This window comes from Kribbella sp. NPDC002412, from assembly GCF_053592935.1.
In genome coordinates this window covers 1-55,942 of the sequence record NZ_JBSFBL010000040.1, presented here as the reverse complement: position 1 = coordinate 55,942, position 55,942 = coordinate 1, and the positions used below count along the sequence as shown (strand labels likewise).

At 70.2% G+C, this 55,942-nt stretch carries 58 protein-coding genes (1 of these 58 cut by a window edge); 38 read left to right on the top strand and 20 right to left on the bottom strand.

The annotated features are described in order from the left end of the window. Positions 1 to 109, bottom strand: partial view of a hypothetical protein gene (locus ACWCOV_RS28360; protein WP_449832363.1) — the 5' portion only. Its footprint begins 809 nt before the window's first position; the window shows 109 of its 918 coding nt (coding positions 1–109); it begins with the start codon at positions 107 to 109; the stop codon falls past the left edge of the window. Further along, positions 106 to 741, bottom strand: a complete 636-nt coding sequence (locus ACWCOV_RS28355) for an RNA polymerase sigma factor (protein ID WP_449832362.1) — start codon at positions 739 to 741, stop codon at positions 106 to 108. Before ACWCOV_RS28355 ends, ACWCOV_RS28360 begins: the two co-directional genes overlap by 4 nt. An 85-nt stretch (positions 742 to 826) precedes the next feature. On the opposite strand from ACWCOV_RS28355, the gene aroQ reads away from it, so the two are divergent. Together aroQ and ACWCOV_RS28345 are read left to right on the top strand one after the other, a co-directional pair. After that, on the top strand, positions 827 to 1,267 hold the full coding sequence (gene aroQ / locus ACWCOV_RS28350; protein ID WP_449832361.1) for a type II 3-dehydroquinate dehydratase: 441 nt from the start codon (positions 827 to 829) through the stop codon (positions 1,265 to 1,267). 317 nt (positions 1,268 to 1,584) lie between these two features. Beyond that, the gene (locus ACWCOV_RS28345; protein ID WP_449832360.1) at positions 1,585 to 2,223 is read left to right on the top strand and encodes a LuxR C-terminal-related transcriptional regulator; all 639 of its coding nucleotides are present in this window, start codon (positions 1,585 to 1,587) and stop codon (positions 2,221 to 2,223) included. 72 nt (positions 2,224 to 2,295) lie between these two features. Here the strand turns inward: ACWCOV_RS28345 and ACWCOV_RS28340 are convergent, their stop codons facing one another. Both ACWCOV_RS28340 and ACWCOV_RS28335 read right to left on the bottom strand, forming a co-directional pair. Further along, positions 2,296 to 2,910 carry an NAD(P)-dependent oxidoreductase gene (locus ACWCOV_RS28340; protein WP_449832359.1) on the bottom strand — a complete coding sequence of 205 codons (615 nt, stop codon included), beginning with the start codon at positions 2,908 to 2,910 and terminating at the stop codon, positions 2,296 to 2,298. Then, the gene (locus tag ACWCOV_RS28335; RefSeq protein WP_449832358.1) at positions 2,829 to 3,767 is read right to left on the bottom strand and encodes an EamA family transporter; all 939 of its coding nucleotides are present in this window, start codon (positions 3,765 to 3,767) and stop codon (positions 2,829 to 2,831) included. The genes ACWCOV_RS28340 and ACWCOV_RS28335 overlap by 82 nt, the downstream gene beginning before the upstream one ends. A gap of 73 nt (positions 3,768 to 3,840) precedes the next feature. On the opposite strand from ACWCOV_RS28335, the gene ACWCOV_RS28330 reads away from it, so the two are divergent. Beyond that, positions 3,841 to 4,338, top strand: coding sequence for a MarR family winged helix-turn-helix transcriptional regulator (locus ACWCOV_RS28330; protein ID WP_449832357.1), 498 nt, complete (start codon positions 3,841 to 3,843; stop codon positions 4,336 to 4,338). Positions 4,339 to 4,342: 4 nt separating this feature from the next. Beyond that, positions 4,343 to 5,587 carry a methyltransferase, FxLD system gene (fxlM, locus tag ACWCOV_RS28325; RefSeq protein WP_449832356.1) on the top strand — a complete coding sequence of 415 codons (1,245 nt, stop codon included), beginning with the start codon at positions 4,343 to 4,345 and terminating at the stop codon, positions 5,585 to 5,587. Here fxlM and ACWCOV_RS28320 read toward each other — a convergent pair. Further along, complete coding sequence (locus tag ACWCOV_RS28320) at positions 5,553 to 6,623, bottom strand: alpha/beta hydrolase (protein WP_449832355.1); 1,071 nt, start codon at positions 6,621 to 6,623, stop codon at positions 5,553 to 5,555. The genes fxlM and ACWCOV_RS28320 overlap by 35 nt on opposite strands. A gap of 88 nt (positions 6,624 to 6,711) precedes the next feature. Between ACWCOV_RS28320 and ACWCOV_RS28315 the strand changes: the two genes are divergently transcribed. After that, a complete protein-coding gene (locus ACWCOV_RS28315) occupies positions 6,712 to 7,599 on the top strand; it encodes a LysR family transcriptional regulator (RefSeq protein ID WP_449832354.1) in 888 nt (295 codons plus the stop codon). Here the strand turns inward: ACWCOV_RS28315 and ACWCOV_RS28310 are convergent. Next, on the bottom strand, positions 7,583 to 8,260 hold the full coding sequence (locus ACWCOV_RS28310; RefSeq protein ID WP_449832353.1) for a hypothetical protein: 678 nt from the start codon (positions 8,258 to 8,260) through the stop codon (positions 7,583 to 7,585). The two genes, ACWCOV_RS28315 and ACWCOV_RS28310, sit on opposite strands and share 17 nt — an antisense overlap. Positions 8,261 to 8,406: 146 nt before the next feature. Between ACWCOV_RS28310 and efp the strand changes: the two genes are divergently transcribed. After that, complete coding sequence (efp, locus tag ACWCOV_RS28305; RefSeq protein WP_449832352.1) at positions 8,407 to 8,970, top strand: elongation factor P; 564 nt, start codon at positions 8,407 to 8,409, stop codon at positions 8,968 to 8,970. Between the two features lie 27 nt (positions 8,971 to 8,997). Further along, positions 8,998 to 9,408, top strand: coding sequence for a transcription antitermination factor NusB (gene nusB, locus ACWCOV_RS28300; protein WP_449832351.1), 411 nt, complete (start codon positions 8,998 to 9,000; stop codon positions 9,406 to 9,408). Positions 9,409 to 9,701: 293 nt separating this feature from the next. On the opposite strand, the gene bldD is transcribed toward nusB, so the two are convergent. Continuing rightward, a complete protein-coding gene (gene bldD / locus ACWCOV_RS28295) occupies positions 9,702 to 10,214 on the bottom strand; it encodes a transcriptional regulator BldD (protein ID WP_026163359.1) in 513 nt (170 codons plus the stop codon). A 205-nt stretch (positions 10,215 to 10,419) separates the two neighbouring features. Here bldD and pyrR point away from each other — a divergent pair, with 205 nt between their 5' ends. The 9 genes from pyrR to ACWCOV_RS28250 are packed head-to-tail and all read left to right on the top strand — an operon-like array spanning position 10,420 to position 21,044. Next, positions 10,420 to 11,010 (top strand): bifunctional pyr operon transcriptional regulator/uracil phosphoribosyltransferase PyrR, encoded by a 591-nt coding sequence (pyrR, locus tag ACWCOV_RS28290; RefSeq protein ID WP_449832350.1) that lies wholly within the window; start codon positions 10,420 to 10,422, stop codon positions 11,008 to 11,010. Next, positions 11,010 to 11,945 carry an aspartate carbamoyltransferase catalytic subunit gene (locus ACWCOV_RS28285; RefSeq protein WP_449832349.1) on the top strand — a complete coding sequence of 312 codons (936 nt, stop codon included), beginning with the start codon at positions 11,010 to 11,012 and terminating at the stop codon, positions 11,943 to 11,945. The genes pyrR and ACWCOV_RS28285 overlap by 1 nt, the downstream gene beginning before the upstream one ends. Beyond that, positions 11,942 to 13,234 (top strand): dihydroorotase, encoded by a 1,293-nt coding sequence (locus ACWCOV_RS28280; protein WP_449832348.1) that lies wholly within the window; start codon positions 11,942 to 11,944, stop codon positions 13,232 to 13,234. The genes ACWCOV_RS28285 and ACWCOV_RS28280 overlap by 4 nt, the downstream gene beginning before the upstream one ends. Then, a complete protein-coding gene (locus tag ACWCOV_RS28275) occupies positions 13,231 to 13,725 on the top strand; it encodes a PH-like domain-containing protein (protein ID WP_449832347.1) in 495 nt (164 codons plus the stop codon). The genes ACWCOV_RS28280 and ACWCOV_RS28275 overlap by 4 nt, the downstream gene beginning before the upstream one ends. Next, positions 13,722 to 14,855 carry a glutamine-hydrolyzing carbamoyl-phosphate synthase small subunit gene (gene carA, locus ACWCOV_RS28270; RefSeq protein WP_449832346.1) on the top strand — a complete coding sequence of 378 codons (1,134 nt, stop codon included), beginning with the start codon at positions 13,722 to 13,724 and terminating at the stop codon, positions 14,853 to 14,855. Before ACWCOV_RS28275 ends, carA begins: the two co-directional genes overlap by 4 nt. Continuing rightward, positions 14,855 to 18,160, top strand: a complete 3,306-nt coding sequence (carB, locus tag ACWCOV_RS28265) for a carbamoyl-phosphate synthase large subunit (protein ID WP_449832345.1) — start codon at positions 14,855 to 14,857, stop codon at positions 18,158 to 18,160. The genes carA and carB overlap by 1 nt, the downstream gene beginning before the upstream one ends. Further along, positions 18,153 to 19,181 carry a quinone-dependent dihydroorotate dehydrogenase gene (locus ACWCOV_RS28260; RefSeq protein ID WP_449832344.1) on the top strand — a complete coding sequence of 343 codons (1,029 nt, stop codon included), beginning with the start codon at positions 18,153 to 18,155 and terminating at the stop codon, positions 19,179 to 19,181. The genes carB and ACWCOV_RS28260 overlap by 8 nt, the downstream gene beginning before the upstream one ends. Beyond that, a complete protein-coding gene (gene pyrF / locus ACWCOV_RS28255) occupies positions 19,178 to 20,014 on the top strand; it encodes an orotidine-5'-phosphate decarboxylase (RefSeq protein ID WP_449832343.1) in 837 nt (278 codons plus the stop codon). The genes ACWCOV_RS28260 and pyrF overlap by 4 nt, the downstream gene beginning before the upstream one ends. A gap of 19 nt (positions 20,015 to 20,033) precedes the next feature. After that, on the top strand, positions 20,034 to 21,044 hold the full coding sequence (locus tag ACWCOV_RS28250) for a DUF4037 domain-containing protein (RefSeq protein WP_449832342.1): 1,011 nt from the start codon (positions 20,034 to 20,036) through the stop codon (positions 21,042 to 21,044). Here ACWCOV_RS28250 and ACWCOV_RS28245 read toward each other — a convergent pair. Continuing rightward, positions 21,041 to 21,895, bottom strand: coding sequence for a LysR family transcriptional regulator (locus ACWCOV_RS28245; RefSeq protein WP_449832341.1), 855 nt, complete (start codon positions 21,893 to 21,895; stop codon positions 21,041 to 21,043). The genes ACWCOV_RS28250 and ACWCOV_RS28245 overlap by 4 nt on opposite strands. Before the next feature lie 68 nt (positions 21,896 to 21,963). Between ACWCOV_RS28245 and ACWCOV_RS28240 the strand changes: the two genes are divergently transcribed. The 10 genes from ACWCOV_RS28240 (at position 21,964) to ACWCOV_RS28195 (ending at position 31,455) form a co-directional block, all read left to right on the top strand. Next, the gene (locus ACWCOV_RS28240; protein WP_449832340.1) at positions 21,964 to 22,965 is read left to right on the top strand and encodes an EamA family transporter; all 1,002 of its coding nucleotides are present in this window, start codon (positions 21,964 to 21,966) and stop codon (positions 22,963 to 22,965) included. Next, positions 22,935 to 23,306 (top strand): hypothetical protein, encoded by a 372-nt coding sequence (locus ACWCOV_RS28235; protein ID WP_449832339.1) that lies wholly within the window; start codon positions 22,935 to 22,937, stop codon positions 23,304 to 23,306. Before ACWCOV_RS28240 ends, ACWCOV_RS28235 begins: the two co-directional genes overlap by 31 nt. Positions 23,307 to 23,475: 169 nt before the next feature. Next, a complete protein-coding gene (locus ACWCOV_RS28230) occupies positions 23,476 to 23,850 on the top strand; it encodes a hypothetical protein (RefSeq protein ID WP_449832338.1) in 375 nt (124 codons plus the stop codon). A 127-nt stretch (positions 23,851 to 23,977) separates the two neighbouring features. Continuing rightward, entirely contained in the window at positions 23,978 to 24,292 is a 315-nt protein-coding gene (gene mihF, locus ACWCOV_RS28225) for an integration host factor, actinobacterial type (protein ID WP_132320042.1), read from the top strand. A 74-nt stretch (positions 24,293 to 24,366) separates the two neighbouring features. Further along, a complete protein-coding gene (gene gmk, locus ACWCOV_RS28220; RefSeq protein WP_396384483.1) occupies positions 24,367 to 24,939 on the top strand; it encodes a guanylate kinase in 573 nt (190 codons plus the stop codon). Positions 24,940 to 24,967: 28 nt separating this feature from the next. After that, entirely contained in the window at positions 24,968 to 25,270 is a 303-nt protein-coding gene (gene rpoZ, locus ACWCOV_RS28215) for a DNA-directed RNA polymerase subunit omega (RefSeq protein ID WP_132320044.1), read from the top strand. A gap of 36 nt (positions 25,271 to 25,306) precedes the next feature. Then, positions 25,307 to 26,608, top strand: coding sequence for a bifunctional phosphopantothenoylcysteine decarboxylase/phosphopantothenate--cysteine ligase CoaBC (gene coaBC / locus ACWCOV_RS28210; protein WP_449832337.1), 1,302 nt, complete (start codon positions 25,307 to 25,309; stop codon positions 26,606 to 26,608). A gap of 223 nt (positions 26,609 to 26,831) precedes the next feature. Continuing rightward, positions 26,832 to 27,947, top strand: a complete 1,116-nt coding sequence (locus tag ACWCOV_RS28205; protein ID WP_449832336.1) for a winged helix DNA-binding domain-containing protein — start codon at positions 26,832 to 26,834, stop codon at positions 27,945 to 27,947. Between the two features lie 197 nt (positions 27,948 to 28,144). After that, the gene (gene metK / locus ACWCOV_RS28200; protein WP_449832335.1) at positions 28,145 to 29,338 is read left to right on the top strand and encodes a methionine adenosyltransferase; all 1,194 of its coding nucleotides are present in this window, start codon (positions 28,145 to 28,147) and stop codon (positions 29,336 to 29,338) included. A 92-nt stretch (positions 29,339 to 29,430) separates the two neighbouring features. After that, complete coding sequence (locus tag ACWCOV_RS28195; protein WP_449832334.1) at positions 29,431 to 31,455, top strand: primosomal protein N'; 2,025 nt, start codon at positions 29,431 to 29,433, stop codon at positions 31,453 to 31,455. Here ACWCOV_RS28195 and ACWCOV_RS28190 read toward each other — a convergent pair. After that, positions 31,452 to 32,441, bottom strand: coding sequence for a helix-turn-helix domain-containing protein (locus ACWCOV_RS28190; protein ID WP_449832333.1), 990 nt, complete (start codon positions 32,439 to 32,441; stop codon positions 31,452 to 31,454). The two genes, ACWCOV_RS28195 and ACWCOV_RS28190, sit on opposite strands and share 4 nt — an antisense overlap. 73 nt (positions 32,442 to 32,514) lie before the next feature. On the opposite strand from ACWCOV_RS28190, the gene ACWCOV_RS28185 reads away from it, so the two are divergent. Both ACWCOV_RS28185 and ACWCOV_RS28180 read left to right on the top strand, forming a co-directional pair. Then, positions 32,515 to 33,726, top strand: a complete 1,212-nt coding sequence (locus ACWCOV_RS28185; protein ID WP_449832332.1) for an MDR family MFS transporter — start codon at positions 32,515 to 32,517, stop codon at positions 33,724 to 33,726. Positions 33,727 to 33,763: 37 nt separating this feature from the next. After that, a complete protein-coding gene (locus ACWCOV_RS28180; RefSeq protein WP_449832331.1) occupies positions 33,764 to 34,384 on the top strand; it encodes an HAD family hydrolase in 621 nt (206 codons plus the stop codon). Here the strand turns inward: ACWCOV_RS28180 and ACWCOV_RS28175 are convergent. Beyond that, a complete protein-coding gene (locus tag ACWCOV_RS28175; protein ID WP_449832330.1) occupies positions 34,377 to 35,522 on the bottom strand; it encodes a hypothetical protein in 1,146 nt (381 codons plus the stop codon). The genes ACWCOV_RS28180 and ACWCOV_RS28175 overlap by 8 nt on opposite strands. Positions 35,523 to 35,526: 4 nt before the next feature. Further along, positions 35,527 to 36,582: a C39 family peptidase gene (locus ACWCOV_RS28170; protein ID WP_449832329.1), complete on the bottom strand. Its 1,056-nt coding sequence runs from the start codon at positions 36,580 to 36,582 to the stop codon at positions 35,527 to 35,529. A gap of 363 nt (positions 36,583 to 36,945) precedes the next feature. On the opposite strand from ACWCOV_RS28170, the gene def reads away from it, so the two are divergent. From def to ACWCOV_RS28150, 4 genes are read left to right on the top strand one after another with little or no spacing between them, the layout of a single operon-like run. Further along, the gene (gene def / locus ACWCOV_RS28165; protein ID WP_449832328.1) at positions 36,946 to 37,509 is read left to right on the top strand and encodes a peptide deformylase; all 564 of its coding nucleotides are present in this window, start codon (positions 36,946 to 36,948) and stop codon (positions 37,507 to 37,509) included. After that, the gene (gene fmt, locus ACWCOV_RS28160) at positions 37,506 to 38,435 is read left to right on the top strand and encodes a methionyl-tRNA formyltransferase (RefSeq protein WP_449832327.1); all 930 of its coding nucleotides are present in this window, start codon (positions 37,506 to 37,508) and stop codon (positions 38,433 to 38,435) included. Before def ends, fmt begins: the two co-directional genes overlap by 4 nt. Then, a complete protein-coding gene (locus tag ACWCOV_RS28155) occupies positions 38,432 to 39,811 on the top strand; it encodes an RsmB/NOP family class I SAM-dependent RNA methyltransferase (RefSeq protein ID WP_449832326.1) in 1,380 nt (459 codons plus the stop codon). Before fmt ends, ACWCOV_RS28155 begins: the two co-directional genes overlap by 4 nt. Positions 39,812 to 39,857: 46 nt before the next feature. Beyond that, entirely contained in the window at positions 39,858 to 40,847 is a 990-nt protein-coding gene (locus ACWCOV_RS28150) for a DMT family transporter (protein ID WP_449832325.1), read from the top strand. On the opposite strand, the gene ACWCOV_RS28145 is transcribed toward ACWCOV_RS28150, so the two are convergent. Next, positions 40,836 to 41,807 carry a DMT family transporter gene (locus tag ACWCOV_RS28145; protein WP_449832324.1) on the bottom strand — a complete coding sequence of 324 codons (972 nt, stop codon included), beginning with the start codon at positions 41,805 to 41,807 and terminating at the stop codon, positions 40,836 to 40,838. The two genes, ACWCOV_RS28150 and ACWCOV_RS28145, sit on opposite strands and share 12 nt — an antisense overlap. A gap of 120 nt (positions 41,808 to 41,927) precedes the next feature. Here ACWCOV_RS28145 and ACWCOV_RS28140 point away from each other — a divergent pair, with 120 nt between their 5' ends. From ACWCOV_RS28140 to ACWCOV_RS28125, 4 genes are read left to right on the top strand one after another with little or no spacing between them, the layout of a single operon-like run. Next, the gene (locus ACWCOV_RS28140; RefSeq protein WP_449832323.1) at positions 41,928 to 43,130 is read left to right on the top strand and encodes a cysteine desulfurase-like protein; all 1,203 of its coding nucleotides are present in this window, start codon (positions 41,928 to 41,930) and stop codon (positions 43,128 to 43,130) included. A gap of 39 nt (positions 43,131 to 43,169) precedes the next feature. Beyond that, entirely contained in the window at positions 43,170 to 44,702 is a 1,533-nt protein-coding gene (locus ACWCOV_RS28135) for a hypothetical protein (RefSeq protein ID WP_449832322.1), read from the top strand. Next, the gene (locus ACWCOV_RS28130) at positions 44,699 to 45,955 is read left to right on the top strand and encodes an ROK family transcriptional regulator (protein WP_449832321.1); all 1,257 of its coding nucleotides are present in this window, start codon (positions 44,699 to 44,701) and stop codon (positions 45,953 to 45,955) included. Before ACWCOV_RS28135 ends, ACWCOV_RS28130 begins: the two co-directional genes overlap by 4 nt. Before the next feature lie 8 nt (positions 45,956 to 45,963). Then, positions 45,964 to 47,232 (top strand): glycoside hydrolase family 125 protein, encoded by a 1,269-nt coding sequence (locus ACWCOV_RS28125; protein WP_449832320.1) that lies wholly within the window; start codon positions 45,964 to 45,966, stop codon positions 47,230 to 47,232. Here the strand turns inward: ACWCOV_RS28125 and ACWCOV_RS28120 are convergent. From ACWCOV_RS28120 to ACWCOV_RS28100, 5 genes are all read right to left on the bottom strand, one after another. Continuing rightward, entirely contained in the window at positions 47,225 to 48,070 is an 846-nt protein-coding gene (locus ACWCOV_RS28120) for an ABC transporter permease subunit (protein ID WP_449832319.1), read from the bottom strand. The genes ACWCOV_RS28125 and ACWCOV_RS28120 overlap by 8 nt on opposite strands. After that, entirely contained in the window at positions 48,060 to 48,956 is an 897-nt protein-coding gene (locus ACWCOV_RS28115) for an ABC transporter ATP-binding protein (protein ID WP_449832318.1), read from the bottom strand. Before ACWCOV_RS28115 ends, ACWCOV_RS28120 begins: the two co-directional genes overlap by 11 nt. 136 nt (positions 48,957 to 49,092) lie before the next feature. Then, positions 49,093 to 49,758, bottom strand: a complete 666-nt coding sequence (locus ACWCOV_RS28110; protein WP_449832317.1) for a response regulator — start codon at positions 49,756 to 49,758, stop codon at positions 49,093 to 49,095. Positions 49,759 to 49,779: 21 nt separating this feature from the next. After that, a complete protein-coding gene (locus ACWCOV_RS28105) occupies positions 49,780 to 50,433 on the bottom strand; it encodes a response regulator (protein WP_449832316.1) in 654 nt (217 codons plus the stop codon). Beyond that, positions 50,430 to 51,584: a sensor histidine kinase gene (locus tag ACWCOV_RS28100; RefSeq protein WP_449832315.1), complete on the bottom strand. Its 1,155-nt coding sequence runs from the start codon at positions 51,582 to 51,584 to the stop codon at positions 50,430 to 50,432. Before ACWCOV_RS28100 ends, ACWCOV_RS28105 begins: the two co-directional genes overlap by 4 nt. 159 nt (positions 51,585 to 51,743) lie before the next feature. Between ACWCOV_RS28100 and ACWCOV_RS28095 the strand changes: the two genes are divergently transcribed. Then, complete coding sequence (locus ACWCOV_RS28095; protein WP_449832314.1) at positions 51,744 to 52,178, top strand: DUF6069 family protein; 435 nt, start codon at positions 51,744 to 51,746, stop codon at positions 52,176 to 52,178. Here the strand turns inward: ACWCOV_RS28095 and ACWCOV_RS28090 are convergent. Further along, complete coding sequence (locus ACWCOV_RS28090; protein ID WP_449832313.1) at positions 52,101 to 52,862, bottom strand: FadR/GntR family transcriptional regulator; 762 nt, start codon at positions 52,860 to 52,862, stop codon at positions 52,101 to 52,103. The genes ACWCOV_RS28095 and ACWCOV_RS28090 overlap by 78 nt on opposite strands. Positions 52,863 to 52,954: 92 nt before the next feature. Between ACWCOV_RS28090 and ACWCOV_RS28085 the strand changes: the two genes are divergently transcribed. After that, positions 52,955 to 54,178, top strand: a complete 1,224-nt coding sequence (locus ACWCOV_RS28085; RefSeq protein WP_449832312.1) for an alpha-hydroxy acid oxidase — start codon at positions 52,955 to 52,957, stop codon at positions 54,176 to 54,178. On the opposite strand, the gene ACWCOV_RS28080 is transcribed toward ACWCOV_RS28085, so the two are convergent. Both ACWCOV_RS28080 and ACWCOV_RS28075 read right to left on the bottom strand, forming a co-directional pair. After that, entirely contained in the window at positions 54,138 to 55,589 is a 1,452-nt protein-coding gene (locus ACWCOV_RS28080) for a sensor histidine kinase (protein ID WP_449832311.1), read from the bottom strand. The two genes, ACWCOV_RS28085 and ACWCOV_RS28080, sit on opposite strands and share 41 nt — an antisense overlap. Further along, positions 55,586 to 55,909 carry a winged helix-turn-helix domain-containing protein gene (locus ACWCOV_RS28075; RefSeq protein ID WP_449832310.1) on the bottom strand — a complete coding sequence of 108 codons (324 nt, stop codon included), beginning with the start codon at positions 55,907 to 55,909 and terminating at the stop codon, positions 55,586 to 55,588. The genes ACWCOV_RS28080 and ACWCOV_RS28075 overlap by 4 nt, the downstream gene beginning before the upstream one ends. Positions 55,910 to 55,942: the final 33 nt, after the last annotated feature.

Below are 55,942 nucleotides of genomic sequence, written 5' to 3'. Positions count from 1 at the left end.
TCAGCCAGGTGCGGCTGCGCCGGGGCGGTGCAGCCTCGTCGGCCAGGATCCGTTCGAGGATCTCTTGGCGATGCGGGAGCGGCCGGTCGGCTGGGAGTTGCTTGGTCATGACAGGCCTTCCTTCGCGGCGCCGAGGTCGAGGAGGCCGGCGAGGCTGGTCCGCGCCCGCGCCAGCCGGGACTTGACAGTTCCTTCGGGTATGCCGAGGACGCGCGCGGCCTCGGCCATCGAGCACTCCGACCACACGACCAGTTCCACCACCTCGCGCTGCTTGGCGGGCAGCTTGTCGAGGATCCGGCGGATGTCGCTCATCGCCCGCTCGTCGTCCACCTTCGCGGCGGCGACCGACGAGTGGTCGGGTTCCGCCGTACCCGCGCTGTCGATCAGCTGGATCCGGTCCCGCAGCGCGGCCTGCCGCCGGGACGACCGCAGCACGTTGCCGCACTCGTGACCCGCCATCACCAGCAGCAGCGGCCGGGCCGAGTCCAGGTCGAGAGCGTCGACCCGGCCGGTCCGGGCTCGCCGCCAGAGGGTGGCGAAGGTGGCCTGGACGACGTCCTCGGCCGCCGACCAGGACGACGTACGGCGGAACGCGAAGTTGTGCACGGCGTCGCAGTGCCGGTGGAACAGCTCGGCGAAGGCGTGCCCGTCGGCCGACCGCAGCCGGTCCCACAGGCCGCGGTCCGTCGCCACCGCCTGCCCGGGGCCGTTCTCCATCCGCACTCCCATGTCTGTGGTCACACCAGGATGAGTCCGGCAGGGGGCACGGCGGTTCGGTTAGTCAGGCAGCGAGTTCCGGCGGGAGATGCTCCACTAGGGTGGGCGTGTGAGTGGACGACGTGTGCTGGTGCTGAACGGGCCGAATCTTGGGCGGCTGGGGTCGCGGGAGCCGGAGAAGTACGGGACGACGACGTTCGCCGACCTGGTCGCGGAGTGCGAGAAGGCCGGCGCCGAGCTCGGGCTGGAGGTCGAGGTCCGGCAGACCGACGACGAGGCCGAGCTGGTCGGCTGGCTGCACGAGGCGGCCGACGGGAAGCTGCCGGTGGTGCTCAACCCGGCCGCGTTCACGCACTACTCGTACTCGCTGCGCGACGCCTGTGCCCAGCGCACCGCGCCGCTGATCGAGATCCACCTGACGAACCCCGCCACCCGTGAGGAGTTCCGGCACAACAGCGTCGTCTCCGGCGTCGCCACCGGCACCATCGCCGGCTTCGGCGTCGACTCCTACCGCCTCGCCCTCCGCGCCCTCACCGCACTCGCGGACTGACCGACCACCTAGCCGTCGGACCGAAGACGCGCCCAGCCTGGGGGCGACGGGCTGATAACCAATGTGCCCTTTTGGGCATCTAGCAGGTGAAGGCAGGCCTGGACGAGCTGGATCCGTGCTGCGGCAACGCCGTTGCTCACGCTTGGCGTTGGGTCGTGGTCCGGCCGGCACTGGTCTTAAGGCTGGCTGAAGGTTCGGGTGCACGATCGGAATCGACGATTTTGGGGGTTCGTGTGACTGCGGATTCGGTCCGTTCCGTTCATCAACGCTCTGGGGGAGTGACGAGTATGTCCACGCAGCAACGTCTTCCTGTCTGGGTGAAAGCCCTTGACCCGCTGTCGCAGTTCGGGTTGGTGCACGCGCTCAGGCAGCGGCCGGAGATCGCCCTGCTCACCGACGCCGACCTGGCGTCGATCCAGGCCAAGTCGGCTGATCAGCGCACTGCCCCGCCAGTGGTCGCGTTGATCGCCGTCGACTCGCTGGACGCGGCAGCGGTGCAGGTGCTCCGGGTGGCAACGCAACGGGGGTGCCGCCGGACCGTGCTGATCGGCAGCGCGATCGACGACGACGCGTTGATGACCGCGGTCGAGCTGGGGGTGTCCGGTGTGCTTCGGCGGACCGAGGCGACGGCCGATCGCATCGTGCACCTCGTGCAGGCCGCCGCTGCAGGTGACGGCAGTCTGCCGCCGGATCTGCTCGGCCGGTTGCTCGGTCAGGTGTCGCGGATGCAGCGGCACGTGATGGCGCCGCGCGGGCTGTCCCACACCGGGCTGACCGACCGCGAGACGCAGGTCCTGCGGCTGGTGGCCGACGGCAAGGACACGCAGGAGATCGCCCGCGAGCTGTCCTATTCGGAGCGGACGGTCAAGAACGTCCTGCACGACGTCACCAGCCGCCTGCAACTGAAGAACCGCTCTCACGCCGTCGCCTACGCACTGCGCGAAGGCCTCATCTAGCACAACATCCAGTACGACGCCCGACAGCCGGCCCTCGCACTCCGCGAGGGCCGGCTGCTGCGTGCGCACCGCCTAGTGGCCGACCGTGAACCGAGCGCCCACATGTCGCGCCTGCTCGGCCTCGTCGACCAACGCGATCGCGAAGTCCTCCATCGAGATGGACGACCCACCGGCGGCGTCAGTGACGAGGTGGTCCGTGCCAAGCCGGTAGCTCCCGGTCCGAGTGCCCGGCTCGAGCAGAGCGGGCGGACTGACGTACGTCCAGTGGACGTCGGTCGCAGCGCGCACCAGCTCGAGCTGCTCGTTGCAGGCCTGGGCGATCGGGCGCCAGTCGGGCGGAAAGTCCGGCGACTCCATGACGGTCAGCCCGGTGCGACCATCGATCAGGCCGGCCGCACCGCCGACCAGGATCAGCCGCACGCCGCTGTGCCGCAAGCCGATCAGCAGACCTTTGGCAGCCTGGACGAGCTCGTCCTCCTGCCCCGGCCGCGGCCGTGTCGCGCTGATGACCACGTCATGGTCCCGGCTCAGTACGGCGACATCGTCCGGGTCGGTGGCGTCACCACGCCGGAGGTGTGCGGCCGTCGGCGTACGGCTGGCGCCGGTCACCTGGTGGCCGCGGGCAACGGCCTCTTGGACGACCCGGCTGCCGACCGCGCCGGAGGCTCCGAAGACGAGGATGCGCACGTGCGGACCTTTCGTTTGATCTGGGCAGTGACGAGGGACGCGACGACGATCAGGCCGCCGATGAGTTGAGCGGTGGTCAGGCGCTGATCGAGGGCGAGCCAGCCGAGCAGTGTCGCCATCACCGGGCTGAGCAGGCCGAGGAACGTGACATCCGTGGGGGAGAGGCTGCGCAGCCCCCGGAACCACAGCGCGTAGGCCAGCGCGGACCCGATGATCGTCAGGTAGCCGTAGCCGAGCAGGTTGTGGGCAGTCATGGCCGGCGGCGCACCCTCGACCAAATAGGCGACCGGAAGCAGGACCAGACCGCCTGCAACGAGTTGCCAGCCGGTGGTGGCCAGCAGGGGAGCCGGTGACGTCCACCGCTTGCTCAGTACGACGCCAAACGCCATCACGACCGCGCCGCCGAGTGCTGCGACCACACCCAGGGTGTCGAGGCGCGCATCGGCTCGCAACACCAGCAACCCGACACCGAACACTCCAGCGATCGCCGTGAAGACAGTCCGCGTCGACAGCCGCTCCCGCAGCAGACCAGTCGACAGTACGGCGACCAGCAGCGGCTGAATCGCTCCGACAGTCGCGGCGACCCCACCGGGCAGCCGGTAGGCGCCGACGAACAGCAGCGCGAAGAACGCGCCGATGTTGAGGGTGCCGAGCACCAGCGAGCGCCACCACCAGCTTCCGCGGGGAAGCGTCCGGGTGATCGCCACGAGCAGCAGCCCGGCAGGCAGTGCGCGGATCACCGCCGCCAGCAGCGGGCGGCCCGGCGGCAGCAGCTCGGTGGTGACCAGGTAGGTGGTGCCCCAGAGCAGCGGCGTGATCGCCGTGACCAGGAGAAGGGAGACTCGATTGCTTAGCACTAAGATAAAGTATCTCAGCGCTAAGCTATTTTCAATCCCTCACCGCTAAGCAATCCAGGACTAGGCTGGGACCATGGCTGATCACGTCGACCTGGTGCTCGAGCAGTGGGCCGAGCAGCGGCCGGACCTGGACGCCTCGCCGATGGGGGTCGTCGGGCGGGTGAGCCGGCTCGGCCAGCTCTTCGACACCGAGCTGCGGCGCAACTTCGCGCGCTACGACCTCGACCGCGCGTCGTTCGACGTCCTGGCGACCCTGCGGCGGAGCAACGCCGAGCACAGCCTGACCCCGGCCGGCCTGATGCGCTCGTCGATGGTGACGTCCGGCGCGATCAGCCAGCGCCTGGACCGGCTGGAGGCCCGCGGCCTGGTCACGCGGAAGCCCAGTGAGACCGACGGCCGTGGTGTCCGGGTGACGCTGACCGAGGAGGGCCTGCAGCTGATCGACCGCGTGCTGCCGGCCCACATCGACACCGAGAACCAGCTGCTGGCCGGGCTGTCCGGCGCCGAGCGGGAGCGGTTCGCGGAGCTGCTGCGGACACTGCTCGAGTCCCTCGGGGACAAGAGGGATTGACGCCATGAGTGCCCGCGACGCGCTTCGAGCGGAGTCGCTGCGCGCGGCCCTCACCCGGTATCTGGTGGCCGAAGGCTCCATCCGGGACGAGCGGGTGGCGGCCGCGTTCCGGACCGTGCCGCGGCACCTATTCGTCCCACAGGCGCCGCTGCATCGCGCGTACGCCGACGACGTCGTGCTGATGAAGCGGAACGACGCCGGCGTGGCGATCAGCTCGGTGTCGCAGCCGAGCATCGTCGCGCTGATGCTCGGCCAGGCCGCGATCGAGCTCGGCGACCACGTCCTGGAGATCGGCTCCGGTGGCTACAACGCGGCGCTGATGCGCGAGCTGACCGGACCCGCGGGCTCGGTCACCACGGTCGACATCGATCCCGAGGTCACCGACCGCGCCCGCACGGTGCTGGCGGCCGCCGGGTACGACGACGTCCGGGTGGTCCGCGCGGACGGCGAGTTCGGGATTCCGGCGGATGCGCCGTACGACCGGATCGTGGTGACCGTGACGGCGTGGGACGTCGCGCCGGCCTGGCTGGACCAGCTCCGGATCGGCGGCCGGCTCGTCGTACCGCTGCGGCTTCGGGGGCAGACGCGGTCGATCGCGTTCGACCGGGTGGAGGACCACCTGGAGAGCCGGTCGACGACGCTGTGCGGATTCGTCAGCATGCAGGGCGCCGGAGCGAACTACGAGCGGGTCGTGCCGATCGCGGGGGACGAGGTGTACGTCGGCTTCGACGAGGACCAGGAGAGCGAGGCGCACCCGTACGACGGCGTGCTCGACGAGCCGCGGTGGCAGGTCTGGTCGGGTGTCGTGATGAACCGGGAGGAGCCGCTGTCCGACCTCAACCTGTGGCTCGCGGCGACCCTACCCGGGTACTGCGTTCTGTTCGCGGACCGATCCGTGCAGACGGTCGCACCGTCGCCGCGCTGGGGTGCAGCCGCGGTGGCGACTCGCGACAGCGTGGCCTACCTGACGTCATGCCCGGCTTGGCGCCGACCCGCGTCCTTCGTGGAGCTCGGAGTCAACGGCCACGGGCCGGACGCGCGGGAATTGATGGATCGGATGGTCGGCCAGATGCGCACCTGGGACGCGCATCACCGGCACGGTCCGGGCCCGTCGTTCCACGTGTACTCCGCGGGAGCCGCCGCCGTACCAGACGGCTTCCGGATCGAGCGGCGGCACGGGCTTTTGGTGATCAGCTGGCCGGGTTGGTCCCGGGTTACGGCGTGGCGAGGAAGCCGCGCACCTCACTGAGGAACTGAGCTCTGCCGCGCTCGGCGCGATCGAGATGGGCGTAGTGGGTCGCCTTGGTCAAGCGCACCGAGCGTACAGCCTTCGCATGGACGAGGTGGTCCGTGAGAAGCGCAACGTCGCCCGGCCGGCTCCAGAAGTCGTACTCACTGCGGAGGATCAGCGTGCGTGCGGTGACAAGGCTCGCGTCCCACAGTTGGCGACCGGTGGCGAGGTAGAAGCTGTCCTCCATCGCACCCGACGGCGCACGGAAGCTGGCGGGGTCGCGCGTACCGCTTGTCGGGTCCGACGCCAGCGCAGTCTTCACGTACGACGCGACGACGTCCGGATCACGCCACTCGGTCTTGTCCTCGGCCGGAATGCTGTTGTCCCAGGACGGGAGCAAGCTGGCCGCAGTACTCAACCGGTAGGCGCCGTACCGGGCAGAGTTGAATCGGCCGGGGTGGCGTGGGTCCTCGTTGTCGCTGCCCCTGCCCAGCGTCGGATGCTCGTCGAGCGGGCCGTACAGCGAGTTGTAGAGCACGAGATGACTGACCCGGCTGGGGTTTGCCGCGGCGTACTGGCCGAGCCAATGGCCGCCGGTAGCCCAGCCGAGCAGCGCGACCTGGCGGTGTCGCGCCCGCTTGACGATGCTCTCGACGACGGCCGCGATGTCACGGACGACATCCGACGAACGGACCGCCGGCGCGTTCCGTTCCGGCGGCTCGGACAGCGCCGGCGGACGCGTGGAGGCGCCGTATCCCCGGGCGTCCATGATGTAGACCCGGTGGCCGGCGGCGGCCAGGTCGGCGGCCAGTGATCCGCCCGCGACCGGCAGGTCGAAGCTCGCGATACCTGGAACCCGTGCGCCATGGAGGAGCAGCACCGGAGGTCGGTCCGCAGGCCTCCCCGGACGCACCTCACGGACGGCGATCCGGATGCCGGGATCGCTGGTGACGTGGAAATCCGTCCGGACGACGTCACGCACCCGATCGGGCACGGTCACGGAGCCGGCGACAGCGGTGAGGACGGTGAACAAGGCGGTGATCAGGCGACGCATGCCACGATTCTGTTGCCGCGATCACGAGATCGATATGCGCGATAGCTCGAACCGGCCCAATCAATATGCAGGCCCTATCGTTGGGGTGGTGGAGCTGAGACACCTGCGCTACTTCGTCGCGGTCGCCGAGGAGTTGCACTTCGGGCGGGCCGCCGTACGGCTCGGGATCCGGCAGCCGCCGCTGAGCCAGCAGATCAAGGCGCTGGAAGACGACCTCGGCGTCGTACTCTTCGATCGCGACAGCCGGAAGGTGCGGCTCACCGCGGCCGGCGAGGCCTTGTACCCGGCGGCACGGGACCTGCTCGGCGCGGCCCGGGCGGCCGAGCAGGCGACCCGGCAGGCGGGGCGCGGCGAGTCGGGCCGGCTGGCGCTCGGGTTCGTCGGCTCGGCCACGAACCAGTTGCTGCCACGAGCGCTGCGCGACTTCCGGCAGCGGTACCCCGAAGTCAGCCTGCGGTTGCGTGAGCTGACGACGATGCAGCAGGTGCACGCGTTGCGCGACGGGAGCCTCGACATCGGACTTCTGCGCCCGCCGCTGCCGGAGGCGGAGGCGGCAGGACTCGTGGTGGAACCGATCGGCGCCGAGCGACTGGTTGCCGTCGTACCCGATGATCATCCGAGGGCGCGGCAAAGAGTTGTCGCGGTGCGGGATCTCGCGGAGGAGCCGTTCGTGTTGTTCCCGCGCGCACTGGGGCCCGGGCTGCACGACCAGATTCTGGCTTACTGCGCCGAGGCGGGCTTCACGCCGGTGGTCGCGCAGGAGGCGGTGCAGATGCAGACGATCGTTGCGCTCGTCGCCGCCGGGCTCGGGGTGTCACTCGTGCCGGCCTCGATGAAGCACAGCCCGCGACACGGTGCGGTGTTCCGCTCGCTGAGCCCCGCGACACGAGTGGTCCATCTCGCGGTCGCGCGCCGGGCCGGCGCGACCAGCCCGGTGGTGCGCAACTTCGTTGCCGCGGTCAGCCGTTCGGCGTAGTCCCGGGCCGGGGTGGGTTGGCCACTGTTTGCCAGAGCTCGTCGATGTCGGTGCGGTCTTCGGGCTCGGGGGTGTCGACCCAGCCGCTGGCCCAGGTGTCCTTCTCGCGGTCCAGGTCGAAGATCGACTCGGCGAACGCGGCGGAGCCGACGTACCGGGTCTCCTCTTCCACTGGTGCCGCCGCGGTGGTCGGTGCGGTCGCAGGTTTGGCTTGGGTCGGTGCGGCGCCGGGTGGGGCGACCAGGGCGCGGGCGTGCTTCTGGGCCTCGAGGATGCCCATGTCCTGCTCGTCGCAGAGCAGCCGGATGGCGGCCACCTCGTTGCCGGCCTTCATCAGCTCCCGCACCCGGCCGTCGGTGTCCTGCCGGGGCGTCGGCAGGTTGTGCTGCGGCGGCCGGTGCCCCTGCGGCGGCCCGTACGACGGCAGCCACTGCGCCGACAACTGATGCTGCGGCTGGTACGGCGGGGCAGCGGCGGACTGGTTCGCCCCGTACTGACCCTGGACCGGCGTCGGCTGGCCGACGTACTGGCCTTGAACCTGCTCGATCAGCTTCTGCACGCGGGCGTTCGGGTGCTTGCCGGCGCCGGACGCCTCCTTCTTCACCTTCCCGACCACGCTGACCACGATCATGACGATGATGAAGATCGCGAACTCCAGCATCGGCTGCCTCCGTCGGTCCCGGCCGTCCTCCGAATGGCCAGCCTAAGGCCCGCAGGGGGCCGCCCGCAGTCGCGGAATCGGAGGAAACGCCTGGTGACCGCTACAATCCGGTGTTACCGCTGATCGAATTCGAAGGGCATATCCGCGTGGCAACGACGAACGACCTCAAGAACGGCATGGTGCTCGACCTGGACGGGCAGCTGTGGTCCGTCGTCTGGTTCCAGCACCACAAGCCCGGCAAGGGCGGCGCCGTCGTCCGGACCAAGCTGAAGAACGTGCTGTCCGGCAAGGTGGTCGACAAGACCTTCAACGCGGACGTCAAGGTCGAGGTCGCGACCGTCGACAAGCGCGACATGACCTACCTGTACAACGACGGCTCGGCCTACGTGTTCATGGACAAGTCCACCTACGACCAGCTGCAGATCCAGCCCGACGTGGTCGGCGACGCCTCGCACTTCCTGCTGGAGAACCAGGACGCCATCGTCGCGGTGCACGACGACCTGCCGCTGTACGTCGAGCTCCCGGCCTCGGTCGAGCTCCTGGTGGAGTACACCGAGCCCGGCCTGCAGGGCGACCGGTCCACCGGCGGCACCAAGCCGGCCAAGCTGGAGACCGGCTACACCATCCAGGTCCCGCTGTTCCTGACCACGGGCGAGAAGGTCAAGGTCGACACCCGCACCGGGGACTACCTCGGCCGCGTCACCTCCTGAGGCCTCGAGAGAAGCTGACAACAGAACATGTCTGCCCGTAGCAAGGCCCGCAAGCGCGCACTCGACGTGCTGTTCGAGTCGGAGGTCAGGGGTCTGCCGGTCGGCGGCACCCTGGCCGACCGGGTGGCCGACAACGACCCGCCGGTGAACGAGTTCACCGTGGCGCTGGTCGAGGGTGTCGCGAAACACATCGACGTGATCGACGACCTGCTGCAGACCCACTCGGTCGGCTGGTCGCTGGACCGGATGCCGGCCGTCGACCGCAACATCCTGCGGATCGGAACCTACGAGCTGCTGTTCGACGACCAGGTCCCGGACGTGGTCGCGGTGAGCGAGGCGGTCGCGCTGGCGCGGGACCTGTCCACCGACGAGTCGCCGGCGTTCGTGAACGGGCTGCTGGCGAGACTGCTGCAGCTCAAGCCCACGCTGGGCGTCTGAAGAACGTCCTGAGGGAAGGAGAGCCGGCGCCTGGCGGGCCGCGCCCTCTCGTGGTGCTGCTCCGAAGATCGGTGAGTCATCGTAGGCCCGGTACCGTCTCGGTACGGTCCGGGCCGACTCGGCGTCCCCGTGGTGGTCGGCGCGGGGGAACGGCCCCGGCCTGGTGCAGCGGGTGAGGTGGTTCCCGCCGCGGTGCTGCGTCGTACTGCTTGGTCCTGCTCTGTTCGGTGATGGAGGAGGCGGGCGGCCGTGGGCCAGCTGCTACGAGCCCCGACCGTCTCTGCTGCCTCCGGTCAGGCGCCGGCTGCCTCGGACTCCTCGACGTCACCCTTCGCCTCTGGGTTCAGCACACCCCAGGAGATGAAGCGCTCGGTCAGAGTCGTCGGCGACTCGTCGTAGATCACGGCGAGCGTGCGCATGTCGTCCTGACGGATCGACAGCACCTTGCCGTTGTAGTCCCCACGCTGAGCCTGGATCGTGGCCGCGTACCGCGTCAGCGGACCGGCCTCACTCGCGTCGAGGTGTTGCAGGGCCTCCAGGTCGAGGATCAACCGGGGAGGAGCGGCAGCCGCAGCGGCCGCGCTGGCGGAACCGGGCAGGAGCTCACGGATGGGCACGCCGTAGAAATCGGCGAGCTCGGCGAGCTTCTGGACGGTGACGGCTCGATCGCCACGCTCGTAGGAGCCGACGACGACCGCCTTCCAGCGACCCTTGGACTTCTCTTCCACGCCGTGCAGCGACAGCCCTTGCTGCTGGCGGATGGCGCGCAACTTGCCACCCAGTGTCTTCGCGTATTCGCTAGGCACGCTGGTTCTTCCCTCCGACTAGTTTCGTCATGTCCGGCCCGCCGGAACGGGCCGGACGGTGAAACCCCCCTCGGTTACACAGAGTAACAATATTCCGGGGGCGAGGCCAGCGTCAAGACGGCGTGTCACTTCCGATACCATGTCAAGCGGTCCGAACGTCCTTTAAAGACCCGTCCAGAGAGGCGGGAAAGGAGGAACGGTAGCGATGAGCCATGCCCACGACGGCGCGCCCAAACGCGGCAGCCGCACGGTCCTGGACGCTTCCGACATATCCCGGGCACTGACCCGGATCGCGCACGAGATCCTCGAGCGCAACCGCGGCGCCGACCCGGTCGTCCTGCTCGGCATCCCCACTCGCGGCGTCGGCCTGGCCGCCCGCATCTCGGCCCGGATCGCGGCCGTCGAGGGGCAGAGCGTGCCGACAGGATCACTCGACGTGACGATGTACCGCGACGACATCGGCCTCAAACCACCCCGTGGCCTCGAGCACACCGACATCCCGGCGGACGGGATCGACGGCAAGGTCGTCGTCCTGGTCGACGACGTGCTGTTCTCCGGCCGCACCATCCGGGCCGCGCTGGACGCGATCGGCGACATCGGCCGGCCGCGCGCGGTCCAGCTCGCGGTCCTGGTCGACCGCGGCCACCGCGAGCTGCCGATCCGCGCCGACTACGTGGGCAAGAACCTGCCCACCTCGCTGGTCGAGCGGGTCACCGTGCACCTGACCGAGTACGACGACCAGGACGCGGTGCTGATCGCGGACAAGACGGCGGACAAGACGAAGGTGGGGGCGTGATGAGGCATCTACTCAGCGCGGGTGACCTGAGCCGGGACGAGGCCAACCTCATCCTGGACACGGCCGAGGAGATGCGGTCGCTGGCCGACCGGCCGATCAAGAAGCTGCCGGCGCTGCGCGGCCGGACCGTGGTGAACCTGTTCTTCGAGGACTCCACCCGGACCCGGATCTCGTTCGAGGCGGCCGCCAAGCGGCTGTCGGCCGACGTGATCAACTTCTCCGCCAAGGGCTCGAGCGTCAGCAAGGGCGAGAGCCTGAAGGACACCGCGCTCACCCTGCAGGCGATGGGCGCCGACGGCGTCGTCTGCCGGCACGGCTCGTCCGGCGCGCCGCACCTGCTGGCCACGTCGGGCTGGATGACCGGCTCGGTGGTCAACGCCGGCGACGGCACCCACGAGCACCCGACCCAGGCGCTGCTGGACGCGTTCACGATGCGCCGCCACCTCGGCTCGCTGGACGGCCGCCGGATCACGATCGTCGGCGACGTCCTGCACTCCCGGGTGGCCCGGTCGAACGTGCTGCTGCTGTCGACGCTGGGCGCCGAGGTGACCGTGGTGGCGCCGCCGACGCTGCTCCCGGTCGACATGCGCAACTGGCCGTGCGCCACGTCGTACGACCTGGACGCGAGCCTGGCCAAGAGCGACGCGGTGATGATGCTGCGGGTCCAGCGGGAGCGGATGAACGACGCGTACTTCCCGAGCGCCCGCGAGTACACCCGCCGCTACGGCCTGGACGTGCACCGGATGGCGCAGCTGCCGGACGAGGCGATCGTGCTGCACCCCGGCCCGATGAACCGCGGCATGGAGATCAGCGCCGAGGTCGCCGACTCCACCCGCTCGGTCATCGTCGAACAAGTCACCAACGGGGTCGCCATCCGGATGGCGGTCCTCTACCTGTTGCTGTCCGGAACCAACGACGAGGAGTCGAACGCATGACCGCCTACCTGATCACCGGAGCCAAGGTCCTGGCCGGTGAGGCGGCGGATCTGCTGATCGACAACGGCGAGATCGAAGCTGTCGGCGCCAGCCTCGAAGCGCCGGCCGGTGCCGAGACGATCGACGCCAAGGGCCTGGTCGCGCTGCCCGGTCTGGTCGACCTGCACACGCACCTGCGCGAGCCCGGCCGGGAGGACGCCGAGACCGTGCTCACCGGCACCCGGGCCGCGGCGCTGGGCGGGTTCACCGCCGTCTTCGCGATGGCCAACACCGACCCGGTCGCCGACACCGCCGGTGTGGTCGAGCAGGTCTGGCGCCTCGGCCGCGACGCCGGATACGCCGACGTCTTCCCGATCGGCGCGGTCACGGTCGGCCGGAAGGGCACCCAGCTCGCCGAACTCGGCGCGATGGCGGACTCGGCGGCCCGGGTCCGGGTGTTCTCCGACGACGGCGACTGCGTCTGGGACGCCGCGCTGATGCGCCGCGCGCTGGAGTACGTGAAGGCGTTCGGCGGCGTGATCGCCCAGCACGCGCAGGAGCCGCGGCTGACCCAGGGCGCGCAGATGAACGAGGGCGCGCTGTCCGGCGTCCTCGGCCTGACCGGCTGGCCGAGTGTCGCCGAGGAGGCGATCATCGCCCGCGACATCCTGCTGAACGCGCACGTCGGCTCGAAGCTGCACATCTGCCACCTGTCCACCAAGGGCTCGGTGGAGATCGTCCGGGCGGCGAAGAAGCGCGGGTTCGAGGTGACCGCCGAGGTCACCCCGCACCACCTGCTGCTGACCGAGGACCTGGCCGCCTCCTACAACCCGGTCTACAAGGTGAACCCGCCGCTGCGGACCAAGGAGGACGTCGAGGCGGTCCGCGAGGGCCTGGCCGACGGCACCATCGACATCGTCGCCACCGACCACGCGCCGCACCCGGTCGAGGACAAGGACTGCGAGTGGAGCGCCGCGGCGTTCGGCATGCTCGGCCTGGAGACGGCGCTCGGCGTGGTCCAGCACGCGATGATCGACACCAAGCTGATGACCTGGGCCGACGTGGCCGACCGGATGAGCTACCGGCCGGCCGAGATCGGCCAGATCGCCGACCACGGCCGGCCGCTCGAGGCCGGGGCCGCCGCCAACCTGGTCCTGGTCGACCCGTCGGCCGAGCGGACCGTCGTACCGGGGGAGTCCGCGTCGCTGTCGCGGAACACGCCGTTCGACGGGATGACGCTGCCGGGCAAGGTGGTGGCGACCTTCCTGCGCGGCACGCCGACGGTGCGGGACGGGAAGCTCGCCCGGTGAAGGCCTTCCTGGGCGTTCTCGGCACGCTGCTGGTGATCGCGGCGGGCTACTGGGCCATGTACCGGGGCTGGCGGAACCGCCAGGCCCGGCAGGTCGACCTGGCGCCGCTGCCCGAGGCGCCGGCCGACGACCGGACCAAAGGGGTGGAAGGCGTGTACGTCGCCACCACCTCGGCCGGCGACTGGATGGACCGGATCGCCGTGCACGAACTGGGCGTCCGCAGCACCGCGGACCTGGCCGTCAGTGAGGCCGGCCTGATCTTCCATCGGCAGGGCGCGGCGGATGTCTTCATCCCCGTGGACCACCTGACCGGCGTCCGGACCGACCGCGGGATCGCCGGCAAGGTGACCGCGGAGAAGTCCGGCCTGGTGGTGGTCACCTGGAACCACGACGGCCGCGCGCTCGACACCGGGTTCCGGCCCCGCCGCAAGGCCGACACCGCCCCCCTGACCGAATCCATCTCGACCCTGATCGGAGCCGAGCAGACATGAGCCAGCCTGCCCATCATCCAGCACTGCTGGTCCTGGAGGACGGCCGCAGCTTCGCGGGGACGTCGTACGGGGCGACCGGCGAGACCTTCGGCGAGGCGGTGTTCTCGACCGGGATGACCGGCTACCAGGAGACGCTGACCGACCCGTCGTACCACCGGCAGATCGTCACCCAGACCGCGCCGCACATCGGCAACACCGGAATCAACGACGAGGACGACGAGTCGCAGAAGATCTGGGTCGCCGGGTACGTCGTCCGCGACCCGGCCCGGGTGCCGTCGAACTGGCGGGCCACCCGCTCGCTGGACGACCAGCTGAAGTCCCAGGGCATCGTCGGGATCTCCGGCATCGACACCCGGGCGCTGACCCGGCACCTGCGCGAGCGCGGCGCGATGCGGGCCGGGATCTCGACCGAGATCCTCGACCCGGAGACGCTGCTGGACAAGGTGCTGCGGCAGCCCCCGATGGTCGGCGCCGACCTCGCCACCGAGGTGACCACCGACGAGTCGTACGTCGTCCCCGCGGAAGGCGAGAAGCGGTTCACCGTCGTCGCGCTCGACCTCGGGATCAAGTCGATGACACCGAAGCGGATGGCCGAGCGCGGCATCGAGGTGCACGTGCTGCCGGCCACCGCGACGCTGGACGAGATCCTCGCCCGCAACCCGGACGGCGTCTTCATGAGCAACGGACCCGGCGACCCGGAGACCACCGACCACCCGACCGAGCTGCTGAAGGCGCTGCTCGAGCAGAACACGCCGTACTTCGGGATCTGCTTCGGCAACCAGGTGTTCGGCCGGGCCCTCGGACTCGGCACGTTCAAGCTGAAGTACGGGCACCGCGGCATCAACCAGCCGGTGCTCGACCGGGCCACCGGCAAGGTCGAGATCACCGCGCAGAACCACGGCTTCGCTGTCGACGCGCCGATCGAGGAGACCGTCGAGACGCCGTACGGCACCGCCGAGGTCAGTCATGTGTCCCTGAACGACAACGTGGTCGAAGGACTCCGCCTGACCGGGAAGGACGGCCGCGTGCTGGCCTTCTCGGTCCAGTACCACCCGGAGGCAGCCGCGGGTCCGCACGACTCCGCGTACCTGTTCGACCGGTTCGTCGAGCTGATGGAGGGACGGGCCTGATGCCACGTCGCACAGACATCGAGTCGATCCTGGTGATCGGGTCCGGCCCGATCGTGATCGGCCAGGCCTGCGAGTTCGACTACTCGGGCACCCAGGCCTGCCGGGTGCTCAAGGAGGAGGGTTTCCGGGTCGTCCTGGTGAACTCGAACCCGGCCACGATCATGACCGACCCGGAGTTCGCCGACGCCACCTACGTCGAGCCGATCACCCCGGAGTACGTCGAGAAGGTGATCGAGAAGGAGCGGCCGAACGCGCTGCTGGCCACCCTCGGCGGCCAGACCGCGCTGAACGCGGCGATCGCCCTGCACGACAACGGCGTCCTCGAGAAGTACGGCGTCGAGCTGATCGGCGCGTCGGTCGACGCGATCCAGCGCGGTGAGAACCGGGAGTCGTTCAAGCAGATCGTCGAGAAGCTCGGGGCCGAGGTGGCCCGGTCGCGGATCTGCCACACCATCGACGACGTGCTCGGCGCGGCCGGCGAGCTCGGCTACCCGCTGGTGGTGCGGCCGTCGTTCACGATGGGCGGCGTCGGCTCCGGAATGGCCTACGACGAGGCGGACCTGCGCCGGATCGCCGGCGCCGGCCTGCACGCCAGCCCGACCACCGAGGTGCTGATCGAGGAGTCGATCCTCGGCTGGAAGGAGTACGAGCTGGAGGTGATGCGCGACAAGGCCGACAACGTCGTGATCATCTGCTCGATCGAGAACGTCGACCCGATGGGCGTGCACACCGGCGACTCGGTCACCGTCGCCCCGGCGATGACGCTGACCGACCGCGAGTACCAGGTGATGCGGGACCTGGCCATCGGCATCATCCGCGAGGTCGGCGTCGACACCGGCGGCTGCAACATCCAGTTCGCGGTGAACCCGGCCGACGGCCGGCTGATCGTGATCGAGATGAACCCCCGGGTGTCCCGCTCGTCCGCGCTGGCGTCGAAGGCGACCGGCTTCCCGATCGCCAAGATCGCCGCCAAGGTCGCGATCGGCTACACCCTGGACGAGATCCCGAACGACATCACCCGGCAGACCCCGGCCAGCTTCGAGCCGACGCTGGACTACGTGGTGGTGAAGGTGCCGCGGTTCGCGTTCGAGAAGTTCCCTGCCGCCGACGCCACGCTGACCACGCACATGAAGAGCGTCGGCGAGGCGATGGCGATCGGCCGGAACTACACCGAGGCGCTGCAGAAGGCGCTGCGCTCGCTGGAGAAGCCGGAGGCCCGGTTCTCCTGGGCCGGCTCGCCGGCCACCGAGCTGGAGCCGTTGCTCGAGGAGATCAGGACGCCGCACGACGGCCGGCTGCGGACGATCATGGACGCGATCCGGGCCGGCGCGACGCCGGAGCAGATCTTCGACAACACCAAGATCGACCCGTGGTTCGTCGACCAGCTCTACCTGATCCACGAGACCGCGCTGCAGGTCGCGGCCGCGCCTCGCCTCACCCCCGAGGTGCTGCGACTGGCCAAGCGGCACGGGTTCTCGGACCTGCAGCTGGCCGAGATCCGCGGGCTGACCGAGGACGTCGTCCGGGGAGTCCGGCAGGCGCTCGGGATCCGGCCGGTCTACAAGACGGTCGACACCTGCGCGGCCGAGTTCAAGGCCGAGACGCCGTACCACTACTCGTCGTACGACGAGGAGACCGAGGTCGCGCCGCGGGAGACCCCGGCCGTGCTGATCCTCGGCTCCGGGCCGAACCGGATCGGGCAGGGGATCGAGTTCGACTACTCCTGCGTGCACGCGTCGATGGCGCTGCGCGAGGCCGGCTACTGCACGGTGATGGTGAACTGCAACCCGGAGACGGTCTCGACCGACTACGACACCTCCGACCGGCTGTACTTCGAGCCGCTCACCTGTGAGGACGTGCTCGAGATCGTGCACGCCGAGCTGCAGGCCGGCCCGGTCGCCGGAGTGATCGTGCAGCTCGGCGGCCAGACGCCGTTGGGCCTGGCGCAGCGGCTCGCCGACGCCGGCGTGCCGATCGTCGGGACGTCGCCCGAGGCCATCCACCTGGCCGAGGAGCGGGGCGCGTTCGGCAAGGTGCTCGCGGACGCGTCGCTGCCGGCGCCGAAGCACGGTACGGCGATGTCGGCCGACGAGGCGCACGGGGTGGCCCTGGAGATCGGCTTCCCGGTGCTGGTCCGGCCGTCCTACGTGCTCGGCGGGCGCGGCATGGAGATCGTCTACAGCACGGCCGAGCTCACCGCCGCGCTGGAGCGGCTGAGCGGCGGGTTCGGGTCCTGGGAGCACCCGGTGCTGATCGACCGGTTCCTGGACGACGCGGTCGAGATCGACGTCGACGGGCTGTTCGACGGCGACGAGCTCTTCCTCGGCGGCGTGATGGAGCACATCGAGGAAGCCGGTGTGCACTCCGGCGACTCGTCCTGCGCGCTGCCGCCGATCACGCTCGGCAACGCGGACATCGAGAAGATCCGCCGGTCGACCGAGGCGATCGCTCGCGGCGTCGGCGTACGCGGCCTGCTGAACGTGCAGTACGCGCTCGCCGGTGACGTGCTCTACGTGCTGGAGGCGAACCCGCGCGCGTCCCGGACGGTGCCGTTCGTGTCGAAGGCGACCGCGACGCCGCTGGCGAAGGCGGCGGCCCGGGTGATGCTGGGTTCGACGATCGCCGAGCTGCGGGCCGAGGGCATGCTTCCGGCCGAGGGCGACGGCGGCACGCTGCCGACCTCGACACCGATCGCGGTGAAGGAGGCCGTGATGCCGTTCAACCGGTTCCGGACCGTCGACGGCCGGTCGGTGGACACCGTGCTCGGGCCGGAGATGCGCTCGACCGGCGAGGTGATGGGCGTCGACGACACCTTCGGCACGGCGTTCGCCAAGTCGCAGGCGGCGGCGTCGCAGCCGCTGCCCGGCTCCGGCAAGGTGTTCGTGTCGGTGGCGAACCGGGACAAGCGGCACATGATCTTCCCGGTGAAGCGGCTGGCCGACCTGGGCTTCCAGATCTACGCGACCGAAGGTACGGCGGACGTGCTGCGGCGCAACGGGGTCGAGGCGGTCACGGTCCGCAAGAGCAGCCAGGGACCGGGCCCGAACGGCGAGCCGACGATCGTGCAGATGGTCCAGGACGGTGAGCTCCAGCTGATCGTCAACACCCCGATCGGCATCACCCAGGGCGGTTCGCCGCGACTGGACGGGTACGAGATCCGGACCGCGGCGGTGGCGCGCAACATCCCGTGCATCACCACGGTGCAGGGCCTGGCGGCCGCCGTACAGGGCATCGAGGCGCAGCAGGCCGGGGACATCGGCGTCCGGTCGCTGCAGGACTGGGTGTCGAGGATCCGGGGTGTATAGGCGGGTCGTCCGGCCGGTCCTGTACCGGCTGGGCAAGGGCGACGCGGAGGTCGCGCACGAGCAGACGCTCAGCGCCCTCCGCCTGCTCGGCCGGGTCCCAGGGCTGGCCGGTGGACTCGCCCGGCTGCGGACCGGCTCGGAGCGCACTGTCTTCGGCGTGCGCTTCCCCTCGCCGGTCGGACTTGCCGCGGGCATGGACAAGAACGGGATCGCGCTGCGGTCCTGGCGAGCACTCGGCTTCGGGTTCGTGGAAGTGGGCACGGTCACCGCCCACCCGCAACCCGGGAACGAGAAGCCCCGGCTCTTCCGGTTGGTCGAGCACGAGGCGGTCATCAACCGGATGGGGTTCAACAACCTGGGCTCAGCCGCGCTGGCCGCGCGGCTGGAGGCCTACGGCCCGCTCGGTTATCCACTGGGAATCTCGATCGGCAAGTCGAAGGTCACGCCGATCGAGAAGGCGGTCGAGGACTACGTGACCTCGCTGCGCCGCCTGTACCGGTACGGCGACTACTTCGCGGTCAACGTGTCGTCGCCGAACACGCCCGGGCTGCGCTCGCTCCAGGACGCCGGCCACCTCCGGGAGCTGCTGACCGCGCTTCACGACGAAGCTGCTTCGCTGAGTGTCGGCGGCCTGGCCGGCAAGCCGATCCTGGTGAAGATCGCGCCGGACCTGACCTCGTCGGCGATCGACGAACTGCTCGGCGTCTGCACCGACGTCGGGATCGCCGGGATCATCGCCACCAACACGACCATCGGCCGGCCGGGCGTCGAGTCGCATCCGCTGTCCGCCGAGACCGGCGGGCTGTCCGGGCGGCCGCTGACCGAGATGGCGGCCAAGACAGTCGCCCACATCCACGCGGAGACCGGGGGAGCGCTGCCGATCATCGGGGTCGGCGGCATCCTCGAGCCGGCCGACGCGGTGCGGCTCGTCGACGCCGGCGCCAGCCTGGTCCAGCTCTACACCGGCCTCATCTACCGCGGGCCCGGCCTGGTCCGCCGCATCAACAGGAGCTTGCCATGAGCAATGAACCTTTCGGCGCCCGGCTGCGGTCCGCGATGGACACGCGCGGGCCGTTGTGCGTCGGGATCGACCCGCACGCGCACCTGCTGGACGCCTGGGGCCTGCCGGACACCCCGGAGGGCCTGGCGTCGTTCACGTACGGCGTGGTGGACGCGCTGGCCGACCGGGTCGCGGTGTTCAAGCCGCAGTCGGCGTTCTTCGAGCGGTTCGGGTCCGCGGGGATCGCGGTCCTCGAGCAGGCGACCACCCGGCTGCGCGACGCGGGCGCGTTGGTGATCATCGACGCCAAGCGCGGTGACATCGGGTCGACGATGGCCGGCTACGCGTCGGCGTACCTGGCGGAAAAGGGGCCGCTGGCGTGTGACGCGCTGACGGTCAGCCCGTACCTCGGGTTCGGGTCGTTGCAGCCGGCCATCGACGAGGCGCGTGCGGCCGGCGCGGGGCTGTTCGTGCTCGCGCTCACGTCGAACCCGGAGGGCCCGCAGTTCCAGACCGCGCGCACCGTCGCCGGCCCGACCGTGGCGGGCGCCGTGCTCGACGGCCTGCGGGAGCTGAACGCCGACGCCGACGGTCTCGGGTCCTTCGGCGCCGTGGTCGGCGCGACCATCGCCTCGACCGACGAGAACCTCGACATCAACGGTCCGCTGCTCGCTCCCGGGCTCGGCGCCCAGGGCGGCACCGCCGAAGGGCTGGTCGCGGTGTTCGGGTCGGCGGTGCGGAACGTCGTACCGGCGAGCTCGCGGGAGATCCTCGGGGCCGGACCGTCGGCGGGCGCCTTGCAGGCCGCGGCCGATCGCGCAGTCGACGCGTACCGGGCAGTCCTGGGGTACTGAGCGCCGTACCGTTCTCGGTATGAGTGCTTTCGTGCCCGGCCTGGAGCTGAGCCGGCGGTTCTACACCGAGGCGGTCGCATCCGCGATCGCGGCGTCGTGCCCGGCGCTGCCCTACGCCGCCGCGGTGCTCGGCCGGGGCTCGGAGGTGCTCGGGTTCGACGACGAGATGTCGGGCGACCACAACTGGGAGCCGCGCGTCGAGCTGTTCCTGCGCAAGGAGGACCGGACCCGGCACGGCGCCGCGCTCGACGAGGTGCTGCGCCGGGACGTGCCCGCGGAGTTCGCGGACCGGGCGACGCAGTTCGCGGTGCACACCGTCCGCGGCTACTTCCTGGAGCAGTTGGACTTCGACGTGGAGAGCGAGATCGCGCCGCGGGACTGGTTCACGTTCCCAGAGCAGCATCTGCGGATGCTGACCGCCGGCGAGGTCTTCCACGACGAGGTCGGCCTGCAGGAGGTCCGCGACCGGCTCGCCTACTACCCGCGCGACGTCTGGCTCTACCTGCAGATCGCGGCCTGGTGGCGGGTGCATCCGGAGGTCAACCTGGCCGGCCGCGCCGGGTTCGTGGGGGACGAGCTCGGGTCAGCGTTGATGGGGGCACAGCTCGTGCAAGACCTGATGCGGCTGTGCTTCCTGATCGAGCGGCAGTACGCGCCGTACTCGAAATGGTTCGGTACGGCGTTCTCGCGGCTGGCCTGCGCGGACGAGCTGGCGCCGTTGTTCGGGAAGGTGCTGCGGACCGAGTCGTGGCAGCAGCGCGAGGAAGCGTTGATGGCGGCGTACTCGGGCGTGGCCGAGCTGCACAACCGGCGGGAGATCACCGCGCCCGTGACGACCGGGATCGAGCACCTGTGGGACCGGCCGTTCAAGGTGGTCTGGGGCGACTTCCCGGGTGCGCTGCTGGCCGAGATCAAGGACCCGGAGGTACGGCGGATCGCGGAACGCTGGCCGGTCGGCGGCATCGACCAGGTCCGGAACGTGCTCTGGGCGGCCCGCGACCGCCGCCGCGTGGTGGCGCTGTTCGACTAGCCGTCCTGGTACAGGCTGGTGATCAGGGCGACCGCGGCCTGAGTTGCCGGGTGCGGGTCCTCGCGGTGCCAGATGAGGTGGACGTCGACCGGCGGCGCGTCGCGGACCGGGCGGTAGACGACACCGTCGCGGCGATACTGCGTGACGGTCGCCTGCGGTGTCAGGCCGACGTACCGTCCGGCGGCGATCGCGGCCAGCCAGTCGTCGACGTCGTGGGTGTACTCGAACTCCGGCCGGGACCCTTCCGGCCAAAGGTCCGCGGTGGTGCTTCCGGTACGGCGATCGATCGCAAGCCGGCGGTCGCGGAGCTGGTCCAGCGTCAGGGTGCGCTTCTTCGCCAACGGGTCGTCGGCCGCCAGAGCGCAGTACCTGCGTTCACTCGCGACCGTCGTGTGCGCGAAGCGCTTCAGGTCGACGTGCGACCGCACGATGGCCAAGTCGCAGAGCCCTTCGGCCAGGCCACCAGTGGCAGTGTTGGTACGCACGAGCTGTAGCTCGACGTCGGGGTGCTCGGCCGCCCAGCGCTTCTGGAACTCGGCCGTGTGCCGCCCGACCGCCGACCACGCATGACCGACCCGCAGCCGGGTGTGGCCGGTCGTTGCCTCCCGCACCAACTCGTCCACCTCGGCCAGCACCTGCCGCGCCCGGGCCAGCACCTGGATGCCGGCAGTCGTCGGGGTGATCGTCCGGCTGGTCCGGTGCAGCAGCCGCACGCCGAGCGCCTGCTCGAGGCTCAGCAGGTTCCGGGAGACCGCGGCCTGCGAGACCTTCAACTCGATCGCCGCATCGGTGAATGTCCCCGCGTCCACGATCGCGACCAGGCAGCGCAACTGCCGGAGCTCCAGATCCATGACTCCAGCGTATAGATGCGGCGGTTGGTGCATTTTGCCGCGACAGCCGCCGGAGCGACCCTCGGGGCATGCGCAAAGACCGGATGAGCGGTGTGGTGATGATGCTCGGCAGCGGGCTGTCGACCCAGGTCGGGGCGTCCGTGGGTGCGTTGGCGTTCCCGGTGCTCGGGCCGGTCGGGGTGGTGGCGGTTCGGCAGTGGATAGCCGGTGCCGTGCTGCTGGCGGTCGGGCGACCGCGGTTGCGTGCGATCACGGCCCGCCAGTGGCGGCTGGTGATCGGGCTGGCCGTGGTGTTCGCGGTGATGAACCTGTCGCTGTACACCGCGATCGACCGGATCGGGCTCGGACTGGCGGTGACGCTGGAGTTCCTGGGTCCGTTGGCCGTTGCGTTGCTCGGCTCCCGGCGGGTGCTCGATCTGCTGTGTGCGCTGGCCGTGGCGCCTGCCGTCGTACTGCTGACCCGCCCGCAGGCGACCACGGACTACCTGGGCATCGGGCTCGGACTGCTGGCGGCTGTGTGCTGGGCGTCGTACATCCTGCTGAACCGCCGCATGGGCCGGGAGTTCACCGGCGTGCAGGGCGTCGGCGCCGCGGCTTCGGTGTCCGGGCTGGCGTACGTGCCGGTCGGGATCTGGGCGCTCTGGCACCACCGGCCGACGCCGACGACGCTTGCGTACGCCGTCGCGGCCGGCCTGCTGTCGTCCGCCGTACCGTTCCTCGTCGACCTGCTCACGCTGCGGCGGGTGCCGGCGCAGTTCTTCGGCGTCTTCATGAGCGTGAACCCGGTGCTCGCCGCGCTGGTCGGGCTGGTGGTGCTCGACCAGCGCCTAGGCTCGCTCGACTGGCTGGCCATCGGGGTGATCGTGGCCGCCAACGCGGTGGCCTTGTCGGCCGGGCGACGCGGGACATCACAGCGCGGTTCCAGTCGATCGGTGCGACGTTCTTCACGGCGTGCCCTGCGGGCCGGTGACCCCGGGGTTCGGGAGGGTTGCGGAGCAAGAGGGAGAGCCGTTCTCCCCGCGGAACAGTTAGGATCGGAATGCGTAAGGTTGCGGCCCTCGCGGCGGTAGTGACAATGGGCGTCGGGACGTTGACGGCGTGCTCGGGCGGCGACTACTGCAGCGAGCTGCAGAACTATGCCGAGTCGGTGAAGGACCTCGACATCAAGGACTCCGCGGCGGTCGACAAGATGCTGTCCGAGGCCAAGAAGGTCTCGAAGTCGGCGCCGGACGACCTGAAGGACGACTGGAAGGTCGTCATCGACTACGCCGAGAAGGCGAAGGACGCCGACGGCGACACCGGGAAGCTGACCGAGCTGGCCAAGAGCGACGGCGAGAAGATCGGCCCGGCGTTCGACGCGATCACCAAGCAGGCCAAGGACACCTGCAAGGTCACCATCACCGAGTCCTGACCGACGGCGTCATGACGGGCCGGGTGCGCGCGCGGCGGCACCCGGCCGCCGCACGCCCGGCCACCGGATGGGTGCGGAAAGTATCCGTTTCGGATGGTTTGGTCACCAGCTGTAACGTCGGAGCCAGCACCCCCGAGGACCGACCTCCCGACCCCCGAGGATGAGAGCTGTGAAGCGCACAATCGCCGTCGCCGCGACGCTGATCGCCGGCACCGCCACCCTGACCGCGTGCACCGAGGAGCAGGCCTACTGCGTCGACCTCGCCGGGTACGCCGCGAACGCGGTCAACGTGGACCCGCAGAACCCGGCCGACTACACCAAGATCCTCGAGGACGCGAAGAAGCTGCAGGGCTCCGCGCCGGCCGACGTGAAGGACGACTGGGGCGTCGTGGTGGCGTTCGCCGAGAAGGCCAAGGCGGCGGGCACGGACCGTGTCGAGCTGGCTCGGCTGAGTCAGCAGACCGGCTCGGTGATGACGGCGTACAAGACGATCAGCACGCACGCCAAGGAGTCCTGCAAGGTCGACGTGCCGCAGCTGAACTGAGTCGGACTCCGGGACTGGAACGATCGATTCCTCCGAGTCGCCCGGTTGTGGGCGGCTCCTGCGCCGTGACCTGCCCGAACCCGTGTTAGGTTCCCTTGCGAAGCCACACAACGGGACAGGTGAAACGGTGCCACTTCCTTCTTTGACCCCGGAGCAGCGAGCGGCGGCTCTGGACAAGGCCGCGGCGGCGCGGCGTGAACGAGCCGAGATCAAGAACCGGATCCGGCATTCGGGAGCGTCTCCGACGGAGGTGCTCCACGAGGGACAGACCAACGACGTGATCGGCAAGATGCGGGTCAGTGCGCTGCTGCAGTGCATCCCCGGCGTCGGCAAGGTCCGCGCCCAGCAGATCATGGAGCGCGCGGGAATCTCGGAGACGCGGCGGGTGCGCGGCCTCGGCTCCAACCAGATCGCCGCCCTCGAACGCGAATTCGCCGAGTGAGCCAGACCAATACCCTGGCCGGCTCGTTGGACACTGGTGTGAAGATGACCACGCACAGGACGGACGACGCGACCATGGCTCCGCGGCAGACCTCGCCCCGCACGGCCCGGCTGACCGTGCTGGCCGGGCCGACCGCGGTCGGCAAGGGGACGGTGGCGGCGGAGATCCGGGAGCGGTTCCCGGAGATCTGGATCTCGGTCTCGGCGACGACCCGCAAGCCACGGCCGGGTGAGGTGCACGGGGTGCACTACCTGTTCGTGTCGGACGCCGAGTTCGACCGGATGATCGCCGACGGTGAGCTGCTCGAGTGGGCGGTGGTGCACAAGGCGGCCCGGTACGGGACGCCGAAGCGCCCGGTGCTGGACAAGCTCGCCGAGGGCCGCCCGGCGCTGCTGGAGATCGACCTGCAGGGCGCCCGCCAGGTCCGCGAGACGATGCCGGACGCCCAGTTCGTCTTCCTCGCCCCGCCGAGCTGGGACGAGCTGGTCCGCCGGCTGGTCGGCCGCGGCACCGAGACGGCCGAGGAGCGGGAGCGCCGGCTGGAGACCGCGACGCTGGAACTGGCCGCCGAGAAGGAGTTCGACGTGACGATCGTGAACGCCTCGGTTCGGGAGGCCGCCGATCAGTTGGTAAAGTTGATTCGATAACCCCTTCCATTCCTGGAAAGAGCTGAACTTGTCTGGCAACCAGCCCGTCGCCATCGGCATCACCTCCCCGCCGATCGACGACCTGCTCACCCACACCGACTCCAAGTACAAGCTGGTGCTGTACTCGGCCAAGCGGGCGCGGCAGATCAACGCCTACTACTCCCAGCTCGGCGAGGGCCTGCTGGAGTACGTCGGTCCGCTGGTCGAGACCCACGTCCAGGAGAAGCCGCTCTCGATCGCGATGCGCGAGATCAACGAGGGCGTGCTGACCTGCACCGACATCGACCCCGAGGCCGAGGCGGAAGCCGCCGCCGCGGAGAAGTCCGCGTAACGCACGTTCCATGACGACCGGGGAACGGGGTCTCTGATGTCCGCAACCGGTGACGAACAGACCCCTGGGACCACTCCGGCCTCAGGGGACTCTGTCGTTCCCGCGAAGCACCGGCCGAACGTGGTGCTCGGAGTCGGTGGCGGCATCGCGGCGTACAAGGTGTGTGACCTGCTCCGGCGGCTGACCGAGTCCGGGCACAGTGTGCGGGTGGTGCCGACCGCGGCCGCGCTGGAGTTCGTGGGTGCGGCGACCTGGGCGGCGCTGTCCGGCCAGCCGGTGACCGCGGACCCGTTCGACGACGTGCAGGAGGTTCCGCACGTCCGGATCGGCAAGGCCGCCGAGCTCGTCGTGGTCGCGCCGGCCACGGCCAACCTGATCGCCAAGGCCGCGCACGGCCTGGCCGACGACCTGCTCACGAACACGCTGCTGACGGCTCGCTGCCCGATCCTGTTCGCGGCCGCGATGCACACCGAGATGTGGGAGCACCCGGCCACCCAGGCCAACGTCGCCACCCTGCGGTCCCGCGGCATCACCGTGCTCGACCCCGCGGTCGGCCGGCTCACCGGCGCCGACACCGGTCGCGGCCGGCTGCCCGAGCCGTCCGAGATCTTCGCGATCAGCCAGCTGATGCTCGCCGACGAGGCCGCCCGGGCCGCCGGGCAGGCGGTGGCCGACCTGACCGGCAAGCACGTCCTGATCAGCGCCGGCGGCACTCGCGAGCACCTCGACCCGGTCCGCTACCTCGGCAACTCCTCATCGGGCAAGCAGGGGTACGCGCTGGCCCGGATCGCCGCTGCTCGCGGCGCCAAGGTGACCCTGGTCGCGGCCAACTCCGAGCTGCCCGACCCGGCCGGTGTCCAGGTCGTCCCGGTGACCAGTACCAGGGACCTGTACGACGAGATCACCGGCCGCGCGGGTGACGCGGACGCGATCGTGATGGCTGCGGCCCCGGCGGACTTCCGGCCGGCCGACGTCGCCGAGCACAAGATCAAGAAGACCGCCGACGGCGCGGTCCCGGCGGTCAGCCTGGTGCAGAACCCGGACATCCTGCAGACGATCTCGCACGACCGCCGCCGCGCCGGCCAGGTCATCGTCGGGTTCGCGGCCGAGACCGGCGACGCGGAGCACAGCGTGCTCGAGCTGGGCCGGGCCAAGCTGGAGCGCAAGGGCTGCGACCTGCTCGTGGTGAACGACGTGTCCGGCGGCAAGGTCTTCGGCAGCGACGTCAACGAGGCGGTCATCCTCGACACCGACGGCAACGCCCTCCCCGTCCCCTCCGGGTCGAAGGACGCGTTGGCCGGCGTCATCTGGAACCTGGTCGCCACCCACTGGCCCTAACAACCCCACCCCCGCCGCCCCCGGCCCCGCCAGCCCCCGCCCCCCGGCCCCCGCCCCCGCCCGCCCCGCCCACCGCGAGGGATGTCCCCTCACGTTGTGGGTTCTCCCTCCGTATACGAGGGGAGAACCCGGAACTCCGGGGGATATCCCCTCGAACGACGGAGGAGGGATGGGAGGCGTAAGAGGACAGGACCTGTCCGCTTCTGGGCTTAGCGTCAGGGGTATGGAGATCTCGTGGCGGGCGGTGGTGGGGCGGCGGATGCGGCGGCATCATCTGGCTGGTGAGCCGGCTGGGTCGGCGGCGGACGCCGTACGGGCTATGTGTGGGGCGCATGCGCAGGTGCTGTCGGCGGGGGAGGTGTCGGTAGCGGTCCGGCTCGATGGCGCGACGCGGGAGACGGTGCAGCAGGCGGACGGCTTGGTGAAGACGTTCGGGCCGCGGGGGACCGTGCACTTGCTGCCGCTGGACGACCTGCCGCTGTGGACGGGTGCGCTGTCCGCGCTGCCGGCTGGGACGCCGGTGCCGGAGTACATGCGGCTGACGCCCGAGCAGCGCGCCGAGATCATCGTCGCGATCGGTGACGCGCTGACCGACGACGACCTCACCGTCGACGAGCTGACAGTGGAAGTCGTACGGCGGACCGGAGACTGGGCCGGTGATCTCGTGATGCCCGCGTTCCAGACCTACTGGCCGCGCTGGCGTCAGGTGATCCCGGACGCCGCCAACGCAGGTGTCCTCTGCTACGGACCGAATCGCGGCCGGCTGACGACGTACTCGAACCCGCATCGCTTCAAGCCGTTCGAGCCGCTGCCTGGCGACAAGGCGTTCACCGAGCTCCTGCACCGCTACCTGTACTCCTACGGTCCCGCGACGCCGCAGCAGTTCGCTCGGTGGCTCAACACCAGCGTGGCCTTCGTGAAGCCGTACTTCGCCGACCTGCCGCAGGTGGAGCTCGCCGGCCAACCCGCCTGGCACGCGCCGGGCGACGGCGACTTCCCGGACGAACCGGTGCGCGGCGTCCGGCTGCTGCCGTACTTCGACGCGTACGGCGTCGGCAGCTACCCGAGGGAGCTGCTCTTCCCGGGTACGGCGTTCACGCGCGCGCTCGCTCGCGGTCAGGCCGGCAACTACCCGCTGCTCCTGGTCGACGGCGTCGTCGCCGGCGTCTGGCACCACAAGAAGTCCGGCCGGAAGGTGCACGTCACCGTCGAGTCGCTGATCTCGCTGAGCAGCACCCGGCGCCGCCTGCTGGACACCGAGGTGGACCGGCTGGCTGCCATGCTGGATTGCACACCATCACTCACCCTGGGCGACGTGACGGTTGGCCCGCACGCCTGAAATCGGTCCTCGTGTCCAGAATATGATCACCAATCTCGAATCCTGGATGAATTCGGAGCGTCACCGGGACGCCGGGGGAAACTGCTGGCATACTTCCCAGATGCATCGCCATCCGCCGGTGCATGGGGGGATCGTGCGGTTGTAGCTGCGGTTCGCGGTCACAGTCGCGCGGCACAAGAGGAATCCGAGGGAGAATTGTGGCGAGCCGCCTTTTCACGTCCGAGTCGGTGACCGAGGGTCACCCGGACAAGATCGCTGACCAGATCAGCGACTCCATCCTCGACGCGTTGCTGGCCGAGGACCCGAAGAGCCGCGTAGCGGTCGAGACCCTGGTCACCACGGGTCTGGTCGTGGTCGCGGGTGAGGTCACCACGTCCGCGTACGTCGACATCCCGGGGATCGTGCGGGCGCGCATCCTCGAGATCGGCTACGACTCCTCGCTGAAGGGGTTCGACGGCGCGTCCTGTGGTGTCACGGTGGCCATCGGCAGTCAGTCGGCGGACATCGCGCAGGGGGTCGACACGGCGTACGAGACGCGCGCGGACGCGTCCCAGGACGCTCTGGACCTGCAGGGGGCGGGGGACCAGGGCCTGATGTTCGGCTACGCGTCGAACGAGACGCCGGAGCTGATGCCGCTGCCGATCACCATCGCGCACCGGCTGTCGGCGCGGCTGTCCGAGGTCCGCAAGGACGGCACGATGGCCTACCTGCGCCCGGACGGCAAGACCCAGGTCACGGTCGAGTACGACGGTGACCGGGCGGTCCGGATCGACACCGTGGTGGTGTCCAGCCAGCACGCGGCCGACATCAGCCTGGACTCGATGCTGACCCCGGACATCAAGAAGCACGTGGTCGACCCGGTGCTCGAGCAGTTCGACATCGACTCGGCCGGCTACAAGCTGCTGGTGAACCCGACCGGGCGGTTCGAGATCGGCGGCCCGATGGGCGACGCCGGCCTGACCGGCCGGAAGATCATCATCGACACCTACGGCGGGATGGCCCGGCACGGCGGTGGCGCGTTCTCCGGCAAGGACCCGTCCAAGGTGGACCGGTCGGCGGCGTACGCGATGCGCTGGGTGGCCAAGAACATCGTCGCCGCGGGGCTGGCCGACCGGGTCGAGTGCCAGGTCGCGTACGCGATCGGCAAGGCCGCGCCGGTCGGCTTCTACGTCGACACCTTCGGCACCGAGAAGGTGCCGGTGGCCCAGATCAGCGACGCCGTCCGGGAGGTCTTCGACCTCCGGCCGGCCGCGATCATCCGGGACCTGGACCTGCTCCGCCCGATCTACGCCCAGACCGCGCGGAACGGCCACTTCGGCCGCACCGGCGAGGACTTCACCTGGGAGCGCACCGACCGGGTCGAGGAGCTCAAGGCCGCGATCAACAAGTAGCTCCGTTCTGCCTGCGACCCGGTTGTGGCAGTTGTCCACAGCCGGGTCGCGGCATCCCACGCACTGTCGTCCCGGCCGACTAGAGTTTTACAGTGACATCGAACGGAGACTCCCCGGAGCAGTTGACGCTGCTGCGGGACACCGTTCGCAAGTCCCGGACCAAGGAACGGGCCGGGATCACGTCGTCGTTGCCGGTGGCCCGGATCGCGGTCGACGTCTCGCTGCCGCACCTGGACCGGCCGTTCGACTACCTCGTGCCCGACGACCTGGCCGAGGCCGCGCAGCCGGGCGCCCGGGTGAAGGTTCGCTTCGCCGGCAAGGACCTGGACGGGTTCGTGCTGGAGCGGCTCGAGTCCTCCGACCACGACGGCAAGCTGGCCCGGATCCGCAAGGTCGTCTCGCCGGAGCAGGTGCTGACCCCGGAGATCGCCGACCTCTGCCGCGCGGTCGCGGATCGGTACGCCGGGGTATTCGCGGATGTGACCCGCCTGGCCGTCCCACCCCGGCACGCGAAGGTCGAAGGCGAGCCGCTGCGCTGCAACCAGCCGGCGATTCCGCCGGTGTCCACCTCCCGCTCCGAGTGGTCGCCGTACCCTGCTGGTTTCCTCGACGCGGTGGCCCGCTCGGAGGCGCCGCGCGCGATCTGGACCGCCGTAGCGGGAGCTGACTGGGCGCTGGCGTTCGCGCAGGCCGCGGCGGTGTGTGCGGCGTCGGGGCGTGGTGCGCTGCTACTGGTGCCGGATGCCCGGGATCTCGAGCGGCTGGCAACGGCGTGTACGGCGGTTCTCGGCGAGAGCGGGTTCGTCACGTTGTCGGCGGATCTCGGGCCGACGGCTCGCTACCGGGCGTTCCTCGCGACGCTGCGGGGGTGTGCGCGGGTGGTGATCGGGACGCGGGCGGCCGCGTTCGCGCCGGTGGCGAATCTCGGCCTGGTCGCGTTGTGGGACGACGGCGACGACTCGTACGCCGAGCCGCGCGCGCCGTACCCGCATGCCCGGGAAGTCCTGCTGCTGCGGGCGTACCGGCAGCAGTGCGCCGCGCTGCTCGGTGGGTTCGCGCGGTCGGTCGAGACGGCGGCGTTGCTGGAGTCCGGGTTCGCGGCCGAGCTGATCGCGGACCGGAAGGTGATCCGGGCCACTGCTCCCGCGGTGCACATCGCGGGGGAGTCCGACATCGATCTCGCCCGTGATCCGAGGGCTCGCGCGGCGCGGTTGCCGCACCGAGCGTTCGAGATCGCGCGGGAGGGGTTGCGGTCCGGGCCGGTGCTGGTCCAGGTGCCGCGGGCGGGGTACCTGCCGAGCCTGGTGTGCCAGACCTGCCGGGCCCCATCGCGCTGTACGACGTGTGGCGGGACCCTGCGCCGTACTGGCGGATCCGGTCCGGCGAGTTGCAGCGTGTGCGGCCGGCCGGCGGCCGACCACCGGTGCCCGGAGTGCGGCGACACCCGGATGCGCGCGGCCGTTGTCGGCGCTCGTCGTACGGCGGAGGAGCTGGGCCGGGCGTTTCCCGGACTGGTTGTGCGTACGTCGGGTGGCGACAACATGCTCGACGTCGTACCGGGCGAGCCGGCGTTGATCGTCAGCACACCGGGGGCCGAGCCGGTCGCGGAAGGCGGGTACAGCGCGGCGTTGCTGCTGGACACCTGGCTGATGCTGGCGCGTCCGGATCTGCGGGCGCCGGAGGAGGCTGTGCGCCGGTGGTTCAACGCGGCGGCGCTGGTCCGGCACAGCGGGACGGTCATTCTGGTGGGCGAGCCGTCCGCGTTGCCGTTGCAGGCGGTGGTGCGGTGGAGCCCGGAGGGGTTCGCGGCCCGGGAGGTGGAGGAGCGTCGCGCGGCCCGGCTGGCGCCGGCGGCGAAGCTGGCCGAGCTGACCGGACCTTCGGAGGCGGTGACCGATCTCATCGGCCGGCTCCGGCAGTTGCTTCCGGCAACTGCGGGCCTCGAGGTGCTGGGGCCGGTGGACGTCGACGACGAGACGGTCCGGGCCGTTGTCCGCACGCCGCGAGCGGCGGGGTCGGCGCTTGCTCGTGCTTTGAAGGAAGCGCAGTCTGCGCGCACCACGAAGAAGAGTCCGGGGTCAGTGCGGGTCCAGGTCGATCCACCGAGCTTTGGCTAGGCGGTCGAGGCCAGGGGAGTCGCTGCGGTGAGCAGCTGGGTGCCGAGTGCGGTGCGGTGGTAGAGGACGGTGCGGCCGTCGCGTCGGGAGTCGACCAGGCCGGCGCTGCGCAGGATGCTGAGGTGCACGCTCAGCGTCGGAGCCGACACCCCGAGCTGGTGGGCCAGGTGCGTGGTCGACATCGGCAGGTCGAGGTGGCTGACGATCGCCGCGCGGGTCCGGCCGACCAGATCCGCGAGCGGTGAGTCGGTGGTGTCCTGCCGGTCCTCCCACAGCCGTCCGAGGCCGCGCGGCGGGTAGGTGATCGTCGGCACATGCGGCGCCGCGGTCACCGACAGGCCGGCCGGCCAGCTGAACACGCTCGGCACCAGCAGCACGCCTTGACCGGCCATCGGCTCGCCGTCACAGGCGAACGGCCGGTCGATCTCGATCCGGCTGACGGTGAACCGGATCGACGGGTGCAGGTTGCGGAACAGCCGCTCGATCCCGCCGGCGGCCAGCTCGTCCAGCCGGAAGGCCAGATCCTCCTGCAGCAGCGACCGCATCCGCCGCCAGTCCGGCTCGATCGCCCGCCGCCAGTAGCTCTCCAGCGCCGCCGTGATCAGGTCGAGCGCCTTGGCCGGCCGAGCGATCAGGTCGGGCAGCAGCGGGTGCGGCGTCTCCTGGTGCAGCTTGCCGATCTCGCCGGCGACCAGGTGGTGCGGGGTGGCGGCGATCGCGGCCAGGCCGGACTCCAGGCTGGTGGTCCGGCGCGGCGGCGCCGGCGTGATGAAGTCCGGGATGTAGCCGACCGGCGGAATGAGGGCCTTGAGCAACGTCAGGTCCGGTCCGTCGATGATCGGCCGGACCTTCTGCAACCACGGCCCGTGCACGCTGCGCGCCGGATTGTTGCTCAGCGCCCGCACGCTGGTGACCGCCTCCCAGACCGGCGACAGCGCGAACCGGATCCGGCCCACATCCTCGGCGTTCAACCTGATCGTGATCACGTCGCCAGCCTAACGGATTAGTCCTGGGACTAATCGTCGACAGCGTCCCCGGCCGGCCTTCAGAGTTGTCGTCATGAGTGCAATCGCCGCTGTCGACACGCCTGCTCCTGCGCTGCCGCGGGCATTCTGGGCGCTCTGGGTCTGCCAGCTGGTCAACCGGCTCGGCAGCTTCGTCCAGCCGTTCCTCGTCCTCTACCTGACCCAGGACCGCCTCCTGTCGGCGGGTACGGCGGGCGCCGTGGCGGCCGCGGTCGGCGCCGGCTCGGTGGTGTCGCAGCTCGTCGGTGGCTGGCTGGCCGACCGCGTCGGCCGCCGGGTCACCATGCTGGCGTGCTTCTTCGGGACCGCTGCCGCGCTCATCCTGCTGGGGTCGGCCCGGTCGATGGTGATGATCTGGGTGGCCGCGTTCGTGGTCGGCCTGCTCGGTGACCTGTTCCGCCCGGCCGTCCAGGCGACGGTGGCCGACCTGCTCCAGCCGGGCGAGCGGGTCCGCGCGTACGGCCTGCTGTTCTGGGCGATCAACCTGGGCTTCTCGGTCTCGACCGTGAGCGCCGGTGTGCTCGCGTCGATCGGCTACGGCCTGCTCTTCTGGCTGAACGCCGCGACGTCGGTGATCGCCGGTCTGGTGATCTGGACGATGGTCCCGGAGACCCGCCCGGCCTTGGACGAGGGCACGTCGCGCCGACCGCTGCTGCCGGCGGCACTCCGGGACACCGTGTTCCTGCTGATGATCCTGCTCCAGATCGGCTACGCGACCATCTACTTCCAGGGGTACTCGACGCTGCCGCTGGCGATGGCGGACGACGGCCTGCCGTCCTCGACGTACGGGCTGGTGATCGCGCTGAACGGCGTGGTGATCGTGCTGGTCCAGCCGTTCCTCGGCAAGCGGCTGGCGAAGTTCGACCGGCCGAAGCTGCTCGCCGCGTCCATGCTGGTCGTCGGGCTCGGCTTCGGGCTCGGCGCGGTCGTGCACGACTGGTGGGGCTACGGGTTGTCGGTCGTGGTGTGGACGATCGGCGAGATCGGGTTCGCGGCGGTGATCGGCGCGGTGTTCGCCGACCTCGCTCCAGTCGACCTGCGCGGCGGGTACATGGGCATGTCCGGGATGGCGTTCGGTGTCGGCACGGTGGTCGGGCCGCTGGCCGGGACCAACGCGCTGGAGTACTTCGGTCCGACCGTCACTTGGCTCGGATGTGCGCTGCTGGGCGTGTTGCTCTTCATCGGGCAGTTCGCGTTGGCTCCGGCGCTGCACGCTCGAGCCGCCGCGAACGCGGCGACCGCATGAGGTGAGCAGTCGCGATCGTTCGCATAGGGTTGCGGGGATGACGGAGCGGACGATCGACGTGGTGGTGTTCGACATCGGCGGGGTGCTGCTGGACTGGAACCCGGACTATCTGTACGCCGGCCTGATCCCGGACGAGCAGCAGCGGAACTGGTTCCTGACCGAGGTGACGACCCGGGAGTGGAACCAGAAGCAGGACGCCGGCCGGCCGTGGGAGGAGGCGGTCGCCGAGCTGACCGCGCTGCACCCCGAGCACGCCGAGTGGATCGAGGCGTACGACACCGGTTGGCTGCAGATGGTCAAGGGGCTGTTCGAGGACACCGTCGAGCTGGTCATCGAGCTCCGGGAGTTGGGCATCCCGAACTACGCGCTGACCAACTTCTCCGCGGAGAAGTGGGAGATCGCCAAGGAGACGTTCCCGGTCCTGACCGGCTTCGACGGTGAGGTGGTGTCCGGCGTCGAGCAGACCGTGAAGCCGGACGAGAAGATCTACCGGATCCTGCTGGAGCGGTTCGGCCTCGACGCGGCCCGCACCTTCTACACCGACGACGTGCAGTACAACGTCGACGGCGCCCGCGCGGTCGGCCTCGACGCCGAGCTGTTCACCGGCGCCGCACAGCTTCGAGAGCAGTTGTTCGCGCGCGGGCTGCCGCTCAGGTAGCCGGCGCGGAGAAGGCCTCGGTGTACGACGGGGTCGTCGCGAGCTGGGCGGCCTCGACGTACACGATGTCGTCCTGGCAGGTCAGCGGAGTCAGCGCGGTGCCGGGCTCGCCGGTGTAGATCCGCTGCGGCTGCGGCAATCCGGGGCGCCAGCGGTTGATCTGGTACGCCTCGTTGCCGCCGTCGACGGTCCTGGTCTCCCAGAAGATCCAGTGGCCGCAGGCAATGATCGTGTCGGTGACGATCACGCCGAGCGCCCGGGTGGGGGAGTCGGCGGACTCCCGGACGTACGCCTTGCTCTGGTACTGGTCCGGGTCGGCGGCCGCCACCTCGGACCAGACCGTCGCGCCGCCCAGCGAGGCGCCGCTCCACTGCAGGCAACTGGTTGCCGCCGGCACCGGACGGGCCGCGCCGCCGGCCAGCGCCGCCACCAGGATGCGCTTGCAGCGGCGACTGGTCTCCGGCGCGGCGATCTCGCTGTAGGTCACCGTGTCGGCCGAGACCACCGGATCCGCGACGTACCCCGGAGCCGCGACGCAGCCGACGGTGCGTGATGCCAGGGTCGCGAGGTCCGCGACGATCAGGCAGGACCGGTTCTTCGCGTCGGTGGAGCTGTAGGCGAAGGTGCCGCCGTACGCGCCGATCTCCGGCTCGGAGACCTGGGGGAGCCGGCCGAGGCCGGCCGGGCGTCCGGTGGTCAGGTCGTAGCGGAAGACCTTGATCTCGGGATTCGGTCCGTCCGATCGGATGTCCTCGACCAGGGCCCAGCGGTCGTCGATCACGACCGGCGACTGCGCGACGAAACCGGCCGCCGGGACGTGCCGGACGACGACCTTCTTGCTGGCCCGGTCCGTGACGGTGGTGATGCCGGCTTCGTCGCTGCCGCGGGTGACGACGTACTTGCGCTGCTGGGTGACCAGGTGCAGGCCGTTGACCGGTTGCCGCAGCACCTTCGTCCACTTCGGCGGGCTGGTGTCCACCGACGGTGTCGGTGTCTGTGTCGGTGGCTGCGTCTGTGTCTGGGTCGGTGTCTGGGTCGGTGTCTCGCTGGGGCTGGTCGACGGGCTGCTTTCGGGGTTGGTGGAGCAGCCCGCGGCGAGCAGGACGACGGTGAGGACCACCAGGGGTGTACGGCGCATCCGGTCAGAGGCCGATGTTCTGGAAGGAGTTGGCCAGGGTCGCGTTGAAGAGCGCGGTCGCCGGGATGTTCTTCGGGCCGTCGGTGACGTTGCCGCGGCTGTTGAAACGGCGCTCGTTGAACACCTCGAAGATCGCGATCGTGCCCTTCGCCGTGTCGTAGCCGCGGCCCACCTGGTAGTGCCCGCTGTGGTTGAACGCCAGGTACGGGAAGTAGCGCTTGAGCAGCTGGGTGTGCTCGATGATCGGCGCCGGCTGGCCGTCGCCGAGGTGGTTCTGGTGCACGGTGAAGAACTTCTGCGCGTTCCAATGCCCGACGCTCTGCACGATGTAGGTGCCGGCCGCGAGGTCCCAGTTCGTCTTCAGGTTGGTCTGCTTGACCATCGCGGTGATCGCGGTGCCGGACGACGTGGTGCCGAGGTCCTTGGCCCAGGACGCCTGGGTGTCGCGCTGGTTGTCGTCGGCCCAGTCGATCGACTGGAAAGTCGCCGGACCGCACCAGTACCCCTTCTCCTGCGAGGTCTGGAACCCTTTCATGATGTACGACGACCCCGGCAACTTCACCGGCGCCGGACTCGGCACCGGCGTAGGCGTCCCCGTGGAAGGCGCCGTCCGGGTGGGCGAGGGTGTCGGCGCCGGCGTGGTCGGAGCCGCGGTCGGCGTCACCGCCTCACCGGTTCTGGTGTCCGCGTCCTTGCCGAGGAGCCGCAAGGCGTGAGCCTTGTCCCGGCCGTCCCACGCGGCTTGCATCTCGTCCAACTCGGCGTTCACCCGGACGCTCTTCGTCATCGACGCCCGCTCCGCCACGAAGGCCTGCGGGGTGAGATCACCCGTGGGGATGTCCTCCTCGACCCCGACCTCTCCGTCGGCGAGCACGCTGGGCGCTGCCAGCAGTTCCTGCACCTGCGCCCCGCTCGGCACCTGGTCCACGAAGCCCAGCCCCAGGCAGTAGTTCTCCTCCTCGAGCTTGAAGCACCGCAGGATCGACGACGCCTGCGCCGAGGTGTCGGCGGACCGCAACTCGAGGTCGTCGGGTGAGGTCTCGGTCACCTGCTTGACCACGTCACTCCAGGAGCGCGCGGCAGGCTCCGACGCCGGCGCGGAAGGCTCCACGGACGGCGTGGAAGGTTCCGAGGCGGGCGCGGAAGGGGTGGAGGCGGGCGCGGACGGTTCACGCGGGGTGTACGCGAAGGCTGTGAGGGGTGCCTGGGCCAGTAGTGCACCCAGGATGATCAGAGTTGCCCCCCGTGCTGCTGTGGGCATTGGGTCTCCCGTTGGGCGTGTGACGGTTGTGACTGTAGGTACGCCTGAGACCACAGTACGTGCTTGTGGCAACAATAGGGAGAGGGCCCTCCCGCCCGAACCGCCCGGCGGAGCCAACTAGACTTGCCGGGTCCCGGTCCATGGAACGCTGTGGAGAGTCTGTTGTCGGTCACACCCATCCGCCTGTTCGGCGACCCTGTCCTGACCACCAAGGCGGAGCCGGTGGTCGACTTCGACGCCGAGCTGCGCCGCCTGGTCCAGGACCTGACCGACACGATGGTGGCCGCGCCCGGCTCGGGCCTGGCGGCGCCCCAGATCGGTGTCGGCCTGCGCGTGTTCACCTGGAACATCGAGGGTGAGCTCGGGCACCTGGTCAACCCGCAGCTGACGCTGTCCGACGAGGAGCAGTTCGGCCCGGAGGGCTGCCTGTCCATCCCCGGCCTCACCTTCGACTGCCGCCGCGCCCAGTCGGTGATCGCCAAGGGCTTCAACATGTACGGCGACCCGGTGGTGATCGAGGGCTCGGACCTGCTGGCCCGGTGCATCCAGCACGAGACCGACCACCTGGACGGCGTGCTGTTCATCGACCGGCTCGACACCGACACCCGCAAGCAGGCGATGAAGGCGATCCGGGAGGCGGACTGGTCCGGCCTCGGCGGGACGCCGCGGGTGAAGGTCTCGCCGCACGGGCCGAGCGGCTTCGGGGCGAACGGGTTCGGCCTGTGAGAGTCGTCTTCGCCGGAACCCCGGAACCCGCCGTCACCGCCCTCCAGGCGATCGTTGCCAGCCGCCACGAAGTGGTTGCCGTCGTCACCCGTCCGGACGCGCCGGCCGGCCGCGGCCGCAAGCTGGTCGCCTCGCCGGTCGCCCAGCTCGCCGAGGAGCTCGGCATCGAGGTGCTGAAACCGGTCAAGCCGAGCGACCCGGAGTTCCTGGCCCGGCTGACCGAGATCGCGCCGGACTGCTGCCCGGTCGTCGCGTACGGCGGCCTGTTGCCGCAGGCGGCGCTGGACATCCCCGAGCACGGCTGGATCAACCTGCACTTCTCGGTGCTGCCGGCCTGGCGGGGCGCCGCGCCGGTGCAGCACTCGATCATCTCCGGTGACGACGTGACCGGGGCCAGCACGTTCCGGATCGTGAAGGCGCTCGACGCCGGCCCGGTGTACGGCGTGCTGACCGAGCCGATCGGGCCCGAGGACACCTCCGGTGACCTGCTCGCCCGGCTGGCGGTGTCCGGGGCGAAGCTGCTGGTCGACACGCTGGACGGCGTCGAAGCCGGCGTCCTCGAGGCGCGGGAGCAGCCGACCGACGGTGTCACGCTGGCGCCGAAGATCACGGTCGAGGACGCCGCGCTGGATCTGAGTGCGCCGGCGCAGCGCGTGGATCGGCTGGTGCGCGGCTGCAACCCGGCGCCGGGGGCGTGGACGACGTTCCGTGGCGAGCGGTTGAAGGTGCTCGCCGTACGGCTGACCGACGAGGAGCTGAAGCCGGGCGAGCTGCAGGCGACCAAGTCGAGTGTGAAGGTCGGAACCGGGAGCAAAGCGGTCGAGCTGGTGACGGTTCAGCCGCAGGGCAAGAAGCCGATGGCCGCAGCCGACTGGGCCCGCGGCGTCCGCCTCACCGACGAGGACGTCCTGGGGCCGTCCGCGTGAGCGATCGGTCACCACGTAATCGGGCGCCGCAGCGGCGTCCGGATCGGGTTCGCCGGGTCGCCTACCAGGTGATCCGGCAGGTCACCGCCGAGGGCGGCTTCGCGAACCTCGCCCTCAACAAGGCGCTCCGCGAACAACGCCTCGGCGGCCGCGACGCGGCGTTCTGCACCGAGCTAGTGCACGGCACCCTCCGCTGGCAGGGCACGTACGACGCCTTCCTCGCACGCAGCGTCTCGCGCCCCCTCGCCGACCTCGACCCCGAGCTCCTCGACCTCCTCCGCCTCGGCACCCATCAGCTGCTCCGGATGCGCGTCGACTCCTACGCCGCGGTCAGCGAGATGGTCACCCTCACCCGTGCGGAAATCGGCCAAAAACGCAGCGGCCTGGTCAATGCCGTCCTCCGCAAGATCAGCCAACGCACCCTCACCCAGTGGATCGCAGCCGTAGCCCCGCCGGCCGACGAAGACCGCTTCGGTCACCTGGCGATCGCGAAGGCGCACCCGCGATGGGTGATCGAGGCCTTCGCCGAAGTGCTGGATCGGGACCTGGAAGCGCTGCTTGATGCTGACAACGAGCCGGCTCGGGTGACTTTGGTGGCTCGGCCGGGGCTTGTTGAGGTGGATGAGTTGGTTGAGGCCGGGGCCAGTCGGGCTCGGTGGTCGCCGTACGCGGCCGTGTTGCAGGGTGGCGGTGATCCTGGGCGGATTCAGGCTGTGGCGACCGGGCGAGCCGGAGTCCAGGACGAGGGCTCGCAGCTCGTCGCCACCGCGCTGGCGACGGCGGCGGTCGACGGCTCGGACAGCCAGTGGCTCGACCTCTGTGCAGGTCCAGGCGGCAAGTCGGCCCTGCTTGCAGCACTCGTCAACCAGCGTGAGGGGCAGCTGACAGCGATTGAGCCGCTCAAACACCGTGCTGAGCTCGTCCGCGCCAACCTGCGCGCGATCCCGGGTGACCACAAGGTCCTGATCGGCGACGGCACCAAGCCCACCTGGCCGGCGGCGTCCTACGACCGGGTGCTGGCCGACGTGCCCTGCAGCGGTCTCGGCGCGCTCCGGCGCCGCCCGGAAGCCCGCTGGCGCCGTAGGCCGGAAGACATCATCGAGCTCCGCCCACTCCAGGAGGACCTCCTCGACTCCGCGATCACCTCGGTCCGCCCGGGCGGCGTGGTTGCCTACGTCACCTGCTCACCGCATCCCGACGAGACCCGCGCCGTCGTCGACGCCGTACTCAAGCGACGCGACGACGCCACCCTCGAGGACGCCCGCGGCCTGTTCCCCGGCGTCCCCGATCTCGGCACCGGGCCGGACGTGCAGCTCTGGCCGCACCTGCACGGCACGGACGCGATGTATCTCGCACTGCTTCGGCGGGCCACCTGACGGACCCGATGTCAGGAGCAAGACGGCGAACGGTCATGATAGAGGGGTGACCACGACCGCCATCCGCCCTGCTCGCTCGACCAAGCACCATCAGGTCGTCGGTCTGAGCGCGGCGTTCGGCATCGGGATGCTGGTCGCGGTCCAGTCCCGCCTCAACGGCGAGCTCGGGCACGTGCTCGCCGACGGCGTCGCGGCCGCGCTGATCTCGTTCGGCTCCGGCCTGCTGGTCCTGTTGATCGGTACAGCACTCGTCCCGCCGATCCGCCGTGCCCTCGTCAACGTCTGGCGCCAGATCCGCAAACCCATGCGCGGGTACGGCGGCCTGCGCTGGTGGCAATGCCTCGGCGGGCTCGCCGGCGCCTACCTGGTCGCGACGCAGTCCATCACCGTCTCGGTCATCGGCGTCGCCGTCTTCACCGTCGCGGTCGTCGCCGGCCAAGCGGTCAGCAGCCTGGTCGTCGACCGCCTCGGATTCGGCCCAGCCGGTCCGCAGCCCTACACCACCCTCCGCGTCGTCGGCGCGGTCCTCGCACTCGGGGCCGTCGTACTGGCGGTGTCCTCCCAATTGAGCCACCCCGACGGCCTGCTCCTCGCCGTACTGCCTGCCCTCGGCGGTCTCGCTACGGCGGTGCAGCAAGCGATCAACGGCCGCGTCGCCCGCGCGGCGGCACCGAACGCGTACGGCGCAGTCGCGGCCGGCGTGGTCAACTTCCTGGTCGGCTTCGTCGCGTTGCTGGTCGTCTTCCTCGCCGATCTCGCGCTGGGCGGTGCACCGCACCGCCTGCCGAGCGAGCCCTGGCTGTACCTCGGCGGCGCCTGCGGCGTGATCTTCATCAGCGCGGCCGCGGCGGTGGTGCGCGTGGTGGGCGTGTTCGTGCTCGGACTGGGGACGATCGCGGGTCAGCTGATCGCCAGCCTGTTCATCGACCTGTTCGTCCCGGCCGCCGACAAGGCAGTCACGTTCCCGGTCGTCGCCGGCACCCTGCTCGCCCTCGTCGCCGTCATCGTCGCGGCGGTCCCGAACCTACGCCGCTGACGCCTCCGGAGTGAGCGTCGGCTTCCGGCGCAGGTTGCGCAGCAGGCCCTGCGAGACCGCGACCCCGAAGAGCACGATCAGCGCGCCGACCGGCTGGTACCAGGTGATGTGCTCCTTCAGCACGATCACGCCGACCAGGATCGAGAACACCGGCATCAGGTACGTCACCATCGACGACCGGCTGGCGCCGATCAACCGGATGTTGCGCAGGCTGAGCACGAACGCGAGCCCGCTGCCGAGTGCTCCCAGTGCGACCACACTGGCGACCACCTCGAACGACAGCGACCACGGCGCCGGCGGCGCCTGCCGGGTCACGATCGGCGCGACAATCGCGAGCTGGACCGCCGCGCAGATCAGCAGGCTGGCGGACAACGCCGTACCGGACAGGGTGGTGCCGGCGATGAACCGCTTCTGGTACGGCACCGCGATCCCGTAGCAGACCGCCGCGAGCATGCACAGCGCCTGGCCGGTCAGGTCCGCGCCACCCTGCACGTTCCACGCGCCGAGGACGACCAGCATGCCGCCGAACCCGATGATCAGCCCGAGCACCCGCTGCAGCGAGAACCTCTCGGTCCGGAACGCCAGTACGGCGATCGGCAGCACGACCAACGGGGTGATGCCGTTCCAGATCCCCGCCAGCAGGGACGGAATCCGCTGCTCGCCGTACCCGAACAGGGTCCACGGGATCGCCGAGCCGACCGCGCCGACCACGAACGAGTGCAGCCACAGCCGCGGCTCGCGCGGCAGCGACTCGCGCTTCACGGCCAGGATGGTCAGCAGCACCAGTGACCCGGCGATGACCCGCAGGAACGCCAGGTAGAGCGGGTGCAGTTCCCGGACGCCGACGGAGATGAACAGGAAGCTGCAACCCCAGATGGCCGCCAGGGCCAGCATCGTCGGAAGCCAGGCCTGCAGGGGGACGCTGGAATCGGCCCGGTCAGTAGTCGAAACGGTGCTCACTCCTGACATCCTGCACTACTGAGGGGACAACCTGGACAAATTTGCCCGTCATCGGGCAGCGCTCGTCGGAAATGGACAACCGCTGGTCGCCGGGGTGGCGCGGGGGAGAGGATGACCGTCATGGGTGTCTTCGATGTCGTTGCTGTCCGGAAGCAGTTCCCCGCCCTCGACGAAGGGGCCGCGCACTTCGACGGTCCCGGCGGCTCGCAGACCCCGCAGGTGGTCGCGGACGCCGTCGCCACCACGATGACCTCGGCGATCGCCAACCGCGGCACACTGACCGCCGCCGAGCGCCGCTCCGACGAGATCGTCGTCGGCGCCCGGGAGGCCGTCGCCGACCTGCTCGGCACCGATCCGCGCGGCATCGTGTTCGGCCGCAGCATGACCCAGCTGACCTACGACTTCTCCCGGACGCTCGCCAAGACCTGGCGGCCCGGTGACGAGGTCGTCGTGACGAAGCTCGACCACGACGCGAACGTCCGCCCGTGGGTGCAGGCGGCGGAGGCGGTCGGCGCGACGGTCCGCTGGCTCGGCTTCGACACCGAGACCTCCGAGCTCGACGACATCACGCCGCTGCTCAGCGACCGCACCCGGCTGGTCGCGGTCACCGGCGCCTCCAACCTGCTCGGCACCCGTCCTGACACCATTCGGATCGCCGACCTCGTCCACCACGCCGGGGCGCTGCTGTACGTCGACGGCGTCCACCTGACCGCACACGTGCCGGTCGACGCGTCGTACGCCGACTTCTACGTCTGCTCGCCGTACAAGTTCTTCGGCCCGCATCTCGGCGCGCTGACCGCGTCGCCGGAGCTGCTCGAGACGCTGCACCCGGACAAGCTGGCGCCGTCGACGGACGTCGTACCGGAACGCTTCGAGCTGGGCACGCTGCCGTACGAGCTGCTTGCCGGGACGACTGCGGCCATCGACTTCCTGGCCGGCCTCGGCGGCACCGGCGCGACTCGGCGGGAGCGTCTGCAGAGCTCGCTGGCGCTCGTCGAGGAGTACGAGGACAACCTCCGCGACGAGCTGGAAGCCCGGCTGGCGGCGATCCCCGGCGTCACGCTCTACGGCCACGCGGCACGCCGTACGCCGACCCTGCTGTTCACCGTGGACGGCTGGACACCCGCTGCCGTGGCCGAGCGTCTGGCGGCGGCGAAGGTCAACGCGCCGGCGGGTTCGTTCTACGCCTACGAGCCCGCCCGCCACCTCGGTCTGGGCGCCGCCGGAGCGGTCCGCGTCGGCCTCGCGCCGTACACGGACCAGTCCGATGTGGACCGTCTCGTCGCCGCCGTGGAGAGTCTTGACGGTTCTTCTGACCACTAACTAAAGTCCGTGGGGAAATTCCGTCCACGAGGGAGTCAGGTGAGCGAACCGAGTGCGGTCTTCGTCCAGGTCGGCCCCTCGGACACCCTGACCACAGCCGTGCGCAACGGCGCCACCTGGTCGGTCGCAGGCGTCGAAGTGACCTGGTCCGACGGCGCTCTCGAGGTTACTGCGCAGACGATCTCGCGCGTCGCGATCCGCTGGTCCGAAGCGTTGCCTGCCGGGTCCCTGATCCTCGGCGACGCCTGGGAACGCTCGTACGGCGACCTGCAGTGGCGTCACCAGCAACCAGAGCGCCAGCTGCCGTGGTACTTCCTCAGCCACGACCCGGCCACCGGCCGGACCTCCGGCGCCGGCGTGGACGTGCAGCCGAACGCGTTCTGCTCGTGGACGGTCGACGCCGACGGCTTCACGCTCTGGCTCGACCTCCGCAACGGCGACGGCCCGACCGACCTCAACGGCCGGACCCTGACCGCCGCGACAGTCCGCCGGTTCGAGGACGCCGGCACCCCCTGGCTGACCCTGCACGCAGCGGTCGCCGCCATGAGTTCCCGGCTACCGGCGCGACCTGAGCCCGCGCCGGTGGTCGGGGCGAACAACTGGTACTACGCGTACGGCGAGAACTTCGACGAGAAGGCGGTGCTCCAGGACGCGGCCACTGTCGTCGAGCTCGCGGACGGTCATCCGGTCAAGCCCTTCAGTGTGGTCGACGACGGCTGGTACCCGGGCGGTATCGCTTCCGGCGGACCGTGGGACGCAGGCACTCCCGGAGTCTTCGACGACCTGGCCGGCACCGCGGCCGCCATCAAGGCGATCGGCGCTCGTCCCGGCCTGTGGTTCCGCCCGCTGCGGGTCCGCGAGCCTTCGCACGCGCTGGACCCGTCCGACCCGGCAGTGCTCGACCTAGTCCGATCGGACCTGCAGCGGTTCAAGGACTGGGGTTTCGAACTGGTGAAGCACGACTTCAGCACCTTCGACACCTTCGGTCGCTGGGGACCGGCGATGGTCTCGGGACTGACCGACGGCCGGCCGTTCCGCGACAGCACCCGGACGTCGGCCGAGATCGTGCTGGCGTTCTACCGCGAGATCCGGTCGGCTGCGGACGACGTCGTACTGATCGGGTGCAACACCGTCGGACACCTCGCGGCCGGGCTGGTCGACGTACAGCGCACCGGTGACGACACGTCGGGTCGCGACTGGGAGCGGACGCGGAAGATGGGCGTGAACACGCTCGCGTTCCGGCTGCCGCAGCACAACCGGTTCTTCACCGTCGACGCCGACTGCGTGCCGTGCACGCCGCAGACGCCGTGGGAGCTGAACCAGCGGTTCCTCGACCTGGTCGCGCGATCGGGTACGGCGCTGTTCGTGTCGGTCGATCCGGCTGCGCGCACGGAGCAGTCGGACCGGGCGCTGAGCGAAGGTATACGGTTGGCGCTCAGTGGTGGTGACGCGTCCGGGATCGAGCCGGTCGACTGGCTGGTGAGCACGACGCCGGGCTCGTGGCGTAGTGGCGCGGAGACGATCCACTACGACTGGGTTCGTCCGTGGGGCGCGGATCCGGTTTCACCGTGACATCTGGGGGTTTGGTGGCCGTACGCCGGGGGACCAATCTGGATCGGGTCGGCGGGTTCAACGACGCCGTGGTGCTGGACGCGATCCGCCGTACCGAGCAGCTCAGCCGGGTGGAGCTGGCCGAGGTGACCGGCCTGTCCGGGCAGGCGATCTCCAACATCATCCGCCGGTTGCTGGACGCCGGGCTGGTCCGTGAGGCGGGCCGGCAGAAGAGCGCGGGGCTCGGCAAACCGCGGACGCTGCTCGAGCTCGAGCCGTCCGGGCAGTACGCCGTCGGCGTGCACCTGGACCCGGCTGTCGTGACCGTCGTGGTGCTCGACCTGACCGGTGACGTGGTCGCGCGACGCAGTGTCGGTACGCCGTACGCCGACGATCCCGCCGTACTGATCGACCGGATCGCGGCGACGATCGAGGACGTGATCGACGCGGCCGGCGCGCCGCGGGACCGGGTGGTCGGCGTCGGGATCGCGGCGCCGGGACCGATCGACGTCGAGCGTGGCGTGGTCGTCGAGCCGCCGAATCTGGCCGCGTGGCATCTGGTGCCGTTGCGGGACGAGCTGCGTGAGCGGACCGGGCTGCCGGTCTTGCTGGACAAGGATGTGACGGCCGCGGCGTCGGCGGAGAAGTGGGCGGGCGGCTCCGGCAGCTTCGTGTTCTTCTACCTCGGCACCGGGATCGGCGCCGGGCTGGTGATCCGCGACGAGGTGGTCCGCGGCTCGTCCAGCAACGTGGGGGAGATCGGCCACGTGATCGTCGACCCGGACGGTCCCCTCTGCTACTGCGGCCGGCGCGGCTGCGTCGGCGAGACCAGCCAGCCGCGATACCTGGTGCAGCAGGCGGTCCAGGCCGGCGTACTTGCCCAAGGCATCGATCTCGACGACCGGCAGGCGGTCGACACCGCGTTCGCGAAGCTCTGCGCGGAGGCCGAGGCGGGCCCCGGCGTGGGTCGTGAGATCGTTGCCGCACTCGCCGAACGGGTCGCGAAAGCAGTCGAGGACATCGCGAACCTGCTCGACCTGGACCGCGTCGTCTTCGGCGGCCCGCACTGGGAACAGCTCGCCCCGTTCTTCGGCGACGCCGTCCAGGACGCCCTGAAGGAACGCTTCCTGGTCCGCTCCGTACACCCCTTCGAGGTCGCCGGCACCGCCCTGGGCGCCGACGTCGGCGCCATCGGCGCCGCCAGCCTCGTCCTCGACCAAACCTTCTCCCCCAACCCCTCCGTGCTCCCCGGCGAGCTTGTTGCTGAAAGGTGAATGTGTTGATGATCGATGCCGGCGTGCTGGAGCGCGCCACCGCCGAGGTTCGCCGGGCGAGCGGGGACGCGGTGATCGCGGAGATGTTCCGGCGGTCGATGGCGGAGAACCTGCCGGCGGTGGCCGAGCGGCTGCCGGACGGGACGACGTTCGTGCTGACCGGGGACATCCCAGCGATGTGGTTGCGTGACTCGGCCGCCCAGCTCCGGCCGTACCTGCTGCTGTGCGCCGACGACCCGGGGCTGCAGGATGTGCTGATCGGCGTCCTGCACCGCCAGCTCGAGTACGTCGTCCTGGACCCGTACGCGAACGCCTTCAACAAGGAGGCGAACGGGGCCGGGCACACTACCGACGAGACCGAGATGTCGCCGTGGGTGTGGGAGCGCAAGTACGAGATCGACTCGCTGTGCTTCCCGCTCGAGCTGGCCTACCGGCTCTGGCGGGTCACCGGCCGCGCCGACGTGATCGACGAGCGGTTCACCGCCGCGGCCAAGGCGATCCTCGAGCTCTGGACGGTCGAGCAGGACCACGAGAACAGGTCGCCGTACCGGTTCCAGCGGCATGACGACCGGCCGTCGGACACGCTGGTCCGCGACGGCCGTGGCCGGCTGACCCGGCCGACCGGGATGTCGTGGAGCGCGTTCCGGCCGAGTGACGACGCGACCGAGCTCGGGTTCAACGTGCCCGGCAACATGTTCGCGTCGGTGGTGCTCGGCTACCTGGAGGAGATCGCGACCGAGGCGCTCCGCGACGAGCCGCTGGCGGATCGGGCCAAGGCGCTGAAGGCGGACATCGACGACGGGATCGCGCAGCACGGCACCGTCGACCACCCGGAGCACGGACGGGTCTACGCCTACGAGGTGGACGGGCTGGGCGAGTCGCTGCTGATGGACGACGCCAACATGCCGAGCCTGCTGTCGATCCCGCTGACCGGGTACGCCGCCGCCGACGACCCGACGTACCTCGCCACCCGCAAGCTCCTGCTCAGCCCGGAGAACCCGTACTACTACAGCGGCACGCACGCGGCCGGCATCGGCAGCCCGCACACCCCGCCGAACTACATCTGGCACATCGCCCTGGCCGTGCAGGGAATCTCCAGCACGTCGGCGGAGGAGCGCCAGCGGCTGCTGGAGCTCCTCCGGGACACGACCGGCGGCACCGGCCAGATGCACGAGGGTTTCGACGTCGACGATCCGTCGCAGTACACCCGCGAGTGGTTCTCCTGGGCGAACGCCATGTTCTGCGAGCTCGCCCTGGTTCACGCCGGGATCAGGTGACGTCGCGGCGGCGCGTGGTCCAGGCGGCCAGTACGGCGAAGACCGTGCAGTAGGCCAGCAACGTCAGCAGGGCGCGTCCGCCGCCGACCGCATCGCGCACACCAGGCGGTGCGTCGGCGGCGGCCATCCCCGTCACGCTGAACACCAGCGAGCCTGCGTTGCTGCCTGGCAACGCGTTGGCGAGCCAGTCCAGACCTGGGAGCAGGCTGCTCACGACGCCGGCCAGCAACGTCTCGATGCCGAGGATCCACACCACGCCGAGCCCGATCGGCAGCGCAACGTTGCGGAAGGCAACGGCTAGGACCGCGCCGGCCAGGCACCACATCATCAGCACCAGCCAGCCACCGGCGAGTCCTTCGAGGATCGCGGTCACACCGGGCCAGTCCATCGAACCGTTCTCCGCGGCCGCGATTCCTATGCTGCACAGTGCACACGCGGCGAAGATGCCCAGCACCCAGACCGCGATCATGGTCGCCAGCGCGAGGAACTGCGAGACCAGTACGGCGCCGCGCCCCGGGCGCTGGGTGAGGATCGTCTTCAGCGTGCCCCAGGCGTACTCGCCGCCGACGACGATCGCGCCGAGCACCAAGGCGAGGGCGCCGGCGAAGATCGGGTAGCCGCCGATCGTGTTGTCCATGACCCGTTCCGGCAGCATCCCGCGCAGGATCTCGCCGCGCGGCACGCCGTCGGTCTGCGGGTTCTCGTCTCCGGTGGCGTAGCCCAGGTAGGGCAGCAGGTAGCCGAAGATCAGGCTGAGCACGAGCCCGGCGCCGAACAGCACCCAGGCCGCCGAACGCTTGCGGAGCTTCAGCAGCTCCGCGCGGTAGCTACCCGACATCGGCCTTCTCCTCCGTCGTGAGCTCGAAGAACACGTCCTCGAGTGCGCGTTCGGTGGTGCGCAACTCGGAGACCTCGATCCCGGCCTCGACGAGCACCCGGTTCACCTCGGCCGCGCGCTGCGGATCCACCTGCACCCGGAGCGTGTCGTCGTACTGGTGCACGGTGCCGAAGCCGGCCAGGACCGACTGCGCCTGGTCGCGCGGGGTGGCGCGGATGACGAGCTCCTGTTCGCCGCGCAGTTCCTCGACGTTGTGCTCGGCAACCATCCGGCCGGAGTTGATGATGCCGACCCGGTCGCAGATCTGCTGCACCTCGCCGAGCAGATGGCTGGACAGCAGCACGGTCCGGCCGCCGGAGCCGAGCTCGCGGATCAGCCGGCGCATGTCCCGCATCCCGGCCGGGTCGAGCCCGTTGGTCGGCTCGTCCAGGATCACCAGCTCGGGATCCTTCAGCAGCGCCGCGGCCACGCCGAGCCGCTGCTTCATCCCCAGGGAGTACGTCGAGAACCGGTCCCGGGCGCGGTCGGTCAGGTCGACCAGCTCCAGCACCTCGTCGATCTTCCGCCGCGGCACCGCCGCGTACTCGGCCAGCAGCCGCAGGTTGTCCAGGCCGGACAGGTACGGGTAGAACGCCGGCGACTCGATCATCGACCCGGTCCGCCCGAGTACGTCGGGCTGCCCGGGCGCACCGCCGAGCACGCGCACGTCACCACTCGTCGGTGCGATCAGCCCGGTGAGAATCCGCAGCGTCGTCGTCTTCCCGGCCCCGTTCGGCCCGAGAAACCCGTACACCTCACCAGGCAGAACAGTCAGATCAACCCCGTCAACAGCCAGGGTGTCGCCGTACCGTTTCGTCAGCCCACTGACCTCAACTAGTGCATCCATACCCTCGAGACTGCCGCTCGGAGGCCGTCTGTCGCGTCGGCTGACGGGAGTGACCGCAGGTACCCCCACCGGAGTACTCAGCTACTCGGATGAGTCCCCAAGCGACGTGTGCGTCGGGCTCCAGGTGGGTTGAAGGTCAACCGAGCCAGCCGGGGCGGACCAGGCCGGTTTGGTAGGCGACTACGACGAGTTGGGCGCGGTCGCGGACGCCGAGCTTGATCATGGCTCGGCTGACGTGGGTTTTGGCGGTGGCCGGGCTGAGGACGAGGCGTTCGGCGATCTCGTCGTTCGAGAGGCCCTCGCCGACCAGGGCGACGATCTCCTTCTCGCGGTCGGTGAGGACGTCGAGTTCCGTGCTGGCGTGCGGCTGCCGGCTCCGGCTGGCGAACTCCGCGACCAGCCGCCGGGTGACGCCGGGGGACAGCAGCGCGTCACCGCGCGCGACGACCCGCACCGCCTGCAGCAGCTCGACCGGCTCGGTGTCCTTCACCAGGAACCCGCTGGCGCCGACCCGCAGCGCCTCGAACACGTACTCGTCCAGGTCGAACGTCGTCAGGATCACCACGTGGACGTCGGCCAGCGACTCGTCGGCGCCGATCTGCCGGGTCGCCTCCAGCCCGTCGGTGCCGGGCATCCGGATGTCCATCAGCACCACGTCCGGCTTCTCCGCCCGCGCCACGGCGACCGCCTCGGCCCCGTCCGACACCTCGCCGATCACGGTGATGTCGTCCTCGGCGTTCAGCAGCGACCGGAACCCGGCCCGCACCAACGCCTGGTCATCCGCCAGCAGCACCCGAATCATGCCGCCCAACCTAAGCCATTCTCAGGCCAAACCCGCATCGTGAGCGAGAAGCGCGATCTGGGTGCGGTTGCCGAGCTCCAGCTTGGTGAGGATGTGCGAGATGTGCGCCTTCACCGTCGCCACGCTCATGTACAGCTCGGAGCTGATCTGCGCGTTCGACTTACCCTGAGCGACCGCCAGCACCACGTCGTACTCGCGCGGCGACAGCCGTCTGAGCGCCTCCTGCGCGATCGTGTGCGCGTCCGCCTGCGTCGCGGCCCGGTCCATCAGCCGCCGTGTGATCCCCGGCGACAGGATCGGGTCTCCGGCGGCGACCCGCCGTACGGCGTCGACGATCTGAGCCGGCGGGGTGTCCTTCAGCAGGAACCCGCTCGCCCCGGCGCGCAGCGCGTGCAGCACGTTCTCGTCGGTGTCGAACGTGGTCAGCACGACGACCTCCGGCGGATTCGCCCGGGCCCGCACCCGCCGGGTCGCGACGATCCCGTCCACCCGCGGCATCCGCAGATCCATCAGTACGACGTCCGGGAAGTGCGCGTCCACCGCGGCCGGGACCTCGTCACCGTCCGCGGCCTGGGCGACGACCGCGATCCCGTTCGCCCCGTCGAGCATCATCTCCAGGCTCGCCCGAACCAGCGCGTCGTCGTCGACCACCAGCACCCGGATCGTCTCGGTCATGACGGCCACGGTAGCGAGGCCTCCAGCCGGAAGCCGCCGTCGGGCAGCCTGCCGTGGTCCAGCGTGCCGCCCGCGAGCTGGACGCGTTCCGTCAGGCCGACGAGCCCGGTGCCACTGCCGGGCGTGAGCGAGGCGCCGTTCGACCCGGGGTTGGTCAGCGCGATCCGCAGCCCGTCACCCGCCTGCCCGGTCACCGTGAGCTTCACCGGGCGCCCGGCCGCGTGCTTGCGGGCGTTCGTGAGCCCTTCCTGCACGATCCGGTACGCGGTCCGTCCGGTTGCCGGAGGCAACGTCGTCGCGTCGGCGACCAGATCGTCGTACGCGATCGTCGTACCCGCCTCACGAGACTCCGCGACGAGGGCCGTGAGGTCCTGATACGTCGGCTGCGGCCGCCCTTCGTACACGTCCTCGTCCCGCAGCACGTTGATCACCTCGCGCAGCTCGTCGAGCGCCTGGTGCACGCCGGTCCGAATCACGCCGGCCGCCTTCGCGAGCTTCTCCGGCGACGAATCCGGCCGGTACTCGAGTGCGCCGGCGTAGGTCGCGAGCAGCGAGAGCCGATGCGCGAGTACGTCGTGCATCTCACGCGCCATCCTGGTCCGTTCGAGGGCGCGTGCCTCGGCGACCCGGCGACCCTGTTCGGCCTCGGCCTTTCGAGCACGCTCACGCAGCGACGCGAGCACCTGCCGCCGGGCCTGGTCCCACTGCCCCCAGCCGAGCAGCGCGGCGTGGACGGCGATGTCGAGGACGGCGAACCAGCCGAAGGGAAGATTGCCGATCGGCCGCCAGAGGCCTTGAATCAAGTGGCCCACGATGCCCGCGACGGCGACGAGGACCGCGGTGCGCAACGGACGCCGTTGGGCAACGGTCAGCGTCCCGACGGTCGAAGGCGGAGTCGCCGCGGGGGAGAGGGCCGCGAGCGCGGCCAGCACGTACGCACCACCGACCGGGCGGCGTTTCAAAGTGAGGATCAGCCCGGTGGCGACGATCCCGACGACGAGGTCGAGCACCAGCCACTTGCGCTCGGCGGGGTCGGACATCCGGCCGACGATCGTCATCCCCACCAAGATCCCGATGACGGACAGCGCACTGACATCTGCCCACACACTGCGCCGCGGCGGCCTACATCCGTCCTCCATGCTTTCCTCCACGCCGCCGAGACTAGGCGGCGGCGGCCGTCCGCAACCACCGACCAAAGTCGATGCCTGGATCACTTCGGGTGGAGGCACGCCAGCCTCGCGACCGATGCCGCCGTCTACGGTCCTCGGCGACCTTGATGCCTACAACAACCGCATCTGGAGGTAGCCACCATGTCGACCACTTCGACAATCACCCCCACTCGCCCCATCCGGGTCGAAGGCCGCAGCCGGCTGGCCGTGGTCGGCGTCACCGTCGTCGCCGCCCTCGCCGTGTGGGCGTTGCTGGCGCCAGTCGCCGGGATCGAGCTCGAGGCTCAGCAGGGCTCCCGGATCCAGGTCGGCCCCGGCTCGGTCTTCTTCGCCTCGGCCGCGATGGCCTTCGCCGGCTGGGGTCTGCTGGCGATCCTGGAACGCCGTACGCTCAACGCCCGCAAGGCGTGGACCGTCGTCGCGGTGATCGCCTGCCTCACCTCGCTCGGCAGCCCGCTCTTCAGCGGCATCGGCGTCGGCGCGAAGCTCGGTCTCGCCTCACTGCACCTCGTCGTCGGAGCCACGGTCATCTTCGGCCTCCGCCGTACCGCGCTGTCCGCCGCCGAACGGTGCTAGGGCAGCCGCTTCGTAGAAGTTCCGGATGTGGGCCGTGACCAGGTCGGCGGCAGCGCTCTGCTCGCCGGACCGGATCGCCTTCAGGATCGCCCGGTGCTCGGCCCGCAGCCCGACTGCGGTCGCCTCCCAGTCCGGCAGATTGGGTACGGCGGCCAGCACGTACCCGTGGATCGCCGACCGCAACGAGGCCATCACCGCCGCGATCAGCACGTTCCCGGCCAGGCCGGACAACGCCACGTGGAACTCGGCGTCGAGCAGATGGAACTCCTCCGGCGACATGCCCTCGGTGTCCATCTGGTCGAGCAGGTCCTCGGCCAGCTTGAGCTCTCCGGCCGCCGCCTGCCGCCCGGCCGCCTCCCGGGCGGCCCACGACTCCAGCAGGATCCGGGTCTGAACCACGTCGGCCATCGGCAGGTGATTGGTTGCCAGGTGCAACCGGAGTACGGCGGTCAGCGGTGACACCGGCTCCGCGACGATCACCGCGCCGGCCTCCGGCCCGGACCCGGTCGCCGTCCGGACGACCCCCATCGCCTCCAGCACCCGGACCGCCTCGCGCACCGACGGCCGGCTGATCCCGAGCTGCTCGGCCAGCACCCGCTCACCGGGCAGCCGCTCGCCGATCCGCAGTCGTCCCGCCGCCAGCTCGGCCTCGACCCGATGCAGCACCAGCTCGTAGTTCTTCACCCGCAGCTCCGCATGTGGACGACTCTACCTGTGTGGTCGGACCACAGGCTATGCTGTGGTCCGACCACAGGATCCCCTCCGCCGGAGTAGTGATGACCGACCGACAGCTCCCGAAATGGTCCGAGCTCAAGCCGCTGCTGCGGCCGAAGCCGGTCACGGTGAACCCGACCGAACGCCGGCTGGAGAAGGCGCTCACGATCCCGGACCTGCGGGCGATCGCCAAGCGGCGCACGCCGCGGTCGGTGTTCGACTACACCGACGGCGCGGCCGAGGCGGAGATCAGCCTGCGGCGGGCCCGCCGGCTGTTCGCCGAGATGGAGCTGCAGCCGTCGATCCTGCGCGACGTGTCCGACATCGACCTGGGCACCTCGATCCTGGGCGGCCGCTCGGAGCTGCCGTTCGCGTTCGCGCCGACCGGCTTCACCCGGATGATGAACCACGAGGGCGAGAGCGCGGTCGTCAAGGTCGCCGAGCAGATCGGCATCCCGTACGCGCTGTCCACGATGGGGACGACGTCGATCGAGGACGTCGCCGCGGCCGGTCCGGACGCGCGCAAGTGGTTCCAGCTGTACGTGTGGAAGGACCGCGACGCGGGCGAGGACCTGGTGAAGCGGTCGGCCGCCGCCGGGTACGAGGCGCTGATGCTGACGGTCGACGTACCGGTGGCGGGTGCCCGGCTGCGCGACGTGCGCAACGGCTTCACCATCCCGCCGTCGTTGACCGCGAAGACCGTCCTGGACGCGTCGCTGCACCCCGCCTGGTGGGCGAACCTGCTGACCACGCGGCCGCTGACCTTCGCGTCACTGTCCACCTGGGACGGCACGGTCGCCGAGCTGCTGGACAAGCTGTTCGACCCGACGATGACGATCGACGACCTGAACTGGCTGCGGTCGATCTGGTCGGGTCCGCTGATCGTGAAGGGCATCCAGACCGTCGACGACGCCCGCCGGGTGGTCGACGCGGGCGCGGACGCGATCGTGCTGTCCAACCACGGTGGCCGGCAGCTCGACCGGGCGCCGACACCGCTGCGCATCCTCCCGGACGTCCGCAAGGCGGTCGGCAGCGACGCCGAGATCTACCTCGACACCGGCATCATGTCCGGCGCGGACATCGTCGCTTCGATCGCTCTGGGCGCCGACGCCTGCCTGGTCGGCCGTGCGTACCTGTACGGCCTGATGGCCGGCGGCCAGCGTGGTGTGGCCCGAGCCGCCGAGATCCTCACCAAGGAGGTCCGCCGCACGATGGCGCTGCTGGGCGTCTCCCGGGTCGCCGACCTCAACCCGTCGCACGTCCGCCTTCCAGCAACGGGAGTGTGAGCCGGAACGTAGAACCTTCGCCCACAGCGGTTCGCAGTACGACGTCGCCGTTGTGGGCTCGGGCTATCGAGCGGGCGATGGACAGCCCGAGCCCGGTGTTGGCTCCCGCTGAGTGGTTGCGCGAGCGATCCGCTCGGTAGAAGCGGTCGAAGACGCGTTCCGCCTGCTCCGGCGTCATCCCGGGGTCTTGGTCGGCGACTTCGAGTACGGCGTGGCCGTCCGCCGTACCGACGCCGATGCGGACCGGTGTGCCCGGCGGCGTGTGGGCGGCGGCGTTGCCGACCAGGTTGGTGATGACCTGTCGCAGCCGGTCCTCGTCGCCTTGGACTGGAGCAGGACCCGGTTGTCCGTCGCCGTCTGGTCCGGTGAGCGTGATCGGGCGGGACGGGTCGAGGGCGCGCAGATCGTGCCGGGCGTCGTTGGCCAGCGTGCGGAGATCCATGGGCATCGGGTCGAGGTGGCCTTCCGGCGCTTCGTCGAGTTGGGCGAGCAGCAGCAGGTCCTCGGTGAGCGCGGCGAGCCGGGTGGCTTCGCGATCGATGCGGTGCATCGCGTCGTCGATGTCCGTCTGCTCGGGCAGCGCGCCCATCCGGTACAGCTCGGTCGAGCCCTTGATGCCGACCAGCGGAGTGCGCAGCTCGTGGCTGACGTCGGCGAGGAAAGTGCGCATCCGGGCCTCGGAGGCCTCCCGGTCGGCGAAGGCTCGTTCGAGCTGGCCGAGCATGGTGTTGAGCGAGGTGGCGAGGTGCCCGATCTCGGTGGTCGGCGCGGCCAGTCCGGGGACTCGCCGGCTCAGGTCGCCGTCGGCGATGGCCGCCGCGGTGTGTTCGATCCGGCGTAATGGCTTGAGCCCGCGGCCGAGCGCCCACCAACCGACAGCGGTCAGGAGGACGAGCAGGGCAGCGCCCGAGATCAGACTGGTGCTCCGGAGCCGAGCGATCGTGGCATCGGCCTCGGTGAGCGGTGCTGCCGCGATCACCTTGCCGTCCCAGCCGATGGTGGACCGGGCGACGGCCCGCCAACGACCTTCAGCCGCACGCAGTACGACGGCAGTCCCATCGGTCGGGATCGTGCGCAAGGCATCGGTCGATGGCAGCGCCTCAGCCTGCACCCGCGAGGAGTGCAGCGTCCCCACCACCGCGCCGCCGGCGTCCAGATAGACGAGGTACGGCGCTCCGACGAGATCCAGCGCTGGATCGAGCAGCTGCGGCTGACCCGGCGTGTTCTTGGGAGGTCCGGTGGCCGACACGGTCGAGATGATCTCGGTGAACGAGCGCAGCTGACTGTCGAGCCGGCCGAGCTGGTACCGCTCCAGCTGTTCGGAGACGACCGCGCTGATCAGCGTCAGCCCGGCCAGCAGCAGGGCCGTGGTGAGCAGCAGCAGCCGGATCCGCAGCGAGACGCGGCTCATGCCTTCGGCGCCCGCATCACATAACCCACGCCGTGCACGGTGTGGATCAGCTTCGGCTCCTCGTCGTCGACCTTGCGCCGGAGGTAGGAGATGTAGGTGTCGACGATGCTGGTGTCTCCGTTGAAGTCGTAGCGCCACACCCGGTCGAGGATCTGTCCCTTGGAGACCACGCGTCCGGCGTTCTCCATCAGGTAGTGCAGCAGCCGGAACTCGGTGGGGGAGACCCGCAGCGGCTGCCCCGCCCGCGTCACCTGATGCCCCTCCGCGTCGAGTACCAGCTTGCCGACGGTCAGCATGAGGACTGACATGCGGATGGACATGGCGGTGGCTCCTGGTCGGCAGAGTGCTGTCGG

Coding starts and splice junctions, on each gene's coding strand:
- ACWCOV_RS28110 (WP_449832317.1), bottom strand. CDS start 49,758: ATGATTCGGGTGCTGCTGGCGGATGACCAGGCGTTGGTGCGGGCCGGG.
- ACWCOV_RS28085 (WP_449832312.1), top strand. CDS start 52,955: ATGACCGACCGACAGCTCCCGAAATGGTCCGAGCTCAAGCCGCTGCTG.
- ACWCOV_RS28175 (WP_449832330.1), bottom strand. CDS start 35,522: ATGCGCCGTACACCCCTGGTGGTCCTCACCGTCGTCCTGCTCGCCGCG.
- ACWCOV_RS28330 (WP_449832357.1), top strand. CDS start 3,841: ATGGCTGATCACGTCGACCTGGTGCTCGAGCAGTGGGCCGAGCAGCGG.
- coaBC (WP_449832337.1), top strand. CDS start 25,307: ATGTCCGCAACCGGTGACGAACAGACCCCTGGGACCACTCCGGCCTCA.
- ACWCOV_RS28080 (WP_449832311.1), bottom strand. CDS start 55,589: ATGAGCCGCGTCTCGCTGCGGATCCGGCTGCTGCTGCTCACCACGGCC.
- ACWCOV_RS28140 (WP_449832323.1), top strand. CDS start 41,928: ATGGGTGTCTTCGATGTCGTTGCTGTCCGGAAGCAGTTCCCCGCCCTC.
- pyrF (WP_449832343.1), top strand. CDS start 19,178: ATGAGCAATGAACCTTTCGGCGCCCGGCTGCGGTCCGCGATGGACACG.
- ACWCOV_RS28120 (WP_449832319.1), bottom strand. CDS start 48,070: ATGTCGGGTAGCTACCGCGCGGAGCTGCTGAAGCTCCGCAAGCGTTCG.
- ACWCOV_RS28075 (WP_449832310.1), bottom strand. CDS start 55,909: ATGTCCATCCGCATGTCAGTCCTCATGCTGACCGTCGGCAAGCTGGTA.
- ACWCOV_RS28185 (WP_449832332.1), top strand. CDS start 32,515: ATGAGTGCAATCGCCGCTGTCGACACGCCTGCTCCTGCGCTGCCGCGG.
- ACWCOV_RS28180 (WP_449832331.1), top strand. CDS start 33,764: ATGACGGAGCGGACGATCGACGTGGTGGTGTTCGACATCGGCGGGGTG.
- ACWCOV_RS28320 (WP_449832355.1), bottom strand. CDS start 6,623: ATGCGTCGCCTGATCACCGCCTTGTTCACCGTCCTCACCGCTGTCGCC.
- pyrR (WP_449832350.1), top strand. CDS start 10,420: ATGAGCCATGCCCACGACGGCGCGCCCAAACGCGGCAGCCGCACGGTC.
- ACWCOV_RS28285 (WP_449832349.1), top strand. CDS start 11,010: ATGAGGCATCTACTCAGCGCGGGTGACCTGAGCCGGGACGAGGCCAAC.
- ACWCOV_RS28115 (WP_449832318.1), bottom strand. CDS start 48,956: ATGGATGCACTAGTTGAGGTCAGTGGGCTGACGAAACGGTACGGCGAC.
- ACWCOV_RS28245 (WP_449832341.1), bottom strand. CDS start 21,895: ATGGATCTGGAGCTCCGGCAGTTGCGCTGCCTGGTCGCGATCGTGGAC.
- ACWCOV_RS28240 (WP_449832340.1), top strand. CDS start 21,964: ATGCGCAAAGACCGGATGAGCGGTGTGGTGATGATGCTCGGCAGCGGG.
- ACWCOV_RS28250 (WP_449832342.1), top strand. CDS start 20,034: ATGAGTGCTTTCGTGCCCGGCCTGGAGCTGAGCCGGCGGTTCTACACC.
- carA (WP_449832346.1), top strand. CDS start 13,722: ATGAGCCAGCCTGCCCATCATCCAGCACTGCTGGTCCTGGAGGACGGC.
- ACWCOV_RS28310 (WP_449832353.1), bottom strand. CDS start 8,260: ATGCTGGAGTTCGCGATCTTCATCATCGTCATGATCGTGGTCAGCGTG.
- ACWCOV_RS28235 (WP_449832339.1), top strand. CDS start 22,935: ATGCGTAAGGTTGCGGCCCTCGCGGCGGTAGTGACAATGGGCGTCGGG.
- ACWCOV_RS28105 (WP_449832316.1), bottom strand. CDS start 50,433: ATGACCGAGACGATCCGGGTGCTGGTGGTCGACGACGACGCGCTGGTT.
- fxlM (WP_449832356.1), top strand. CDS start 4,343: ATGAGTGCCCGCGACGCGCTTCGAGCGGAGTCGCTGCGCGCGGCCCTC.
- carB (WP_449832345.1), top strand. CDS start 14,855: ATGCCACGTCGCACAGACATCGAGTCGATCCTGGTGATCGGGTCCGGC.
- ACWCOV_RS28205 (WP_449832336.1), top strand. CDS start 26,832: ATGGAGATCTCGTGGCGGGCGGTGGTGGGGCGGCGGATGCGGCGGCAT.
- ACWCOV_RS28125 (WP_449832320.1), top strand. CDS start 45,964: ATGATCGATGCCGGCGTGCTGGAGCGCGCCACCGCCGAGGTTCGCCGG.
- ACWCOV_RS28280 (WP_449832348.1), top strand. CDS start 11,942: ATGACCGCCTACCTGATCACCGGAGCCAAGGTCCTGGCCGGTGAGGCG.
- nusB (WP_449832351.1), top strand. CDS start 8,998: ATGTCTGCCCGTAGCAAGGCCCGCAAGCGCGCACTCGACGTGCTGTTC.
- ACWCOV_RS28095 (WP_449832314.1), top strand. CDS start 51,744: ATGTCGACCACTTCGACAATCACCCCCACTCGCCCCATCCGGGTCGAA.
- gmk (WP_396384483.1), top strand. CDS start 24,367: ATGGCTCCGCGGCAGACCTCGCCCCGCACGGCCCGGCTGACCGTGCTG.